Origin of the sequence: Candidatus Pristimantibacillus lignocellulolyticus (assembly GCA_023639215.1) — a bacterium.
GTDB lineage: Bacteria > Bacillota > Bacilli > Paenibacillales > Paenibacillaceae > Pristimantibacillus > Pristimantibacillus lignocellulolyticus.
Genome location: CP097899.1, coordinates 3948088 through 4005758 on the forward strand (window position 1 = coordinate 3948088; position 57671 = coordinate 4005758).

Sequence of the window (57671 nt, forward strand, 5' to 3'; positions counted from 1 at the left end):
TATGAAAAATGCTATGATGAGAGTTTAAAACTTTTTGGCATACCAGCTAATTCGTTTAAATTCGAGACGACATTCGGTCTTACACATGTGTTGCAGTTCGGTGATCCGAAGCTACCACCACTTATTCTCATTCATGGTTATGCCATGAGCTCAGCGATATGGTACCCGAATGTACCTGCCTTTGCAAAGCAATATGCTGTTTATGCGATCGATATTATTGGAGATATAGGTAAAAGCATCGCCAATCAAGTAATATTGCAAACAGAGCAAGTGGTAGAGTGGCTTCATGAAGTACTAGATTATTTACAACTCGACAAAGTGTACTTGGCAGGGCATTCTATCGGAGGTTATATTTCATTGCGATATGCTCTAACGCATCAGTCCCGTATTATTAAATTAGTGCTTTATGCCCCTGCTGCATCTTTTCATCGGCTAAGCTTAAAGTTTTTTTATTATGCTTTTCCAGGCTTTCTATTTCATACGGAAAAATGGATTGATCGAGCTTTTGGTTCACTATCTTCGCACAATAAGCCGCTCAATGAAGTATTTCGTCAGCAAATTATTGCTGGATTCCAACATTCGGTGCCATTATTTCGTTTGTATCCTTTGAAAATAGACGAAGAACAGTTTGCTTCGCTTAAGATTCCTGTTTTAATAATGATCGGAGAGACGGAGTTGCTCTATCCTGCTAAGAAAGCGATGGATTATGCACGAAAAGTATTACCTCATGCCCAGTTGCTTCTTGTAGCAGGGGCTAACCACTCCTTCATATTTGAGCAAGCTAATGTTGTTAACAAAGCAACACTGACATTTCTGGGCTACTCGTAGTGCTAATATGTAAAATAAGCTATGAATGAAGTAAGAAGGATTCCTTCTTTGGTCACAATTTCTGTAACATATTTAAGCGAATTTTTCATAATGAGTAAGCACATTCTACCTAATTATTATTTAGTGAAAATCATCCATATGTAACTTGCAAGCTGAATGAGCAGTCAAATTATTATGATTGCTTATTCAGCTTTTTAAATATGATAAGCCATTAATTTGTAAAAGTTTAGGTGAAAAATGGGGAAACAAGAAGGAATATTAAAGTATTTGTAGAATTAAAAAGTAAAATAAACATTTTGTTACAAAAATAGTGAATCATTAGTTGGAATAAAAGGCAAATCCGTACGAAAGTCGGAGACGCAAAGCCACGGGTCTAAAGCATCAGATACATTAGGATGCAACGATAGCCGGGCCGCTCGATGCAGATGGTTTTTTTTGTGCGCAAAAATAGGGAGAGGGAAGTAGCGCGATGAAAGTATGGAACAAATGGAGCATAAAGCCATGGGCACAAGTACTCATAATCGGTTTCTTATGTATGATAAGTACGAGTATGGCTGCTGCTGCGAATGAGAAAAGTGATGCAGGAAACAAAACAGATTATGCACAAGCGGGAGATCTTCTCATATGGCTGGAGCAAATGGACTCAGGCTTGAAAAAGCTTATTGTGCAAAATCAATCAACAGGTCAGCAAATTCAAGTGACAGATGGCTCAACTGCTGTAGATGCTCCATCTACTAATGGGGAGTGGGTTGTATGGGCAGATAAAGGTAATGAACCATTGTCCTCATTAAATTGGGAAATACACGGTTACCACGTTCCAAGTGGCAAAAAGCAGAAGTTAAGCAACGAAGCTGGTATATATGGAAATCCGACAGTAGATCAATATGGGGTGGTCTGGTATAAACGATCAACCTACGGTGAAATGATCTATCGTGATTTGCAATCTGGGCTAGAATTTTCATTAGGTGAAGGCCGGTTCCCGATATTAGTAGATCGTAAGCTTGTATACAAAAATGCACGAGATGGTGGATTAAGCATGCTTGATCTAAGTAGTGGTGTGAAGCGTAATCTTGTCACACTCGGAAGTACGTATTACGTAGACTGGTTTGTATTTAACGGCACACATGTGCTTGCAAGAGAGCATGATGGAACTGGAAACAGTCAATATATAGCCATGAACGCAACAGCACCTACATTGCAAGTTACTGAACTGTCCGAGCCAAGCAGTGAGGCAGGTATGTATGATGCGATGTTCATATCACAGGAATTTGCGGTGTATATGCAGCTAGAAAACGGTAAACCGACATTACACAGCATCCAGCTTGACACTATGACTAAGTCTCAGAGCATGGCAGTGCCTATCAACACCAATGTGATTGGTATTAATGGTACCAAGCTGTTGCTTGCCCATGCCGATGGAACATTAAGTCAGATTTCGTTGGTAAAAGATACGGGAGGTTCGTCTCCAAATACGAATGTACCTGCTGAAGAGTTAATAACGGCAAATACTTATATTGACGAAAAAGGTGGAACGCTTAACGTTGGCGACGGCTTGGCAAGTATCACATTTATTCAAGATGCTTTTTCAAAACGTACTAAAGTAAGTCTTTCACAGAAAAAGCTTACAGAGACTGCATATGATGAAGCTGGAAGAGTGCTTGACTTTGCTAGTAGCATATGGAATCTCGAAATGGAGTCACTTCCTACAAAAGCTGCATCATTGTCGATCACTATTGGAGATGACAGCAAATGGGACAAGGTGATAGAGAAGCTCGCAATCTATCGCTGGAATGAGGAATTACGTCACTGGAGCTATATTGGTGGCGTGAATCAAGGAGCGAATAAATCGATACAGGCAAGTATATCCGGGCAGGGGCAATATGCAGTTATGCTTCGATCTGTAACATTCGCAGATATATCTGGTCATTGGTCACAAGCAGCAGTTGAGATATTAGCTTCACGAGGCATTGTGGATGGTATTTCTGCAACTAGGTATGCGCCGCAGCAAACATTGACTAGAGCGGAGTTTACAAAGCTGCTTGCTTCCGCAATTGGTTTGAAGCAGCTGGAAGGCTCTACTTCAACATTCTCTGATGTGTTACCTACGGATTGGTACTATGGCTGGGTTGAAGCTGCAGCATTAGCAGGAATTATACAAGGAGACAACGGCTTATTCAAGCCACAGGATGCACTGACTAGAGAAGAGATGATGACTATGCTCATTCGTGCTACTGGTGATCAGTTAAGTACAGAAGTTCAGTTGGATGTGAGTGAGGTACTGGCTAAGTTTGATGATGAAGCTACAATTAGCAGTTGGGCTAAGCCACATGCTGCTTTAGCAGTTCATTTGGGACTTATTGAAGGAGCTAACGGTCATCTTGACCCGCGAGGTTTATCTAATCGAGCGCAAGCTGCAATGGTTATTTACCGTTTAAGTAAAGCTCTGAATACTATTTAATTGAAAAGTGAGGATGATATCCATTGAAGTACAGATTGAAGCAAGCCATATCTATTCTATTAATAGCAATGCTACTTATATCGGGCATTCCATTATATCCAGGTAATAATGAATTTCTAACACCAAAGGCCGAAGCCTCTACAAATATGCGAATCGAGCCTAGTGAAATTAATGTTAACAAAGGTGAAAAGGCTAATATTTTATTCAGTTTCAACGCTGCCGATAGCAATCAAGATGAGCATGACATTGTTATTATGGTCTGTACGCCTCAGCTAGATGGTGGCGCGCCGATCCCTGGTAGTGTCATTAAAGAGGGAACGTATAAGACCAAAGAAAATGAACAATATGTTACTCATAAAGTAGAATGGGATGGCAAAATTAATGGTCAACCACTAGCAGAGGGACGCTATACCATTTGTGTATCTCCTGCAAATTATACAGGTATAGGTGTATACTACGGCCAGATGGCAAGTTTTGAAATTGTCGAGTCAGACTGGCTGGACGCTCCAACAGCAATAAGTGTTAAGCCGTCTACTACTACTGGCAAGGTAACGGTAGCAGGCACTGCACCAGTAGGCACAAGCGTAAAGCTAGAGCTTACTGAGACTGGTAGCGAGGAAGCAGAACAAGCAGGTACAGCGACTCCAAACAGTCAAGGTAAATGGAGTCAGGCAGTTACACTCCCAGCTAATAAGCTTGTAAGTCTATCTGCTCTAGCAGAGCAAGATGAGCTAACTTCCAGTTACTCTGAACTTGTTAATGTGATGCGCTACCAGTTACCGACATTCCCAATTACTTGGGAAGAGCTTACGGCGTATTTCTACAAGACAGACAGTATGTCTAGTACTGTTCAGCAAGCTAAGCAAATAGCGGAGTGGAATAACTTAAGTATATCAGCATGTAGTGAAGCAAGATGCCCTGAGCGTATAAGTAATGTTAGCTCATTAGTGCTGATTGATCCGGAGATGGAGACTGTTCCTGCTCAGTCAGATCTTACAGCATTCCAAGCTGATGATATTAATAATCGTCTAACGATTGTAAATCCTTCTGGAATGGAGCCGATAGATCTAGCAAGGGGTGACTTTGTATATTACGCTCCGTCCTTAAATTTGCAAGCATTAATGCCTCTTGATTTCAACTTACAATATTTGAGTCGAAATGTGGAAGAGGGAGCACATGGATTAGGTTGGAGACATTCCTATGAATGGTCGCTGACAGCGATTGAGGATAAGATTGAACTGATTGAACCTGATGGTTCTCGCTTTGAATTCATTCCACTTGCAGACGGTAAATATATGAGTCCGCGTGGAACAAACTTGAGCTTAGAGCGTTTAGCAAATGGTACGCATGTTCTACGCACGCTAGATGGTGAGCAATATACATTTAGCGCTCAAGGCGTATTGCAATCTATTGCAGACTTGAATGGAAATACGATTCAGTTATCCTACAGTGGACAAACCCTTCAGTCGATTACAACACTAGGTGCAAGTCTAACGTTGCTCTACAATCCAGAAGGTAAATTAAGTTCGGCTGCTGATCAGACTGGACGCAAACTGCAATACAATTATAATGCAGCTGGAGATTTGATCGAGATCGTAGATGTTGATGGTTCTACGATTGAGCTAACTTATGATAATAATCATCGAGTGAATTCTGTTACTACACCTGCGAAAGACGGTAAGATGAGCGTTGTCTATGACGACAATGGTCGCGTGACATCATTGACAGATTATTACGGTGAGCAAACTGAGACAGCCTATGAAGGTAAGATCGCACCTGTTGTACGTGGTGAAGATGAAGAAGAAGGTTCACAAGGTCCTATCAGTATTCATCCAGACAATGCGAAAGATATTGCTGAGTCAGATGAGGTTATATTATCTGGTACGATGCACAACTTGGCCAATGCACCAGCATATCGCAACGTAAACGGCCTTAAGCCGGTTATTTCCAATTATATTGAGAGTCAAGCAAACAAATTTAAGCAAGAAATTAATACGTACACTTCATCAGCAATTGCTTGCAGTAGTTGCGATATAGCTGGGTTGAAAGCGGCTATTCAAAGCAGCAGTGCTAACCCTGTTATCATTAAAGTAGGTCAGCTGAACGTTGAGGAAAGTGTTACGTTCGGAAGTGCTAGCAAACCAGTCGTCGTAATCGCTGACGGCATGAATACGAACAAAGATATAACTGTAGAAATTTACGGAACATTAGTTGTTCAAAATGGCTTGAACGCAAATACAAAGCTTAAGCTCATTGCTAATGAGGTTGGTGGTAAATACGGAAGTATTTTGTCTAATGGACGCATTCATCTGAACAATGATTCTACAGTGAATGTTTCCAATACATTGTACACAACAGGATTAACTTACAATAGTGGGTTACTCAGCATTACTGCAGATCGCATTGTTGTAACGGATGAGCTTCATATTAATACACGAGTGGAGATGGATATTGCTAGCGAGATGTCGCTAGGAGGTCTAGTTTCCAATAATGAGCTTGCGCAGCTTACGATTATTGGAGGCGATCTATTCGTTCGTGATAACGTAAGTGTTAACAATCAGTTAAGCATCTCTACGGGCGGTGTATTCGCTATAGGCGGTGATATGACGCCGAATCGTAAACCTACTCTATTGACAGGAATAGGAACCGGAAAAACGATATTGAAATATCCGGCCGATGCTATAGCTGCACGAAGTGCAACAAATGCTATAAACTCCTCGAATGAGTGGAAGCTCAATGAAGTTGCAACATCAACAGCTCCAGCAGGAAAAACGGTGCAGAAGGATGCACTTGGCAGACAGACAAGCTTCGAATGGAGCGATCGCTTCCTGCTGAGAAGCAAGAAGCTACCTGATGGAACAACGAATGAATTTGAATACGACAATGGTAACCGTGTGAAGCGAATGGTAGATGGTAATAAAAATTCGAACCGGTTGAAATATGATGCAAGAGGTAATTTACTTCAAGCCATTGGCGGAATGGGTCAATCTATCGTATACCGATACAATAGTCTAAATCGTATCGTTGCTGTAACTGACTCACAGGGAAGCAAGGAAAGCTATGTATATGATCAAGCTGGAAATGTAACAAAGCATACTGATCCACTTGGTGCAACAATCTCAATTGAACGTGACAGTACTGGTGTACCGACAAAATCAGTAGATGCTGAAGGTGCGGTAACGACTTATGTTAATGATAGCAACAAATTTACTTCTGTTATTGTAGATGCAGCAGGTTATGAGACATCAGTCGAAAGAGATGAACTTCATCGCATTACGAAAATGGATGATGGTCAAGGAACAGTTGAAGAATATGTATACGATGATAAGGATCGTATCATTCGTGCAACGGATGCACTAACTCAGGCCACATCAGTTGAATTTGATCTCAATGGTAACCTGAAGAGTACAACGGATGAAGCGGGAAATACCGAACATTATAGCTATCATATTGATCGAATAGTTAGTGAAAAGGATTCAATAGGTAATGAGACTACTTATGCCTATGATAATGTCGGTAATGTAACTAGTACGACCGATGCGGATGGAGCTACTACATCAGATAGCTTTGATAGTATGGATCGCGTGAAGGCAACAACGGATGCACTTGGTAATATAACGACATACACCTATGACGACAGTGGAAATGTACTAACAGTGACAGATCCAGAAGGCGGTATTACCAGAAATACGTATAATAAGGATAATCAATTGCTCACAGTGACTGATCCACTTGGAGCGGTTACGACTAACAAGTATGACAGTGAAGGTCAACTTATTAAGACAACGAATGCCATTGGTAACAGTACGTGGTATGAGTATGATGAAGTTGGCCATATGGTGAAAGTGATTGATGCTCTAGGTGGAGTGACGGAATATAACTATGATGGCAATGGGAATTTAACGTCTACTATTATGCCTAATGGAGCAGAATGGCAAACAAAGTTTGATGAAAGAGGTTATGAAGTTGGTCAGATTGACCCGCTGTTGAATGAAACTAAGATTGAACGTGATTTGCTTGGTCGCATGACAGCAAGTATAGACGCCGAAGGCAATAAGACCAGTTACGATTATGATAATCTTGGTCGCAATACGAAGATTACGAATGCATTGGGACATCAGACAAGCTATCAGTATGATGAGTTAGGCAATGTAGTGAATATTACCGATGGCAACGGTCATGTGACAATTTTTGATTACGATGCACTTGGACGATTAATTACTGTAACCAATGCAGAAGGCGACACAACCGCATATACCTACAATGAAACAGGTCAAGTCATTAAACAGTTGAATGCGAATGGTCATGCGACAACTTATGAATATAACGCTCTAGGTCAATTAACTCAGCGGATTAATCCACTTGGAGAGAACAAATCGTATCAATATGACGGAAAAGGCAATCTTATTGAATTTACAGAGCCTGATGGTGTGAAGGCTAACTACACTTATGATGCTACAGGGCGAGTTGTGTCAATAGTGTACTCTGACGGTGAGAAGGTAGAATATACGTATGACCTTATTGGTCGTAGATTAGAAATGCTAGATAGTAATGGGTTAACTCGCTATACTAGCGATGCACTTAACCGTCCTACTGAAATTATCGATGCTCAAGGCTACAATATCCGCTATGAATGGGATAGTGTAAATAATCGTAGTAGAGTCATCTATCCAGACAACTCTTCTGTGAGATATAGCTACGATGAGCTTAATCGAATGACAGAGGTAAAAGAGAATCAGCAACAACCAACGGTATATAGTTACGATAAAAATAGTAGATTGCAGCAGAAAACTTTACCGAATCAAGGTAAGTCTATTTATCAGTATGATGCACTAGGACAGCTACTAGAGCTAGCACATTATGGTTCGAATGCTCAATTAGTAGAGAAGCTAAACTACTCTTACGATGCAGCAGGCAATATGCTAAGTGCAACTCGTCAGCAGTCCGGAAGTGATGAAGACAATCCTACTGGCGTACAAAGTCCTGCTGAAGTTACGCAATATGCCTATGATGCGTTAAATCAGCTGATGGAGGCACAGAAGCTAGGCGGTACGAAAACAAACTATAGCTATGATGCATTCGGTAATCGAACGAGCAAGACGATAATAGAAAATGGTAGCTGGACAGAGGAATCTTACACGTACGATGCTGCTAATAAGTTGACATTATGGCAGTCTGGTAGTGATTCTAGAAGTTATAACTATGATCAACGTGGTAATCTACTACAAGTACAAGGAACAGGTAGTGGAGCAAGCACGATGGAGCAAATGCTTACTATGCAGGATCCAGCAGAGATCGTAGAGGAGAGCTTGCCAAGCAGTGACATTGAAGTTGATCCTGCAGTAACTGAGAATGAAGAAGTTGTCTCAGATACAGTAGAGGCGTTAAATGCTGATACTGAGCAAGAGTTGGTAGAGTCAAGTGAGCAAGATGTAGCTATCGAAGAAGTAAAAGCAAGTGATCTTGAAGCTGAACAACATACAGATGAGGTAACGGAAGAACGAACTGTTTCTGAGCTATCTACTGACTCTATGAACAGCTTGAATGCAGCATTGCTAGAGCAATATGAATGGAATGACGCGAATCGTTTGACTCGTCATACGAATGAAACGGGAGATGTAACGACCTACCGTTATGATGGCGATCATAATCGTGTCTATATGGGGACAGAGCTAGGCAGCTTGGATGCGGCAAGCGCTTATCCAGATGGTCATCCACTTGGTGACAGAACAGGCTGGGAGCCACAGTATAAGAAGGAGCAGACAGCGATCTACTTCGCTAATGATACGACATTAAACTATGCGGAACCTTTAATGGCTATTAGTGAGGATAAAAACTGGAAGCAAAACTATACGTACGGTGCATTAGGCGAACGGATTAGTATGAGCTATCTACCAAGTGAAGATCCAAGCAATGATTGGGAGCCAACACCTGGGGCAAGCGGTGCTAATTCAGGTAATGCTCTTACTACGTTATACTATTTGTCAGATGTACGTGGAAGCGCAATAGGCTTGATGGATCCAGAGGGTGCAATTGCCGCTCGTTACCACTATGATGAGTTTGGTATTGCATTAGACGATGAGAAATTCGACATGAACTGGGCAGGACCAGATAATCTATTCGGATACACAGGATTAGGTTATGATTATACAAGTGGACTGAATAATGCACGTTCCCGATATTTTGATGCTAGTATTGGTAGATTTATTAGTGAGGATACCGTTGAAGGTGACAATAAAAATCCACTGAGTTTGAATCTATATACGTATGTGCAAAATAATCCGAATAAGTATGTAGATCCAAGTGGTAATATCCCAGTACTAATTGCGCTCCTTGGTAAAGTCATTGTTAATTATGCGATTGATGTCATGATTGGAGTAGGATTTGATTATTTATCCTATGTTAAATCAGGTTCTACTAGTAAATTCAATATGACAGCTTCGCTGAAAAAGAATGCGAAGGAAAGTGCTGTTCCAGGTTTAGGTTTTATCAAGAAATTTAAACGAGGATTAAAGTTAGCGGATGAGATTAAGGCAGCACAGAAGGCTGCAAAGGCTAAGAAAGTCAAAATTGCCAATAGTGGATTTATTAAAGCTAAAGAAGTTAGATTTTCTCAAAACAGCATTTCACGCAAGTTTTCAGATGGTAAATCCGTTGAGGATTTGATAAAAGGTTTAAAAAATGGCACTATAAAATCTAAAGACTTACCAGAGATAAGGATTTTCGAAAAAAATGGGAATTTATTTTCTTTAGATAATCGTCGTCTATATGCTGCACAACAAGCAGGGGTCAAAGTCAGGTACAGAATGGCTACTCCAAAGGAAATTAATAAAGAGATTGGAAAAAAGATGACGACCCAAAATAATGGTACATCAATTAGGGTAAGATAGGAGATTTGAACGTGATTAATATTGTTAATGAAAAGTTGAAAATTAATGTGACCCCGTTAGAAGAGTTACAAATGGATCCAACTAACATATCTCTTTATTTCGATGATTCAGAAGAAGTGAGGTGGAAAGTTGATATTTGTCCGTATCAAGCTGTTAGGGTCACTACAATTGATTGTATTGATACTGTGGATTATTTGGTTAATGGAACAAGGTCATTTAACATTTTGGAAGTCATTGACTCTAATTGGGTAAAGCTATTAAAGCAAACTTTGAGTGAAATAGATGAAACAGCAAATTTTTTAGATAAATCTCATCACTATGTATTTCCTTTTCAAGATTTGGTAGTTGAGATTGTTTGTTGGGATTTGGCATTTGAAAAAGTTTGAATTTTAACGATATTAATTTAGATGCAGTGAATCCTCATTATAAAGAATTGATAAAGTGCAAGAAGTATGAAATGATGCTAGAGCCTACTTTGAAGGCCGGCATGCAAGGGGAAACATGGAATGATTGGACTAAGTAGAAGAACAGGAGGACATATTCCAATAATATAGGATTTGGTCGTTTAGAGCTCCAAACATGTTTATATAGTTTGAAGGGAAAGTCATACATTGAAATTTGCCCTATTTACAAATGGCATTATGTACAACTTGTTGAGGAGGAAGTTTTTTCTCGTTTAACGGGTTCGTAAAACAATATCAGCCTGTGGTCATTGAATTGCCATTAGAACAAGCAGACTATATTTTTGAGCAACTAAAACAAACCAAGACCGATTTTAGTATGGTATAATTTCACGCTTAGACCTTGAGGGAATCCTCAAGGTCTTTTTACCTCTATAGAGTTACTAAATGAATCAGGCATCAGACTCTAAACTGCTGTTGTATTTAAACGATACCAACTTGTCCGAATTGAAGACACATACATGTAGTAATTGAATGCAGTATTATAATGATAAGACTATTGAGCAAATAGCATGCAATCTTAATAGATTGTAGCAAACTTTATTCAGTCACTTGTTAACTAGCTTGAATGCAGCATTGCTAGAGCAATATGAATGGAATGATGCGAATCGTTTGGTTCGTCATACGAATGAAGCGGGAGATGTAACGACCTACCGTTATGATGGCGATCATAATCGTGTCTATATGGGAACAGAGCTAGGCAGCTTGGACGCAGCAAGCGCTTATCCAGACAGTCATCCACTTGGTGACAGAACAGGCTGGGAGCCACAGTATAAGAAAGAGCAGACAGCTATCTACTTCGCTAATGATACGACATTAAGTTATGTAGAACCGTTAATGGCAATTAGTGAGGATAAGAACTGGAAGCAAAACTATACGTACGGTGCATTAGGCGAACGGATTAGTATGAGCTATCTACCAAGTGGCGATCCAAGCAATGATTGGGAGCCAACACCTGGGGCAAGCGGTGCTAATTCAGGTAATGCTCTTACTACGCTATACTATTTATCAGATGTGCGTGGAAGCGCCATAGGCTTGATGGATCCAGAGGGTGCAATAGCCGCTCGTTACCACTATGATGAGTTTGGCATTGCATTAGACGATGAGAAATTCGACATGAACTGGGCAGGACCAGATAATCTATTCGGATACACAGGATTAGGTTATGATTATACGAGTGGACTGAATAATGCACGTTCCCGATACTTCGATGCTAGTATTGGTAGATTTATTAGTGAGGATACCGTTGAAGGTGACAATAAAAATCCACTGAGTTTGAATCTGTATACGTATGTGCAAAATAATCCGAATAAGTATATAGATCCAAGTGGTAACATCCCAGTACTAATTGCGCTCCTTGGTAAAGTCGTTGTTAATTATGCGATTGATGTCATGTTTGGAGTAGGATTTGATTATTTATCCTATGTCAAATCAGGTTCTACTAGTAAATTCAATATGACAGCTTCGCTGAAAAAGAATGCCATAGAAAGTGCTGTTCCAGGTCTAGGTTTTATCAAGAAATTCAAACGAGGATTAAAGTTAGCGGATGAGATTAAGACAGCACAGAAAGCCGCGAAGGCTTCGAAGGCTAAGAAGGCTAAGAAGGCTGTATCTGATTTAGATAAAATGAAGTCGTTAATAAAAAATGGAAAGAAAAAAGGGAATAATATTATAAGCAAGATTGATGAAAAAACTCAAGTAATATTTAGAAAAAATACAGGTAAAAATGCACATCCAATAAAGCCGAAGTATCCTAATGCAGTAGATCATTACAATGTAGAAATACAAACTAAAACCTCTGCTGGTAAGTGGAAATCTAGAGAGTCATATCATATTATAGTGGATAAGAACGGAAAAGTTATTGATAGATTTTAGAAGGGAGATAATATTGTGAAGTATGTGATTGATATCGAGAACGATGAAAATGATGACTTTGAAAGATTGGCAGATAACGTAGGTGTTTTACAAGTTTTTGATAGCAATGGAAACGAAATCACTAAGTCTTCAAAAGTATCATTATTTCTGAGCAAAAATGCCCTAATAGGTTTAGGAACTGAGTTGATTAGATTGGCTCATAATTATAAAGAAGGAAGACATTATCACCTAGAGCCAGCTAGCAAAGAGTTGACTGTTCAAACATTAGGGGTATTTCTTACACCAGATAGTTGTGAACTTATAGTGGGTTGTAGTGATGAAAAAAATATTGATGAATATTTTGAAGATTAGTGTGTTAAAAGTTTAAAATAGATCTCATCAAAAATAAAACTTTGATTGGCTACATGCCTTTCAAAGTTTATTTTTGGTGGGGTCTATCTAGTGCCGAATGAAACCGACGTTCAGACAATAACACATCTAACACAGGTAATACTTGTATCAAGACTTCACCACTTTACTTGCACGCAATTTAAAAGTACAAACTAAATAACTCTATTGCGTTAAATAATACAGGTGGATTATGGTCAGATTGAAGTGCTCCCTGTCAAGTAGACAATGTAAAAAACAAAAATATTTAGGTTAGATCCCTCGGCTCGTTTTAACAGAGCTGAGGTTCTTTTTGTTATGCAGCTCTTCGGTATTCGTTAGGTGACAAGTCATCCAAACACTCTGAATAGCGGTAGTTGTTGTAATAGCGAATATAGTTACTAACGTCTTTGAGGACGTCTTCATACGTATTAAATTTGGTAAGATAATAGCTTTCTGATTTGTAGGTACCCCAAAATCGCTCAATAGGTTGGTTGTCCAAGCATCGGCTCACACGAGATATACTTTTCATAAATTCGTAGGTTACATGGAGTCGATTATACTCATGAGACGTGTACTGGAAGCCTCTGTCGCTTTGGAGAAGAGGGCTTGCACTGGGATTCTTCTCATAAGCCTTCTTCAACGTATCCATCACGAGTTTATTGTTGTTGGAATGACCTAATACCCATGAAACAATAGAGTTATCGTATACATCAATAATCGCACTTAAATAGGCTTTGCGACCATTTCCATACTTCAGTTCGGTGACGTCTGTACACCACTTTGAATTAGGAGAATTGGCTCAAAGTTACGGTTCATTATATTTTCAGCTACATGGACTTCAGAGGCTTTCACGTATTGTGGCCGTTTTCTACGAATGACTGATTTGAGTCCAAGAGCACGCATGATTCGGTAATAGCGCTTTTTATTGTACTTCTTCTTGAGTTTTCGGTTTAACTGAGTGCGCATTTGACGATAAGCAAGTATTCCTTTTCGCTTGGTATAACGAAGCTTGACTTCTTTAGCTAGCGCAAGAATGTCAAGTTCCCTGGCAGATGGTGACCAATGTAACCACTTGTAATAGGCAGATCGAGCAACCCCTGCTAACGCACATAACATCGTAATGGCGTAACCTTTTTCATTGTTCAGTTCTTGAATCGCTTGATACAAGTGTTCTTGCCGAACGAGGGTTAGCGTGTAGTTCGGCGCTTGATCTCTGCCAACTTTTTTGCGAAGTCATTCTCCATCTCTAGGTATTCGTTTCGAGCTTCTAATTCTTTAATCCGTAGCTTAAGACGTTCATGCTCATCTAGTTCCTCTACAGGCTTATTGCGCCCACGATTGTCTTTGAGAGCACTCTCACTACCTTCTTGGTATTTCCGAACCCATGCGTAAACTTGTTGATAAGATACATCATATTTTTCAATCGCTTTCTGATAATTCAAATCATTAGCGATGGTATATTGTGCAATTTCAATGCGTTCTTCAAACGTTGTTTTACGTCCTTTATTCATATGAGATAGTCCGCTTCCTTTACGAGTAGGTTTCAATTCTATCTCATTATTATACTTGGAAATCCAATTCTGTAGGATACTTCTACTTGAAATATGGTACTTTGTTGTTACCGCTGATAAAGAGTAATCACCAGACAATATGTCTTTAATAGCAGCAATCTTCAATTCCTCGGAGTATGTTTTCCATGTATTTGATTTCTTTAACCCTTCCAGGCCATCTGCTTTATACTTTCTTATCCAATCCGTGACCGAATAATGACTAACCCCGAGCTGTTTTGCTTCATAGTTTGGATTTGACTTATGCTCAAGACACTGTTGTACGGCGTATAATTTCACTTCCAAAGAAATTGGACTTCTTTTAGACATTAGAAAAACTCCCATCATGTGTGTGAAGTAGAAGTTTTGTTTTTTCTACTGTCTACTATGATGGGAGCATATCAGATACCATCATCATTGACCTGTTTTTTATTAGCTTAGTTTTCTCCCATGCCTATGAAAATATTTAATTTCTGTAAATAACTTTTGCAACTATCGGATGGGGAGTGGCGATTACTATAGCGAGAAGGTTGTCCGAAGAAAAGAAAAAGCCTTTGCAACTAATCCTATCGTTACCCCGATAGCTAGTGTACAAAGACTAATCCTCTAAGACCAGGAGGTCTTTAATGTCGATGTCCAATGCTCTGCAAATCGTTTCTAATGACTCGAAATAAGCACTGTTTACTTTGTCTGAACACAAATGGCTGATGGTATTAGGTCTTAGACCTGTTAAACGTGCGAGTTCACGTTGAGAAATTTCACGCTCCTTGATAATTTCATTTAGACGTAACCGTATGGGCATAGGCTATTCCCTTCCTGCGAAATATATGAGTGAGGATAAGAACTGGAAGCAAAACTATACGTACGGTGCATTAGGCGAACGGATTAGTATGAGCTACCTACCTAGTGGCGATCCAAGCAATGATTGGGAGCCTACACCTGGGGCAAGCGGTGCTAATTCAGGTAATGCCCTTACTACGCTATACTATTTGTCTGATGTACGTGGAAGCGCAATAGGTTTGATGGATCCAGAGGGTGCAATAGCAGCTCGTTACCACTATGATGAGTTTGGTATTGCATTAGACGATGAGAAATTCGACATGAACTGGGCAGGACCAGATAATCTATTCGGATACACAGGATTAGGTTATGATTATACGAGTGGACTGAATAATGCACGTGCCCGATACTTCGATGCTAGTATTGGTAGATTTATAAGTGAGGATACCGTTGAAGGTGTCAATAAAAATCCACTGAGTTTGAATCTATATACGTATGTGCAAAATAATCCGAATAAGTATGTGGATCCAAGCGGTAATATTCCAGTACTAATTGCGCTCCTTGGTAAAGTCATTGTTAATTATGCGATTGATGTCATGATTGGAGTAGGATTTGATTATTTATCCTATGTTAAATCGGGTTCTACTAATAAATTCAATATGACAGCTTCGCTGAAAAAGAATGCGAAGGAAAGTGCTGTTCCAGGTTTAGGTTTTATCAAGAAATTCAAACGAGGATTAAAGTTAGCGGATGAGATTAAGGCAGCACAGAAAGCCGCGAAGGCTAAGAAAGCTGGAAGTAAGGGTTCTAGTAATATTAAAATTACAAGTAAAACCTTTGGGAAACCTTTAAAAACTACAATAAACGGTAAGAAAGTTAAGTTAAGAGTTGATGCAGAACCTGATGGTAAAAAAATCCAGATACAAGCAGGTGGCGGTAAAAATTCAACAGTAGATGTAAGAATTGACTCTAAACTTCCAATAGAACCTCAAGTGCCAAAGCAATTAAACTTAACCAAAGGTCAGAAACAAGAACTTCTTAAAAATTTACAAAGAGCTGTGGATTGGTTGAATAACTAAGGAGGGTATTATGAAATTTTTCCTGAAAGTAAATGATAAGAATTGTCTACCTGTAGTAGATGAGTTAGTAGATATTATGTGGAAAAAAGGAGTAAATATATCTAGGGTAGGACAGCAAGATAGTTTAATAATTGGTACTTCTCTTACATTATCGTGGGATAAATGGTTGGATGATGAGAGATGGAGGGGGCATCCAAAGTTTAAAGAAGATCTTTATTTTGAAATAGAGTCTATCAATAATGAACAACAATTATCAATTGAGATTGATGAAGATGCGTGTTTTGTTGATTTTAGGGCGTTATATAAAGCAATTGAATTTATAGCAGAAAGATGTAATACATCAATCAGTATAGATAAAGGTAAATGGATACAACTAAATGAATATAGGATAAAAGTAGATAATTATATAAAAACTACTTTCTCAGAAGCAGTTGAAAAAAGTTTGCATGATTAAATAATATCTTTGACCATAGGAGGATTATTCTCTTATGGTCTTTTTGTGTCTACCTAGTGCCGAATAAACGACTTGCTATTCAAAGAGTATACATAATCCCTATAAACTCTGTACAATGTTTTAACGAATTAATCAGTAGGTTCAATCATTTCCACTTTCATCAGTTACCATCGTGTCTGTTCTTCAAAATCTTATCATTGTTCCCCTTGAATTCTTACATGTATTTAGCCTTGCTTATCAAGTAGATGAAATCAAAGCATATTGTCAGGCACAAGGATACACGCTTTTACGCTTGTTTAAGGACGAAAGTATTAGTGGGGAAAAGTAGATGAAGAAGCGTTAGAAGTCGATAGAATAGGCTTTCAGGAGATATGGGAGTAACTCTCCTACCATAAGGTGGATTATATTGTTACATTGAATACAAGCCGTTTATGTACGTGCAAGCGCCATAGGCTTAATGGATTCAGAGGGTGCAATAGCCGCTCGTTACCACTATGATGAGTTTGGTATTGCATTAGACGATGAGAAGTTTGACATGAACTGGGCAGGACCAGATAATCTATTCGGATACACAGGATTAGGTTATGATTATACGAGTGGACTGAATAATGCACGTTCCCGATATTTCGATGCTAGTATTGGTAGATTTATAAGTGAGGATACCGTTGAAGGTGACAATAAAAATCCACTGAGTTTGAATCTATATACGTATGTGCAAAAAAATCCGAATAAGTATGTAGATCCAAGTGGTAATATTCCAGTACTAATTGCGCTCCTTGGTAAAGTCATTGTTAATTATGCGATTGATGTCATGATTGGAGTAGGATTTGATTATTTATCCTATGTTAAATCGGGTTCTACTAGTAAATTCAATATGACAGCTTCGCTGAAAAAGAATGCGAAGGAAAGTGCTGTTCCAGGTTTAGGTTTTATCAAGAAATTTAAACGAGGATTAAAGTTAGCGGATGAGATTAAGACAGCACAGAAAGCCGCGAAGGCTAAGCCAATTAACTTACCATCGTATAAGAAAGTTAAGATTGATATGGCCCATATAATATCGGGTCATACTGTCGGAGGATCCCGAGCAAAACAGAGTGGAAGAAAAGATATCTTCCCCTCAAATATGAATAAGTCACTAATAGAAAAAACAGTTCGTGATGCTTATAAAAATGCAAGTAAAGTACAAACGCAAGGCGATCGAATTTTAGTTAGAGGAAAAGCTAATGGTATAAAGATTGAAATGTGGGTTAATAAAAAAACAAAGGCTATTGAGACAGCATATCCAATCAAATGAAAAGGGTGATGATTTGTTCCATATCATTTTTAATGAAGACACAGTTGAAATAAGTGAGAATGGTTCAATTACAGGTGAATTATATTTCCAATTAGAAGATAGATTTTTTCCTTTTGAAAATTGGAATGACTTTATTGTAGTAATATTATCTTGGTGGAACAAATCAGCTAATTTATTAGCTAATGCTTCAGTTGGAACGACTGTAAATTTTGTTTATATGGATGGTCCCTATGTTGTTCGAGGTAAAAAGAGTGATGACGGTAATTTAATTCAATTATCTTTTCTAGAAAGAACGTCAAACGGTGAAGTTTTAATTGAAATTACAGATGTTGAAATTCAAACGTTAAGGAACTCCATCCGTAAAATATCTAATGAAGTTCTTAAGAATCAATTAATTTGTAATAGACAAAATAACGACGACATTATAGAACTAAAGAAAGTTATGAGTCTGTAATTTAGTATGATAAAGCCTTGGAATCAGAGATGAATTCCAAGGCTTTATCATACTAAGTTGTAAGGGATAAGGTTCTTGCCAAAGATGAGAATACTCCAGATGGAGAGTTGGGTTATAAAGAGGTAACCGCTCTTTACACTAATTATCGCAATGATATTATTAAATTGTACATTGGGGATCAACTCATCGAGACGACTGACAATCATCCTTTCTATGTAGAAGATAAGGGTTGGGTCTTTGCAGATGAACTTCAAGTAGGAGATAAACTCCAAAAGGCTGACGGAAGCAATCTGACGATTGATAAGGTAGAGTTCGTATTACTTGATGAGCCTGTTATGGTTTATAACTTTACTGTAGCGGACTACCATACGTATTATGTAACTGATCTCGGGATTTGGGTCCCTGGTTTCAAGCCATATGGCAAAGGATCAACAGGTAGAACTGCTCCAAAAAATAATACAGAATTGACTTCAATGCAAAAGGCAATGACTGACCCTAAGAAAGGTACTATATTAAAAATGCCGTCATTAATGCAGGATAAAAGGTGGAAACATAGTGATGGTTGGGTTAAAATGAGCAGAACAATTAAAGGGGTTGAAATACATTGGGTGTATAATATTAGAACCGGTAAATATGATGATTTTAAATTTAAGGATAAATAATTGAAGTGAGGTAATTCATGAAAGTAAAATGTATTTCAAATACCAGTAATTCCTTATCAGAGAAAGCGGCATATCCCAAAAATTATCATTGCGAATCATTGGTTATTGAGCAATTATACAAAGTTTATTCGATCGGTAATTGGGATAATTACATGTTTTATTTGCTAAAAGTTGATCATCAAGATTCTGATTTAAACTTAGATCCTGTATGGTTTCCATATGAATGGTTTGAAATAACTGAACATAAGATTCCCGATTCTTGGTATTTCACTTTTATTGGAGAACCAATGAGTGAACAAATTTCAACAATTGTTGGTTATAAAGAAATTGTGCTAAATTATGACCATCATTATGGAATAATTGAAAGAGAAAAAGAACACCTAGATTTGTTTTATAAGATGAAAGCTAGTTTTGATAAATAACACTTTAACCTTGAAGCGGAAATCTCCAAGGTTTTTTTATCTATACGCTTGTGAATACAGAATCTTTCAATAATTGGAATGATTTTGTATTAGTTGATAATGAAATGAGAATAAACATGATTCAAAGGGACGACTTTAAGATCTGCTCTTACATTTAATAAAGCATATTCTTCAGTATAGGTAAAAATAGGGGGATGGATTCGATCAATCATAAATATGTTACAAAAGGAGCTATTGAAGGATTAGTAATGAAAATTGGATTACCTACTCCTGATGAATTCTCTCAAGATTGGGAGTACGTAGTGTCGGATTCATCAAGAATATCCGAATTTTTGTCTGCTTACAAAACCGTAGAATTAAATGCAGAAGAAAAGTTTGCATTAATGATTATTATTATCTCATCATACGACGATGCCATAACAATAAAAAGAGTTGAAGGGAATTGGAGAAATACTATTAGGAAGTTCCTTCTCGAGGATATAAGCATTCACCATAATACATTTTTCTATTGGGCAATGTTGGAAGAGGAAGACTTGGAAAATTGTTTTTATGTAACACCTCTTATGAGAGAAATCATAACAGACGCCCAATTGGAGGAACAAGACTAGCCCTACAAAAAATCTAGCTGTTAAAAACACTAATTCTTTCAAACAATCAATAAATCTAGTCATTTACATCAATGTACAAACCATATACTATAATTGTAACATTATACCAACGACGAATTGAGGGGGGTAATCAACTGCGTGTCGAACTTTTTGGAGTGGGAAGTTGATTTGCTACAACGCTTAATGGAATTACGTGTAAGTTTTGTAGATTCTATTGTGAAATTCATTAACTTTACTGGAGAAGTGACGTTCTTCACGATTTTACTACCAATCATCTACTGGTTAGTATCCAAAAGAGTAGGTTTCCAGCTAGCGATCGTTCTTTTTGTTAGCTATTATGTAAATGTATTTATGAAAGATTTATTTCAATACTTAAGACCTTTTCAGTTGCATGCAGATCGCATTAAATCTTTAGTAGAACAAGGTGGTTACTCATTCCCAAGTGGTCATTCACAGCATAGTTTTGCAGTATGGGCTTTTTTAGCATCCGTTATTCGCAAAAAATTATTTACTGTTTTTACAATTATTGTGATCATTGCAGTAGGTTTTGCTAGACTTTACTCTGGAGTACATTTTCCCAAGGATGTATTGTTCGGATGGTTTCTGGGAGCAGTTATTGTAATCATAACGTCACTTGTCATTCGTAATCAATTACTCAGTACAATTACTAATCGGATATGGATAGCGATTGCCATTATCATTCCGATTGTTTTGCTACCTCTTTATCATGGAATAACTAATGGCAGATTAGATCAAGAAGGCGCTTATCAAGCATGTGGATTATTAGCATTCACAATTCTTGGTTATGTGTGGGAAAGAGAGAAAGTTAATTTCGTAATTTCCAAGTCAATAGTACATAAAGTAATCGCTTGTGTAATTGGCTTATTTGGTGTGATCTTAATAAAAGAAGGATTCAAGTTGTTTTTACCTGAAGAATCTATTGCTGACTTTATCAGATATGGAATAATAGGATTATGGACAATTGCTATAGCACCGTGGGTGTTTGTGAAGTTACGTTTAGCAACTACAAAAGGATAGGTTAGCTCAATTTTACAATGAGTATATCGAGAAGCTTCTTTTTAGGAATGAAAAGTATGTATAAGCAATGTTTATTGAACGAGCACTCACCCTAGGTTATTAAAAAAGAATAAATTATTAATAGGATACCTACCTCTATGTTGAGGGCGAGTATCCTATTTTTCTGTACTGTGTAGTTAATCGTGTCAGGTTTATTGTTGTAATCGAATAAAAAGAACAGTTTTTTTCATAGTTATCAATACTGCAACAGCAATAATAATCTTAACGAAATCGAAAATTAAGTAGGGGTAGCACGCCATCTTCATAGCCGTTACAAAACTAACATCTAGTACATTAATAAACCAAGGTATACCAAATATATAAGGCATAACAAGTCCGAATAGAGTAAATACCACCGAGAAATAGGTGACTAACCGCAGTTTTGAAGGTTTGTTAGAATCAAAATTTAACACGAAATGAGTTAGATGGCTTATAATAAGTGCACCAAACGGGAAATAGAAGATGAAACCACCAGTAGATCCTAATATATACGTAAGTCCACTTTCACCGCCGAACACAGGTAGTCCGATTAATGCTAGTATTATGACAATAAAAATACTAATAAATGCTGCTTGTGGTTTTAAGTAGACACCTGCCAAAATGACCCCAAGAGTTTGTAATGTAAATGGTACTGGAGAAAAAGGTAGCTTTATTTGAGTCAGAGTAAAAATAATAAATAACGCACTGAATAATGGGGTGTATATGAGAGAATGAAACCAATTAACTTTCATAAAAGTCCACCTTTCTCAATATTATTCACAAAAATGGGTAATGGAAAATAGTTTACTATAGCTCAATATTATTAATTATTACTTGTTGATTGAAGTTGTTCGGTTAATGTAGCTATCCAATCATGATTCTGATCTGCTAAGAGTACGTTCCATCCAATCGTTTGTGCAACGGCAATATTATTTGAACTGTCGTCTACGAACCAGATGGATGATACATCTGTAAATTGTTCATGAAGCAGCTGAAACCACTTAGGATTGGGTTTGCTAAGTCGTACTTGATCTGAGACATGGATGCTTTTTATATAGGGTAGATAAGGTGCTAGCAGAGGTTGGAGCCAGTCGTTAAGGTGATTGCTCATTATATAGATATCTGCTAGTTTAGACCATCGCTCGAGGTAGTCAAGAGCTGGTAATGGTTGTAAAGCTTGAGTTATTAGCCGACGTTGATCACTAACTGAAAGTTGAACACCATATGATGCTAACCATTGCCAAAACTGCTTCTCCGTACATTGCCCTGTCCAAAGCTGCTTACTAATCTCTTGTTTATAGGAAGCGTACATCGTATCGATAGACGTATTGGACAAATCAGCTAAGTCTTGCCATAGTCGCGGCGTAAGATTAGTTGCTAATACACCCCCAACATCTAACACTAATATATTTCTCATTTTTCTTGTTCTTCTCCTTTAAGTGAAAGTTCGCTATGCTTCGTTAGCACATTTATCGTTATTAAAGCGTCTTTTTTGAAATCTACATAAAGCGACCACGGTATTACAACCAACGCGCTAAATGCAAGTATACTTCCAAATAAAAATCCACTATCAATTCCAAAGTTATCATTGAGAATACCAGCAATGAGAGGGCCAGAGAACATACCTACCGAGTAAAGTGCCTGATATAGACCCATTGCTGTTGCTCTAACATTACTTTCCACTTTATAAATAGCAAAAGAAAGTAATAATGGTAGATGTAGTCCTTGAGCGAAACCATTCAATAGTTGTGTAAAGTACATCGCAGGCAGTGAATCGACAAACATTAACGCTAACGTACAAAGACCACTAATGAAAAAGCTGATTGCAAATGTACCACGATGATGTAGCTTTTGCATGATCGGATATGCAACTCTAGCTGCAATGGCGTGTGGTATCATAAAACAAGCGATTAATATGGTAAGTTGTGTCCCTGTTGCACCGAGTTCAATCGCTTTAAGTGGTGTGAACCCAAACATTGTAATGAATAGTACTCCATGCGCAAGAACTGACAGGAGAGAGGCAAACAAGACACGATGTGAACTTAGAACTGACCCGATTAGTTTGAAGGACATCCCTTTTTGATCACTCGTTGGACTCTTCTCGTATAATAGAAATGAGAGTACCAATCCAATTGCACCTATCACTGCACCAACGATAAAGGTCATACGATACTGATACACATCGGAGATCCATCCTGATGCCATCATTCCGATAAATTGACCGAGTACAGTATATAAGCTAATTTGTCCCATTGCTTTAGGCATCTCATGTTGTTCGAAGTTATTAGCATACATAATCGTGAATGCTACCCAAGTAGATGCACAAATTCCTGCGACAGCACGACCGAGCAATGGGAAAATCCAAAGATCAGGTACAAGAAATAGTAGACAACTACAGACGCTGCACAACATACCAAGTACAATAAAGAGTTTTCTCTTCTGCAGATGATCCGATAAAATGCCAAGTGGAAAACGGAATAATAATTGGATTAATCCATAGGTAGCTAATACAACGCCAATAAATTGTAAGGAATATTTCAAATTGGATAAATATGGTGTTAAAATAGGAACATAGATGTACATTGAGATCCAGAAAAACAAGGTTACGAATAAGAAGATAACAGATTGAATCTTGCTGGATTGTAATTTGCTCATGAGAAATCCCTCCTTACAATAATGTAATAGAAGAAAATCACTTTGTCACATTATTATTTTGCAGGGGTTGGCCTATGTTTGTTCGTCTATTGTATGTGAACGTGTTGAAAGGAGTCTATACGTGTATTTGATTTGCAACAAATCTATTAATCGTGACGTTAGTAATGTGTGGAGACTGATCTGAAATGTAGGTAGATACTTGTAAGTACAATAATTAATAGTGTAAATAATTAACTTGGTTAATTAATGGAAGGGGATAAATTGTGATAAACGTTAAAAACCAGAAAATAATGCTATATGTACTCATTATGCTTGTACCTCTATGGTTGTTGTCGATAACAAGCTCATCATTAGTATATGGTTCAACAGTAGAAAACAAGGTGACCAAAAGTATACATATTGGAGCTAAAGTTGGTTACGATGGACAGTATCGAGTTAATACTCCTACACCGGTATTTGTTACTTTAAAGAACAACTTTGACCGAGATGTTAAAGGAGAACTAGTATTTAATATTAGTACTGCTCAAGGGAATACAGTTTCACATGTTGTTCCCGTTGAAATTGTAAGTGGCAGTGAGATCCAATTGACGATGAATGTTGATGGTAATTTTGGTTCAAAGTTAAACTCTTTCCAGTTCTATGAAGGAACTATGGAAAAAGGAAATCAACTAGATGTAACAGGTGATATTAATGTAGTAGGAAAAAGTGTTGCATCATCCGCAGTCGTAGGAATTATATCTTCTGATCCGGATACATTGAATTTTTTATTGTTACTAAGAGGACAAGGCTATGATCTTACAACTGTAATTATGGAAGAGGATTTTGTTGCTGATTCTGCGGATTATTTAGACATGTTCAATGTCTTAGTGCTTAATGATGTCATAACAAGTACATGGTCAGAGCAGAAAGTAGATGCGCTTACGGAATGGGTTGCGAAAGGTGGAACATTATTAGTTGGTGGTGGTGCCAACTACGGGCAAACGATGAAAGCTATTGAAGACATCTTACCTGTCAATGGTCAAAGTACTACGATTTTAGAAGATACTTCGGTCATTACACAATATGCTCTTTCAGAAAACCCACTTGACCCTATTCAAATTATACAAGGATCATTAACTCAAGGTGAGTCGCTGATAACTAGTAATAATAACCCAATTGTTGCTCGAAATACGGTTGGTAAAGGTACTGTGATCTATACAGCATTTGATCTGAGTTTAAAACCATTTTCGGTATGGGAAGGTAGGACATCTTTTATTCAAACGTTGCTTTCAGATAGTATCGTTCCAACAGCAGTATCGGGTGGTTACTATAATGAAGATCCAAATTGGATACTGCAGCAAGCTGCTCAATATTTCCCAAGACTTGAAGCACCACCTGTTATGTTATTGATGTTAGTTTTTGCTATCTATGTAGTTCTTATTGCACCAATTCTATATGTCATATTGAAACGTGTAGATAAACGTGAATGGTCGTGGTGGATCATTCCAGCGAGTGCGGTGCTGACAACTTTAATTGTTGTTTACTTGGGTGCGATGAACAAAACAGAAAATTATGTGCATAGTGTTGATATTGTTGAGCAAACAGGAGATACCACAATCGTTAGAGGAATAGGATCGGTGTTTCTTGCCAGTAACAAAGATCTCTCGATTGATGTTCCTAGCATTCAATATGTAACGTTATCTCCTAACAATTACAACGGTAATGGTAATGCTAACCCGCTAAAAAGAGATAAAGAATATGTCATTCGATATGATGGCGATCACAAAGAACTACAGTGGAATAATAATAAATATTGGACAACACGCAGTTTCTTGAAATCACCTATTGTATTTGATGAGGGTGAAATTAATAAAATCGACGTTTCTATCGAAAAACGTAATGATCAAATGATACTTGTTATTGAGAACAATACTGGAGTAAATCTATCTCATCTATCATTTATTAATGGAGGAAATGTAGAAGTAATTGGTGAACTAGCTAAGGGTGAAAGTACAGAACTACAATTAACTTCACCACTACAATATACAACTGTTAATACATATAGATACTCCTATGGTGGTCAAATTTTCTCTCAATCTTCGAACGCTTGGGAAGAGTATCCTCGTGAAACTGCATTAATTGATAATGGGACAACGATCGGTGATTCAATTAAATTAGTAGCATTTAGCTACAGTGATAATTCTATCTATCAAGTTAATAATAAAAAAGTAAAAACAGACCAATTAACGTTGTGGAATGTTAATCTTTTAGATCTTATTCTTGAGCAAATGCCTGATTCCCATCTAGTGGAACCTGTTGTTACGACCGAAGATAATGCAAATCTTCAGATGCAAAGTGACAATACTTTCTACTTACACAACGGTGCTATTTTGCTAACTTATCCACTGAATGGAACAATGTCAGCTGATGCTATTGGTTCATTCCAACCAGTGTTTGAACAGTATTACTTTAATGATTTTAATATGGCATTATTTAACGAGACGACGCAAGCATGGGATAAATATTCTGGTGAACCATCGTTTAAACTTGCAGATTACGTGAATGACAAAAAGGCTTTAGTCCTTAAAATGGAATCAATTAATGGTGGAGAGGGTGTTATTCCAACACTGCTTGTGGAAGGGGGATCACAATAATGAATATAGAACAAGAACAACCACAATTGATGATCGAGATTAAAGGGCTTAGTAAATCTTTCGGTAACTTTCAAGCGTTGAAAGGAATCGATCTGTCGATTAAGAAAGGTACTGTTTTCGGTTTTGTTGGCCCGAACGGTGCAGGTAAATCAACAACAATGTCGATACTAGCTACGTTAATGATTCCAACTTCAGGTTATGCAAAAGTGGATGGAATTGATGTTACCGAACATCCGCATCTTGTTCGGCGAAAAATAGGCTATATGCCTGACTTTTTCGGAGTATATGATCAATTGAAAACAGATGAGTACTTACATTTCTATGGTGCGAGTTACGGGTTAACAAAACCGGAACGTGATGTACTTATTCCTCAGTTACTGGAACTTGTCAATTTATCAGATAAACGTGAAGCGTATGTTGATTCATTGTCTCGTGGGATGAAGCAAAGACTTTGTTTGGCACGAAGCTTAGTTCATGATCCTGAATTGCTAATACTAGATGAACCTGCTTCTGGTTTAGATCCACGTGCTCGTATTGAAATGCGTGAAATATTGAAAGAATTGAAAAGTATGGGTAAAACGATTATTATTTCTTCTCATATTTTGCCTGAGTTAGCGGAAATGGTAGATGAGATTGGTGTTATCGAGCATGGGGAAATGATTGCAGTTGGTAACATTAGCAATATCCAGCAGCAGTTAATGGCAAAACGTCTTATAACGATCAAGCTAGTTAACGGTCAAGAACAGCTGAAAGCATTTTTGAGTGATCATGCATTAGTGCAAGGTATGTTTATAGATGGTGCGTCTGTTCAAGTTCAATTTTCCGGAAATGATGATGAACAAGCGACTTTATTGCGCTCAATTATTGAAGCGGGATATCCCGTTGTCGCTTTCCAAGAAGCACAGACTGATTTGGAAGACATATTCTTAGCAATTACGAGAGGAGGAGGAGCTGAACAATGAGTAACATATTAGCCAATATGAAGCAGTTGTTTATTAATCCAGTCCTTGATAAAGAATATCGCTTAAGAATGCGCTCTGCCAAATCGATGTGGACGATATTAAGCTATCTGTTAGCGATTGGTTTGTTTGCTACAGCAACCTTCTTTATTGTCGGCATCGAATCGAATGGAGCAGGTATATATACGAATGAATTTAATGATATTTTATTTATCGTGATGAGTTTTGCTCAGCTCGGATTAATTGCATTTATGGCACCAGGGTTAACAGCTGGCGTAATAAGTGGAGAACGGGAGAAACAGACGCTTAATTTGCTCCTTACAACACAGCAAAGTTCATCATCCATTATTATTAGTAAATTAATATCTAGTTTAAGTTTTATGTTTCTAATCGTGTTTAGTACATTGCCGATCTATGGCATCGTATTTTTGTATGGTGGAGTATCTCCTTCACAACTACTAGCTGTTTTTGGATTCTTCCTCTTCAATATGCTCATATTCGGAGGGTTTGGTATCTTATTCTCAACATTGTTTAAACGCACGATGTTAGCTGTTATTGTGACGTATGGCGTTGTATTATTTATGTTCGCAGGCACAGCCGTCATATTTTTGATCTGTTTCACCGCACTACAAGACTATATTTATAGTGGTACACCAACTCCAGCATCTGTTGAATGGATTATTCATATTCTTGCATTCAATCCGGCATGTGCATTACTTAGCATATTTGAACCGGAAATGTTTAAGGAAATAATAAACGCAACAAGTACTACACAAAAAGGGTTTTTCGATTATGTACCAATGTGGTTAGAGTATATGTTGATTTATACTGTTATCTTGGTTGTTTGCCTGTGGCAGGCGATTAGAAAGCTGAGACCTACTAGAAGAAGTTCAAAAAGCGGACTTTGATAACGATGAGTATGCTAACGTAGCATACTCGACATCGAATATGAAGCGAACTTGGGAAGTCCGGGTCGCGTGTACCAATAACGTACACTGGCGCTTCCTCCTTCCGCTAGTAGCGCTCCATCTTCTCGATTCTGAACGCCCGCTTTTTGAACCTTCATTGTAATTTGAACCAACATTAGAATAGAACTTCAAAAAACGGACTGCGATAACGAAGATGGACTTTGTAATGGGTTCGGCATTAAATATGCCTCCCATCGAAAACCTGCTTTAATAATGAATATGAAGCGAACAAGAATTGAAAATGCAAGAAATGGAGTCTGCTTAGGGGCTCCATTTCTGTTACTACGTATAGAGGGGAGTGAAGAAATGACTACACTTATTACATTGTTGAAAAGGATTCAAGCGAGATGGAATAAAGTGTTTCTAACTGCCTTACTCGTGAAAGGAATTGTACTAGGCAGCATCATTCCAATTTTGTTGCTAATGGTAAGTCGATTCGTTCCATTTTTATATAATGAATGGATTGCTATTGGATTATGGCTAATTAGTATTATTGTCATCCTTGCGATGAAATGGCGCAATCGAAGTGATGTGAAAAATGTTGCTAGACTAGTAGATGTGGCATTAGGTGAGGATGCTGTTATTACAGCTTTGGAACTGGAAAACACAGAGCAACCAAATCTATTTCAATCAATGATTTTAGAGCAAGCAACAATTGCAACTACGCAATATGAGAAAGATCTAAAGATAAGACTACCAATGTCGTATGGTTGGAATGTTCGTAAATGGATTTCATTAATGTCATTAACTATCGTAGTTCTATTATTATTAACTATACTTCCAAATGTGCAAAATGTTAAAGCTAAGCAAATAGTTGAAAATAAGAAAGTAATAGAACAAGTAGAAGAGCAGATTGCTGATATGAAAGAAACAGTAGAACAATCTGAGATAGATGAATCGACGAAAGAGGAATTGTTAGCTTCGCTCGATGAACTACTAAGTAAGCTTGATCTGAAGGAAGGTTTAACTTTAGAGAACGCTGACGAATTAGCAGAATCATTGGAAGAGTTAGAGCAACTCAAGCAAGAGTCGCTAGAGAAGAAGCAACAATTAGATCAACTTAAACAAGCATTAGCAAATAATTCTCAATTAGAAGAGTTTCAGAAAGCATTCAATGAAAGTCTAAATAAACCTCAAGGTCAGCGTGAGGAAGGTTTGAAACAAGCGATGCAACGTTTAGATAGTGAAACTGCAAAAGCGTTAGCAGAAGCGATGGCACAATTGTCGGAGCAGAATAATGAGCTTGCACAGCAGATGCAACAACTAGCTGAACAAGCGCAAAATGGAGAACTAAGTGAGCAGGCAATGAATGATCTAAGTGAACAATTATCTGAGCAGCTTTCCGCTGAACAAATTGCTGCATTAGCATCTCAACTAAGTGGGCAAATGCAACAAGGTATGGGTGCTCTAAGTGAGAATATTGGCTCATCTAATCAAGCGTTAAGTGATCAATTAGCTAATGCAATCGCACAAAATAATGCGGGTTCTCAAGGTCAACCCCCTTCTGGTAATAACCAAGGTCAAGGCCAAGGACAAGGACAGGGTCAAGGACAAGGACAAGGACAAGGACAAGGACAAGGCCAAGGACAGGGACAGGGTCAAGGACAGGGACAGGGTCAAGGACAGGGACAGGGTCAAGGACAAGGACAAGGACAGGGTCAAGGCCAAGGACAAGGACAAGGAAGTGGTACTGGTGGAGGTGCTGGAACGGGTTCCGGTAATCATTCGACAATAACTACACCGCGTAAATTTGCTGGATCAAGTGAGCCGAGCATAGATGGAGGTCCTACAACTGGAGGAGAAATTATTTCCGGGGGAACAGCTCCTACGATTGAAGGATCACAAGGTGATTATTCTGAAGTATTCCGTGAATATGAGACAGAAGCGAAAGATTCTTTAACACGCACTACATTACCTGATCATGTACAGAGCAAAGTGAAACAGTACTTTGACGCGATCCAACCCAATTAGTTGTAAAGGAAGTCCAAAAAGCGGACTTTGATAACGATGATCATGCTATCGAAGCTTATTCGACATCGAAGATGTCCCCCATCGAAAGCCTAGCATAAGCTTCCGAGGCATGTTTCTTGCAGAAACATTGTAGGTGCTCACGTACCAATAACGTACGCTGTGCTACTCCTTTCCGCTGTGGGCCATTTTCTCGGCTTGCGAAAGCCCACTTTTTGAACCTATATTGGAAGAGGAAGTTCAATGAAAAGTAAGCATAAGCTTTCGAAGCGACTTTTCATTTGCGAAGTAGTGTATCAAGAGTTTCAATGAAAAGTTTTAGGAGGGATTTATTTGGAAGCGAAACAGCAAATAGATGAGGCAATGAAGCAGATTACGCAGCTACAAGAGGAGATCGGAAAAGTTATAGTAGGACAGAAGCAGGTTGTCGAGCAGTTAATATGGTGTGTTATTGCCGGAGGACATGCACTACTAGAAGGTATTCCTGGACTTGGAAAAACAATGCTAGTTCGCACACTTTCCGATGTGCTATCGCTTCAATTTTCTCGTATACAATTTACGCCTGATCTAATGCCAGCTGATATTACAGGGACAACATTAATAGATTTTGGATCGCAAGGAATTACGTCACAACGATTCGGAAAAGGTCCGATATTCGGAAATTTAGTTCTTGCTGATGAGATTAACCGTGCAACACCAAAGACACAAAGTGCGCTGCTCGAAGCGATGCAAGAAGGTACTGTTACTGCTGGTGGAGAGAGTTACGCTTTACCTAAGCCATTTTTTGTACTAGCTACTCAAAATCCAATTGAGCAGGAAGGTACGTATCCACTACCCGAAGCACAATTAGATCGTTTTTTATTGAAGATTGGAATTGAATATCCGAATCGTGATGAATTGAAAGAAATCGTACGTAGAACAACAGGGGCGAAAACACCAGAAGCACAAGTTGTGATGTCAGGCGAACAACTACAAGCATTGCAAGCTCTTGCTAAGCAGGTTGTTATATCAGAGGAAATGCTGGATGCGGCAGTTAGTATAACCATGCGTACACATCGACATGAAGAAGATGCACCGCAAGAAGTGAAGCAATTCGTAAGATATGGAGCGGGACCACGTGCTTTGCAATCTTTAGTTTCAATTAGTAGAGTAAGGGCACTATCGCAAGGTCGAGCGCATGTTTCATGGAATGATCTTATCGCGGTTGCTGCTCCAGTGCTGCGACATCGTATTGGACTTAGTTATGAGGCACAGGCACAAGGGATGCTGGGAGATCATGTTGTTGCGAGTGTTATTGCATCGTTGGAAAAGGATAGAAGGTAGTTCAAAAAGCGGGCTTTGATAACGATGTAACGCGCTGTAGTTTATTCGACATCGAATATGAAGTGAACTTGGAAAATATAGCATAAGCTTCCGAAGTATGTTTCTTGCAGAAACATTATAGGTTCGCGTGTACCAAACACGTACACTTGCGCTTCCGCCTTTCTCAAGTAGCACTCCATCTTCTCGGCTTGCGAAAGCCCGCTTTTTGAACCTTCATTGGAAATCTCGTGCTGAACATTGGCCGCTCGTGTACTCGTACCGTACACGTTGCTGGGTATTGTTATAATGACTTTGATAACGATGATTATGCTGACGGAGCTTAGTCGACATCGAATATGAACGAACTTGGAAAGTTGTTGTAAGAGAGGGTGGCAATCATGTCGAGTGACTTACAGTCAAATGATATATATAGTAGTCAACAAATAGATGCGATGCAATTGCTGCAATTATTGTTCCCCGATCAGAGTTGGTTATCTAAGCTTGATGGGATGATGATTCGTTCAAATTCTCGTGTCAAAGGAATGTTGGCAGGGAAGCGTAGATCTAGTCAGCTTGGTAGTTCACTTGAATTTGCAGATTACAGACCTTATGTAAGTGGCGATGATGTGCGTAGAATTGATTGGAATTTATACGGTAGAACGTCAAAAGCATATATTCGTCAATATTGGGACGAGCAAGAACGATCGTTTAGCCTATATGTAGATAGCTCGAAATCAATGAGTAGTTTTGGTCGTGGAGATACGAACAAGTGGCTTTTCGCACTCAGATTTGCTGCTAGTGTTGGATACTTGTCTTTAATATGTGAAGATCGTGTTCAAATTAATTTATTCAATGAGAAGGAAATTGTTGATGCTGTACCATCTTTGTATGGTAAACATGCTAAATTCACGTTATTCAAACACCTAGGACAACTCATTCATCATTATCGTAATGAAGATGGACAATCTTTTGCTGATATTGCAGGAAGAACTCGAGATGGGTTATTAGTAGACAATAACACATCTACTTCTGACTTAGATATGCAAGTAGAGTGGAGCGATATGATGCGTGCGTTTCAATCCGGGGTTGCATTACCTCGGCGTGCCGGAGTAACTTGGCTATTCAGTGATGGCTTATATGATGAAGGATTAGAAAATTTACTTAATCAATTGCAAGCAAGAGGTCAAGAAGTCGTTTTCGTTCATATTCTTCATGCTGAAGAATGGAACCCGCAATTAGAAGGTGAATTAAAACTTATAGATATCGAAACGAATAGAAAAACGGAAGTCGCAATAACGCCAGCGATTTTAGCTAAATATGAGCAAGGGGTAGCTCAATTTCAGCGATCTATAAAACAACGTTGTGAAACTCGTGGCATCGCCTATTACTCCATGAATAGTGGTTTACCATTTACGGAACAATTTATTGGATTATTGAGCAGTGGTGAATCAATCATCTATAAGTAGCTGAAAGAAAAGTTTTAAGGAGGTGGATCGGCTTGCAATGGCTTTCTGCAACATCAGCTTGGTTTGGCATTTCTTTACTTGTTATCGTTGCGATGTATATATTCAAAAAAAGTTATCAACCGCGGATGATATCAAGTCATATATTATGGCGCCGAGCATTACAAGAACAAGAAGCGAATAAACCATGGCAAAAGCTTAAGAAACGCCTTTTATTATGGCTGCAATTGTTGGTAGCAATATGTATCGTCTTTGCGCTAATGGAACCTGTGATCGAGAAGTTGATTGCAAAGGATGAACATGTGATTGTCGTACTTGATCGTTCAGCGAGTATGGCTGCTATGACGACAGCAACTGGGGAGAGCTATTTCCAATTAGCAAAAGATAAAATGATAGAATGGTTAAAAACAGAATTAGCTGGTAGTCCAATTACGCTTATCGTTAATGGTGATTATCCAGAAATCATAACAAGTAGAGAAGTACAAGTTGACAAAGTTATTAATGCCGTTAATGACTTACAACCTTATTATGGTGTATCTGATGATGAGACTACACTATCGTTAGCAAGAGCATTAGTTTCGGAAGAAGAACAACAAGTGATTAGTCTTTATGTAGATCAAAGTTTTAAAGCAACTTCGATAGAAGATAAGAAAAATCAATCGAATACTAGTAGAGAATATTGGAACATTATCGGAGATGACGAGGTTCATAGCAATGTGAATATTCGAAGTTTTACGATTAACTCTGAAGATGCCATTGAGGCAGAAGGATTTGTCACGATTGCACATCCTCAAGGCTTGCAACAACAATTGACAGTATTGGTTACAGCTTACGATCACAACGATAAAGTCATCTCAACTGTAGAAAAGAATCAAGTAACAAGTTCAGGGCAATATACGACAGTTGAGCTTAATAAACTTCCTATTAGTTATTATTACAAGGCAGAAGTTAAGGCTATGGATGGAGATCATAACCTTAGTGACAATATTATGTTTCAAGTGCTAGCTGAAGAATCTGAGTATGATGTTCTGCTCGTATCTGAAGGAAATCTATTTCTCGAAAAAGCGCTACAGCTTATGAACGCCGACCTTACAAAGCTTTCTCCGAGTAGTGAGCCTCCTACTGATTCAAAGGATAATTCATATCATTTAATTATAGTAGATGGCGACTACGATCGGTTACAGCTTGATTCAGCATGGAGTAGTTACATGGCGAAATATCCATTGTGGATCATCGATCATCCGAAGAAAGCGGGCGCTAGCTCAGTAGCTCCTTCTTCACAAGAAGTTATTGTTACTGATCATGAAGTTACCCAGTATATTACTTTCCAAGACACCTATATTTCGCAAATGAGAAAGTTAACGAATACTGAATTGAATTTTGGAACTGTCGTACTGAAATATGGAGATTGGCCAGCTATTGTAGCTGGATATGAGATGCAAAAACCAAGATTAAGATTTACATTCTCATTGCAGGACACGGATCTACCATTACGTGCAGAGTTTCCAATTTTAATGATGCAATCACTTCAATATATGGTGAAAGGTACGTCTGAACAGTTGGGGAGTTTTCTAGTTGGTAGTGAACCTGCTATTACACTATCTACCAATACGGCAAGTAGCTACTGGCAATCAATGAGTGATACTAGTAGCAAAGGCACAGAAAAAAGCAATACGATGAGCTATGATCAACCTATATTGACTCCTTCTGTTCCGGGGGTATATCAGTTAATCGAGTTAGATAGAAACGATGAGCGGGTACAATCGAGAGTTGCAGTCGTTCACGCGGAGTTGTCCGAGTATTCTTATTCAATGAATAATCAACTTTCGGAGTTATCTCAAGAGCAATTACAAGTAAGTGATGCAGGAAAAGGGCAAGGTTTGCAAAGTATAATACCTTGGCTAGCAATGCTTATGATGTGTTGTCTTGTGTTGGAATGGGAGGTGTACCGTCGTGGGCTTTAACGTAGATCAGCCATGGTGGTTATTATTACTTCTGCTTATTCCATTGTATATATGGTATATGATAAGATACACGACTCGCCTAGTAGGTATGCGTAAAATTTCAGCGATTACGATTCGCTCCTTCATCATATTACTTATCATTTGTTTAATTGCAGGAATCATGCCCTATAGTAGCAGTGATCGTAAAAACATCGTTTTTGCAGTCGATCGTTCTGCTTCAATTAGTAATAATGATACCGCAATTAATGTTGTTAATAACGCAATTTCTGCTGGAGATGAGAAGAGCTATCAAGCGATTTTATCATTTGGTAATGGAATAGCGATTGATCGGACGATATCACCACTACAAGGACTAGCACAGTTCCGTACAACTGTAGCTGAAGATGGAACTATAATATCTAATGCATTGCGACAAGCAAGCGGGATGTTAAGTCAGCAAGGTGGTGGGCGAATTGTTCTAATAAGCGATGGTATTGAGACGAATGGTGATATGCTTCGTGAAGCACAATTACTTCGATCGATGGATATCGCTGTTGATGTTGTCATGCTTGCCTCCGAGCAAGAACAAGATGTTGCGATATCTGAATTTAAAGTGCCCGGTCAATTGAAAGCGGGAGAGAAGTATCAATTATCTATCTCTCTTGAAAGCACTACAGCAACCAGTGCAGTATTGTATATCTATGAAGATGATGAATTGATGAATCAATATGATGTTTCACTGATGCAAGGTGAGAATACGTTTCTACTAGATCAACTTGCTACAGAGCCTGGTTTGCACCAGTACCGTGCTGTAGTTCAAGCTGCAAGTGATCATGAGCCAATTAACAATACAGCATATGGACTGAGTAGAGTTGACGGACCTGCTGGTGTATTAATCGTTGAAGGTAAAAAAGGCAGTTCAACCAATATTGAAAATGCTTTAGCTTCATCGTATATTGGCTATCGAACGATCGTAGCTGAAGAGTTAAGTTATGAATTAGCGGAATATGTTCAGTATGATAGCATTATTTTCAATAATGTAAGTGCTGTGGATTTACCGCAAATTAAAATGGACAACATTGAAACCGCTGTACGAAATTATGGTGTCGGTTTTCTGATGCTCGGAGGTAGTAATAGCTATGGTTTGGGTGGATACTTCGATACACCAATAGAGCGAATTTTACCGGTAGATATGGAGTTAACCGGGAAGCGACAATTACCAAAGTTAGGTCTGATTCTAGTTATCGATCATTCAGGAAGTATGGGTGGCGATAAACTCGAATTAGCGAAAGAGGCAGCGATACGTACCGTTGAATTGCTTCGTCCTGAAGATACAGTAGGTGTTATTGCATTTGATGACCGACCAACTTGGGTCGTCTCCCCAACGAAAGTAAGCAATAAGGATGAGATTATATCATCGATTAGCGCGATTAATGCCGCGGGTGGAACGAGTATTTATCCTGCCCTAAAGTCCGCTTATGAAGAAATGTTGACTCTTAATAGTGAGCGCAAACATATTATTTTGCTTACTGATGGTCAGTCTGGCACGAACGATAATTATAAGCAATTAACAGACGATATGCTTGCGAATATGATGACAATGTCTTCTGTCGCAGTAGGTAGTGATTCCGATACGAGATTATTGGAAAGCTTAGCGACTGATGCCGGAGGTCGTTATTATTATACCGAAGATCAATCTACTCTTCCTGCTATTTTCAGTAGAGAGACTGCGTTAATGACTCGCTCATATATCGTTGATAAAACTTTTGATCCTATCATTGGTTATGCTGGTGCTTGGAGTCAACTTTGGAAGAGTGGTGTTCCGGAAGTAGATGCTTACGTTGCAACAAGTGCGAAGGATTTGGCTGAAGTATCACTTTACACGCATATGGAAGATCCGCTTCTTGCTAGATGGAATGTCGGAGCAGGGAAAACCGTCGCATTTACAACTGATGTGAATGGGGAATGGGCTAGTTCATGGATTAATTGGACGGAGTTCCCTAAAGTATTTGTTGAATGGGTGAAGTGGACGTATCCACAATTTGTGTCTTCCCCATATACGATCGATGGTAGTCATAGTGATCAATTATTGATTACTGGACATGATGGATTGTCTCGCGGTGATCTAGGGATGGTAGTCAGGGATGGAGAAAGTGAACAAGTGTATCCACTCATTCCTGTCAGTAATGGTCAGTATGAAGTAGATACAGGCGCTCTAAAAAGTGGTGTCTACTTTACGCAAATTGGTAAGCTTACATCTGTTGATGGCACTAATACCATTCAAAATGGTGTGACAACAGGATTTGTTGTCCCTTACTCAGCTGAATATCAATTGAATATGGATTCCACTGTTGGAGTAGAATCTATGACTGCATTAGCTGAGCTTACAGGTGGGCGTGTGATAGAACTGGATAAAGCTGATGAACTTTTCCAATTTGCACCGACACAAGTAAAGCAGATTATTGATTGGACTAAAATACTTCTGATCATCATTCTCTTATTATGGTTAGTTGATATAGGGAATCGTCGTTTATCATTGCCTTGGAAATTGTGGTTGAATCGCGGAGTAGCTCTCGTTAAGGTGCAACGCAAGCCTCATTCCATGCCGCAACAAGCCGAGAATGAGACGATGTCACGACTAGCCAAGCGGAAAAACTCTAAAGAGCAATGGTACGCAAGCATGAACGGCAATGGACAACCTCAACAATCCCGCAGAAATAATAATGAGAATTCTAATCAGCAACAAGTAGCTGATTCTAGTGAGAACCGTAATTTTACTCATGAGGTTTCGACTGATACACATAATGTTACAAAGTCATCGACTGCTAAAACAACACGGAAAAGCAGTGGAGATGATACTGTGTATGTTCGTGATGATAAAAAACATACGAAGCAGTCTGATACATCGACTAGTTTGAACAAAGTTACCAATAGCAATCCTGCAGATCAAAGGAATTATGTAGCAAATAACAATCAAGCAGCACAAAATAATCATGTAGACCAAAATAATAAAGAGCAATCAAGAACGGATCATATGAATCGATTATTAGCTGCGAAAAATCGTAAGAAGTAATCAAAAGATTGGTCAGCATGGAAAACATCTTACAGCATACAAAAGATTGGACATCAACGCTTCTCTTATGTAAAATTTGATTATAAGCTAATATAGTCTTGAGAGGATGAACATAAGAGTATGATGAATGAAATTACAGCAGACGAATTACAAGCGAAACTTGAAGCGGGAGAATTAATTAACCTTATAGATGTTAGAGAACCAGATGAATGGGAAGCAGGACATATCGAACAAGCTCGTCTGATTCCACTCTCCGAATTCAATGCGCGTGTGGAAGAAGTTCATGCTGTTGAAGGTGATGTCATCTTCATCTGTCGTAGCGGAGCTCGTAGTGGACGTGTATGTGAGTTTATGCGTTTACAAGGTTTTGAGGTAACAAATGTGAGTGATGGTAATCTTGGCTGGCATGGTCCAGTCGTATATGGTCAATAATCAATAATATGAGTATGCCGTTCGAGTGTGGTGATATTGACTACATTTGAACGGTTTTTTTATAGAAAAAGTACAAGTAATGGGAGTGGAATTTTTTTTTGGGGCCATTGAACGGCCATATGGTACGCTAATTAGCTTAAAACCGATACTTAGAGATGTAAGGGGACATACGATGCGTTATTGAAGGTATATGAATCAAAAATCGCTGACGAACGGGTGAATAAGGACAATTATGTCCGCGAAAACTTGATATGAGCTGAAATCGAAGGAATAACGTCTGTTAGGTCCGCTAGTTTCGCGAATCAGTTCGCAACGAGCTGAATGAATGATATGGTTAGCGGGGTTTACTAAGCGAACGGTTATCGTTGAAGTAATTACAAATGTTACGAACGGGGATACAGTCTGCTACTAAACAAATTGTAACTGTCAAAGTAGAGTTGGTATTTTGTTAATCTAATCTTAAGGAAACTCATTAGTAGTAAACAGTGTAAAGCTTAATGGAAACAAATATTAAAAGGATTGAGCAAATAAAATACTTAACAGCATTTATCTTTCTTTTTGACTTGAGTTCAGAAAAACCTGTAACTAACATAAACAATCCCAAGAAAAAATTCATAAAAGGTAATGCTTTAAAATTATCTGTTCTTGAACTATCGTAGTAAAAAGTAAGAATAATTAAGTTATAGATTGCAATAATAGCGGCAAGTAATCCAAATATTAATCTTAATTTTTTCAAAACGAGTTTACCCCCTTATTTTTCCATATATATATTATATATTAAGTTTTGTTATATATGTTGAAAAGAATAGTTTATTGTTCGTTGTAGAATCCTAACGAAAGTAATATTTTGGGCGGTTTACCATAGCATTTAGTGCCATTTCATGTTATATTAGCTAACAAAATTATTAGTGATTATCAATTTAAAATTGAAAGTGAGCTGTGAACAATGACATTAACCTACGAACAATTACAACAAATGCCGAAAGTAGAACTTCATCTTCATCTAGATGGAAGTATATTGCCTGCAACTTTAATTGAATTAGCTGCCGAGCAGAATATGTCATTGCCAACGACAGACGTATCTCAGCTCCTATCCTATATGACAGTGCCAGAGCAATGTGAAGATTTGAATCAATATTTAAGTACTTTTGATTTTGTACTACCTTTCACTCAGACTGCTAATGCGCTCGAACGAATCGCCTTTGAAATCGTTCAGCAATGTGCAGAGCAAAATGTTCGTTATGTCGAAGTTCGTTTTGCACCGCAATTACATGTTAACAAAGGATTAACGGTAGCTGATGCGTATCGACATGTTATTGCGGGGTTACAACGCGGTGAACAACAATTTGATGTTGTGGCACGCTGCATAGGTATTTGTTTGCGAGGTCATAGCTCTGAGCAGAATATGGAAGTAGTAGAGGAAGCTGCGGCCTTTATTGGCAAAGGACTTGTTGCGGTTGATCTTGCCGGTGCAGAGGCACTTTATCCGCCATCGCTCTATCGAGAAATATTCGAAAAGGCTGGGCAACTTAATCTACCTATAACGATTCATGCAGGAGAAGCGGGTGGCGCTCAAAACATTGACGTATCTGTTCATGAACTTGGTGCTTCGCGAATTGGACATGGTGTTCGATTGCAGGAAGATGCCAATATATTTAATGACATTAATAATTTTCACATCCCACTTGAATTTTGTCCGATTAGTAATTTGCAGACAAAAGCAATTGAGGGCTGGGAGCAATATCCGTTAGTTCAATATATGAATTCAGGCATCATTGTTACGGTCAATACGGATAATCTTACTGTTTCAAATACGAATTTGACTAAAGAATTTTGGACCTTGCAGCAGGAGTTATCTCTATCTTTTGAGCAAATAGTTCAGCTTCAGTATAATGCTGTACATGCTGTATTTCTTGAGCAATCAGCGAAAGCAGCTTTTATTGAGAAGATGGAAGATGAGTTGAAGCGTTGGAAAACGATAATTGGGGTCTAGTATAGGAGTAGTTGATTCGCAATTTTCATACAACAAGAGAAGGAGGGACAACTATGAAAAGCATTCGTAAATATCGTCTTAATGATATTGAGCATATTAAATCTAGTGAAGATCGAGAAGAGTATGAAAAAGATTATGCAAGATTAATACAATCTCCAGCTTTTCGTCGATTACAAGGGAAATCGCAAGTTTTCGGTGCTGGATCTGGTGATTATTATCGTACACGACTAACCCATTCCATCGAAGTATCGCAAATTGCTCGGGAAGTTTCGCGGAAATTGGGTAAATTATATCCGTTTCTCAATCAAGATATCCATCCGGGATTAAAAATCGTACCAGAAGTAGTAGAGATCGCATCACTTGCTCATGACCTCGGACATCCGCCATTTGGTCATAAAGGCGAAGAAGTGCTTAACGAGTTATTACAAGAGAAGTATGGAAGTCATTATGAAGGGAATGCACAGAACTTCCGCATTCTGATGTTTCTGGAGAAAAGAGCAGGTAGTGATAAAGGGCTTGATCTAACCGCTGCAGCATTGCTTGCCATTAATAAATACCCTTATCTTATTGGCGAGAATGGTAAGCAAAAAGGGGTATATAAAGCAGAGTGGGAAGGCATTTCTTACTTACGCGATTTATGGAAAATTCCTGAGGGATGTCGTACGCTTGAAGCGCAATTGATGGATCTATGTGATGACATTGCTTATTCTACGCATGATATCGAGGATGGTATTCGTGCTGGTAAAATTCAATTAACAGAAGATTTTTTGTTAGATGCTAGATTAATCAATAGTGTTGTGCAAGAAATTGTGAATGATCCTGCGAGTATGTCAGCATTTCATTGGGCTAACATCGATATTCGTCAAATGGTAAGCAATGTACTTGATGAATACTACTTACAATGGAAACGAATTTATGAGAAGTATGGTCGAGAAGTTTCTCGTTCTCGCCGTGAGATGAAAGCACAATGGGTGAATCACTTCGCTTCGCTCGTAGGAATTATTGATGATCCAATGACGATCGGATGGAAGAAAGTCACGTTCGTAAAAGACGGAGTCGAAGATGTCTATACGCTTCGTACGATGGAAATATTGAAGAAGCTTGCATGGGTAACGATGATCAAAGATTTTCGTGTACAGCGACTACAAAAACGTAGTGAAAATATGCTTCACAAGTTATGGGAAAGCCTAGAAGATGAAGCAGCAGGAAGACTTATTCTTCCACCAGATTGGATAGAATCTTATGATCTTCTCAAACATGAATGGCCATGGGAGAAATTGATTACTGACTATATTGCGGGAATGACCGATCATTACGCTGAGAAAGTGTATACCGAATTATTTGCAAGTCGTAGCGGTTCCATCTACGAAAGGGACTAACTTAGCATGAATAGCACATTCCGAACATACAGTATAAGACAACCTTCATTAATATGAAGTTCAAAACATCCACTCGTGATCACGATGAGTATGCTGGCGTAGAGTATTCGACATCGAATATGCCACCCATCGAAAGCCTGCGTGTGCTCACGTACACAAAACGTACGCTGTGCTACTCGTTTCCGCTGTGTGTCATCTTCTTGGTACTGACAAGCGAATGTTTTGAACCTCGATTGGAAGATGAAGTTCAAAACATCCACTCGTGATCACGATGAGTATGCTGACGTAGTGTATTCGACATCGAATATGCCACCCATCGAAAGCTTGCGTGTGCTCACGTACACAAAACGTACGCTGTGCTACTCGTTTCCGCTGTGTGTCATCTTCTTGGTACTGACAAGCGAATGTTTTGAACCTCGATTGGAAGATGAAGTTCAAAACATCCACTCGTGATCACGATGAGTATGCTGACGTAGTGTATTCGACGTCAAAATCCTAGTGAACAAAACGTTCGAACTCTTCCTTTTTGAACTTTCCTTTAATAAAGTTGTTACTACTTGCCGATCGGAGGCGCATTTATGGAGCAGAAGCTTGACCATGAATATTCAGAAGAAATCGTCTTATCCGTTCAGGGTATGAGTTGTTCCGCTTGTGCAACTCGGATTGAACGTAAGTTGACTCGTATGCAAGGTGTTGAAGAAGTCGCTGTTAGTTATCCACTTAGGACGGCATGGATTCAATCTTCTAGCAGAAATATTGACGCCAAACAGGTGATGCAATTAATAGAGCAACTTGGATTTCTAGCACATGTTCATCAATCCACTATCGAAGATATGAAACAAGAGAAACGTTTGCTACAGCGAAGATTATTGTGGGCAAGCGTTTTTACTTTGCCGTTAATTTGTTCGATGATTCAACACTTTGCTCCTTTACATGGCTTAATGAGCATAGTACCACAATGGATATTCGCCCCGTGGTTACAGCTAATTTTGGCGACGATCGTCCAATTTATTATAGGCGTCCCATTCTATATTAGTGCTTACCATGCCATAAGAGAAAAACTCGCCAATATGGATGTTCTTGTTGTCATAGGTACGACATCGGCATATTTGTATAGTCATTACGAAGTATTGCGTAATGGGCTAGATGGAATATTACAATATGCAAGTTACGATACTGCCGCACTATACTTTGAAAGCTCCGCTGTCGTTATAACTGCCGTTTTATTAGGGAAATACATTGAATTAAATGCTTCACTTAAGCTACAACAAGAACATGATGCTTTTGCAAAATTAGAAGTCAATGAGACACTCGTCGAGCGTAATGGTCAGTTACAGTCTATTCGCACTGAATTTGTAAAAGTAGATGATATCGTTCATGTTCATGAGCAACAATACATTCCTGTAGATGGATTCATACAACGTGGCGAAGCATATGTAGAAGAAGCTTTACTAACAGGTGAACAAGGTCTCATTAGTAAAGGCGTAGGAGATCGCGTATGGGCAGGGACATTTCAAGCGCAAGGTAAGCTCGTATTAGTGACTACTGCAACTGGGCATCAAACAATGTTGAATCGCATCCGAGAACTTGTAAGGCAAGGGCAACGTTCGAAGACGAGCATTCAACGTCAAGTTGATAAAGTGATTCGTTGGTTTGTTCCGGCAATTCTACTATTAGCAGTAAGTACATTAATTTGCTGGGTCATTTGGGGAGAGGCTGGTACGTTAAGTGAAGGGGTATTTAGTGCGCTCGCTGTATTGCTTGTCGCATGTCCTTGTGCATTAGGACTTGCCGCACCAATCTCATTGTCCATAACGAGCAGTAGACTTGTTAAGCATGGATTAATTGTAAAAGATGCTAGTGTCCTTGAGCGACTTGCCGATGTAGATGCAGTAATATTTGATAAGACCGGAACATTAACAGAAGGAAAGTTAAGTATTAGTTATTTGAAAAGCTTCAATATCTCACGGAACCAACTCTTAGCTTATGTAGGAGCTTTAGAGAAGAAAGAAGAACATCCGATTGCCCATGCTATTCAAATGGAATTGCGGTCACAAGACGCTCGTACTAGTATCGCTCCAGTAGTTGAGCGTGTAACATCGTATCCAGGTAGAGGTGTAACGGGCTATATTGCTAATGATCAATTTATTGTAGGTAATGAGCGTTTACTAGAACAATATCATATTAAACTTCCTGCACATGTTGTTGAGATAGCGGCTGAGCGATTGATGCACGGTGAGACACTAATTTATTGTATCCAGAATGAACGCTGTGTTGGCTTGATTGGTTTATCGGATGGACTAAAGCGTTCAGCAAAGAAAAGTATCTCACTTCTGCAAAAGCTAGGTGTGCATGCCATCATGGCAACTGGAGATCATCCTGCACCAGCAGATCGTGTTGCTAGAGAAGCGGGAATTTCTGAAGTCAATGCGAAGCTATTACCAGAACAAAAGCTAGAATTGCTGCAAAAACTACAAGCCAATGGTTCGACGATAGCGATGGTAGGCGATGGATGGAATGATGCTCCAGCGTTAGCAAGCGCCCATATCGGTATTGCGATGAGTAATAGTGCGGAAGCGGCACTACATGCAGGGCATATGACTTTATTATATTCACAACTAACGAGTATCCCGATCTCCATTGAGATGAGCCGGATGACTGTTCGCAATATTAAGCAAAATCTTGGATTTGCACTAATCTATAATAGCGTTATGCTTCCTTTTGCAGCTTTAGGATTTCTGCAACCGTGGATGGCCGGTGTCGCGATGGCACTAAGTTCAGTTTGCGTTGTGTTTAATGCTCTTTCATTGCATGTTCGACTGAATCGTGCTGAGAGAGCGGTGGAATCTGTATGATGACCTTGAGCAGCATGATCTTAGTCGTAATGACTGGTCTACTAAGTAGCGCACATTGCATCGGCATGTGTGGCGGGATTGTTACAGCAGTTACGCTACAATCGCCACTTTCTGCTACGAAGACAACACTTCTCTATCATGCAGGTCGAGCGTTTTCCTATACATTATTCGGAATCATACTTGGTGCAGTTGGTTCATTTGTTGAAGTAGCGGGACAATTAGCAGGAATGAAAGGAATCGCATCAATTGTTGGCGGTTGTTTTCTATTATTGTGGGTATGGCGTAAATTTCAAATTCCAGGTATGAGTAAGTTATCGGCGAATTTACATAAGAATTTATTTAATGGTGTTAAATATTGGCGTGGAGGTCAGCAGTGGTATGTACTGGCAACGGGTGTTGCATTCGGTTTTTTACCATGTGGTCTAACCTATGCAATGGGGATTGAAGCTGCTGCAACTGGTCACTGGTATACGGGTGGACTTACAATGCTATTGTTTGCGTTAGGTACATTTCCAGCACTTCTATTAGCGGCTTCGATCTCCATCGTTGCTAGTAAGAAATGGCGTAAAGTGATGCGTCAATTAGGAACTTGGACTGCTGTAATTATTGGGGTTATCTCTATTATGAGAGGGTTGGCGGCAGGTGGGATTATTCCGTCGATTCATCATTGGTTATGGTAACTACCATAAAACAGGACAATTATGGTCTAGAGCTACCATAATTGTCCTGTTTTTGTCGTTAATTACGATTTGTATCTCTAGGATTACAATCGTAAAATTAATAAATATGCTGAAATTAAAATCTTGTCGAAAACTATACAAGAAAGCCTTCACATGAACACATGAGAAGGCTTTTCGTGATTTTACTTGTAATTGGGTATTTCAAACGATTCTGTTCATCACTTCTATTATACTTTAGCTAGATCTTTTGTCTCTCTATGAAGAATGTTATGACAGCAAAAAGGAAGAATGCTAGTAGTAGAAGCGAACCTCCAACAATGAAGAAAATCATAACAAAAGTATCATTTAAGTCAAAAGGATTTAAGTTATACATCCACATGCCAAAAGTTAATCCAAAAGCACCTGTCATAGCGAAAATGCTTTGAGCAGTAACCATCCACTTATACTTCACAGTAAATACTTGATAGAAAATACCCCAAGCAAACACGGATAACCAACCTACTAGCAAGATATGTGCATGAATGGGACGCAACGTATAGTCCATCTCTCCGGCCATTTGCGAGCCGATAAAAGTGCCGATAATACCAAAGATAGCAGCAAAACGAATTAAGCGAACACTCCATAATTTTTCCATAATAAACCTCCTTTTCAATTAAGAGTTTACTTAGAATATTGTTAATCTACAAGCACTTTATGAGAATTGACATGAATAATCCACAGTTATACTATTTGGTGAAAATAAATGGATGAAAGTTTAGATAGAGTTTAGATTAGCCCATCATACTGATTGCTAAAGCAAAATAAAGGGGGCTATATTTACATGAATAAGTTTTTAAAACCCATTACCGATTGGGTATCAACTAAGCGAGGTATGTGGATTACAATTATTGTTTGGCTTGTACTGATGATCGGTCTAAGTGCAGGGCCAAAGCTAAGTGATTATAAGGTATCTAATTTTCAATCACTACCTGATGAAGCAGCATCAATGATAGCAAGTCAAAAGTTAGAGGAGTATTTCCCGAATGATCAGGGAACACCAGGGATTCTTGTTTTTCATAACGAAAATGAGAACATCAATATAGATAATGTAAAGAAAATATTACAATCAATTGTTGATGAGAATATTAAAGGTATTGATACGATTGTGGATATAAGTGCACTGCCTGAAACGGCATTGTCTGCATTTGCATCAGAAGATCAATCCACTTTGATTGTCCCGATGAGTCTAGTTGCAGGCTTAGGAAATGCCGATTATGCAGAAATTAATGATCATGCATTTGAAATTGGCAATGAAGTAGCTGCAAGTTTAGGCGATACAAAATTTTATATAACTGGTCCTGCAGGAATAGCAGGGGATACGGTAAAATTATTTGAACAGGCTGATATAAATTTATTATTAATTACAATCTTCATTATTTTGATTTTACTTATTGTGATCTATCGTTCACCGTTACTTGCTTTCATCCCATTACTAGCGACGGTTATTGTATATCAAGTAGTCAATCAAACGCTTGCACTAATGGGCGCAGGTGGACTAGAAATTAATAATTCAACGACATCGATTATGAGCATTTTGTTATTTGCCGCGGTTATTGATTATTCATTATTCGTATTCTCTCGTTTCCGTGAGGAGCTGAATCACTATGAGAGCAAATATGAAGCGATGAAGCATGCGATGCGCGCAACTGGAGAGCCTGTATTTTTCGCGGGTGGTACAGTGCTTGCAGCGATGCTTATATTATTTTTCGCCGATTTCCGCGACTATCAGAACTTTGCACCAGTATTTGGCACAGCAGTATTCATTATTATGCTTGCGTCCATTACGTTAGTCCCCGCATTATTCACTTTATTTGGACGAAAAGCATTCTGGCCTAAAGTACCGAAATTCGGTCAGCATAAAGAGTTGAAGCACGGGATATGGGGACCGATTGCAAAATTTGTTATAAATAAACCATTTATTACAGGTGGTGCGGTGTTTATCATCATGCTTGTCACTGCCTTGAACATGTTCAATCTTAAGTTTGAGTTTGATACAGTAAAATCATTCCCGGAAGATTTACCATCTCGGGTTGGATATGAAATTGTGGAGACAAAATTCGACAAGGGGGAGCTTGCTCCGACATCGATATTATTGGAAAGTAAGCAACCTCTCACAGACGATGAGATATCTAATTTATCAAAGGCATTAAGCGAGAAGGACAAAGTAGCATCTGTGCGTTTATCTGCAAAAAATGATGAGCAGACGGTAATTAAATACAGTCTTGCATTTGACATTAACCCATATTCCACGGAAGCTATTGAAATCTTGGATGATATGCGAAATCATACTGACGAGTTATTAGAAAGTGTAGGTATCTCAGGAGAGTTATATTATGCAGGCACGACGGCAAAACTAGTGGATGAACGAGATATTAACACTGGCGATATCTATAAAATTGTCATATTAGAAACTTTGCTTATTCTCGTATTATTACTTGTGTTAACTCGTTCATGGAAAATGCCAATATACATGATGGCAACGATATTACTATCCTATCTCTCTGCATTAGGCTTAGGTATCTTCTTAGTAGATGTATTATTCGGTTATGAGGCGTTAAGTACTCGTGTACCTGTATATGCATTTGTATTTCTAGTAGCACTAGGCATAGATTACAATATCATTCTGGTATCTCGATTTATTGAAGAACGCAAACGTAGCACTGTTAAACAATCACTCGAAATTGCGATTCGTAACACTGGCGGTGTCATTTCATCAGCTGGTATCATATTAGCAGCAACCTTTGCAGCCCTAACAACGATGCCAATTGCTGATCTCTTCGTATTTGGTTTTATTGTATCTATTGGTATTATTATTGATACTTTCTTAGTCCGAGGGATGCTATTACCTTCACTAATCTTGCTATTTGAAAAAGATAAAAAATAAGGTACACTTTTGAGGGATGCTTGTAAGGTTAACTTACAAGCACCCCTTTTTTATAAAATTTATTTTGCGGAGGCAAGTGAATGAATATTTTAATAGTAGATGATGATACCCATATACAAAAGCTCATCAGTATTCATTTGCAACGAGCGGGATATAATGTGTTGCTAGCAGGTAATGGAATAGAAGCGTTAGAAGTACTTAAACATCGTTGGCCAGACTTAGCGATTGTTGATGTCATGATGCCTGAAATGGATGGACTGACGTTAACTAAGATTTTAAGTGAACAATATGAGATTCCTGTATTATTGCTTACAGCGAAAGGTACATTAGAGGATAAGGAACAAGGTTTTTTAGCTGGTTCAGATGATTATGTTGTAAAACCATTTGAACCGAAAGAACTATTATATCGTGTAGCTGTTATTATTAGACGAATTGATAAATCTGTAAAATTGAATTTTGAAATCGGAAATCTGAAAATCAATCGATTAACATACGAAGTCATAATTGGCAAACAGACGCTTATTTTTCCGTTAAAAGAATTTGAAATCCTTTGTTTATTAGCTTCAAAGCCTGATCAAGTATTTACGAGATCGCAAATCATGGAAAAAGTATGGGGTTACGATTATGAAGGAGATGATCATACATTGAACACTCATATTACACGAGTAAGACAAAGGTTAGAAAGAGCGTTAGCTACTATTGAAATTGTAACCATTCGTGGATTAGGCTATAAGATTGAAGTGAAAACACCATGAGAACATTGTATCGTCAATTTACCGTAGCAACCCTCTTTATTGTGGTCATTAGCGTAACTGTCGGTCTATTTATTGTTAGCTTGGTATACAATATACTTATCAAAGAGAAGAATGATGCTCATTATGTAGCAATAGCGACGCAGGTCACTGAAATACTTGAACAAACACATGGAAGTGGATTTGAGGTTTATTTGCAGTCCGTTGCAAAACTAGGCTATCAAGTACACGTGAGCGGAGAAAACGGGAATACATTCTCTTTTGGCGAACCGTTTCATTCTATAGACGTAAGTCAAACTATACGAGAGCTTATCTATTCTGGAGAAGTGTACCACGGTATGAGGGACTATCATGGAAAGTTCTTAATTTTTAATCATTATGCGAATGAAATAGAGAATACGATCGGAGTACCTTTCGAACATAATGGGGAGCGTTATGCACTATTTATACGTCCCAATAATCAGGTGCTTTTTTCCGATATGCATTCATTAATTGCAGGTTTTTTAGTAGCGATGGCAATTATTGTGTTACTATCTATGCTTTGGTTAGCTCGTCAATTAGTGAAGCCAATTAGAAAATTAAGTCACGCGACAAAACATATTATGGAAGAAAATTACCAAGTGGAAATAGATATTGTAAGAAGTGATGAGTTAGGGCAATTAGCTGAGAATTTCAAGCAGATGGTTCATCGCCTTAAGAAAAATGATGAGGCACGTAAAACATTTGTCAGTAATGTATCTCATGATTTTCAATCCCCGCTTCTTAATATTCAAGGTTACGCCGATTTACTAGGAAATAATGGTTTAACGACGGAAGAACAACAATCGTATTTGCAAGTTATCGATCAAGAAGCGAAGCGATTATCTAATTTAACGAAACAACTATTACTATTAACTTCATTAGATCATGCAGCAAGGCCTTTGAAAAATCAGCTATATGAGCTTGATCAACAATTAAAAAAAATCATTCACAAATACCGATGGCGTATGGAGGAGCAACAAGTTGAACTCTCCTATGAGATAGAGCCCATCTCTTTTTATGGAGATGCTGATTTACTTGAACAAGTATGGGATAACGTATTGACAAATGCGATTAAATACAATCGAAATGCTGGCGAAATTAATATTATAGCTAAAGCTGAGCATGATGAGATTATTATTCAATTTATGGATAGTGGCATTGGCATCGCAAAAGAAGAAATAGAACATATATTTGAACGGTTTTACCGTGTTGATAATTCTCGTTCTAAGGATGGCACTGGACTAGGATTATCCATAGTGAAGGAAATTGTAGAATTACATCAAGGGAAAATAGAAGTTATTAGCGAGCTAGATTCAGGCACAACGATTACTATTATATTACCAATCGATGTTGCTAGTTTAGGTAAAAGAGATAAGGAGCAGCCTTAATTGGCTGCTGTTTTCCACATCTTATTTTAAGTTTATCGTATTATTAGTTTAATTCAAATTGATATAGTAGTGTAAATTAAAACGGTTTTGATTTGTTAGTTTAATCATTTCAATAGTAGGTTGTTTTGTAAATGATAAAAAATAAACTTATTACAGTAACGGGCAATAAGTTTAAACAAAGAAACTATTTGATTTGTCACAATTTTCACACAATTATTATAAAAATAACCAAATACTTCAAGTACAATAAGTGTGAAAGGGATTACATTTTTGGAGGGGAAATAATGGTACATTATTCAATTAACCCTGAAAGATCTACATTGCACGGCTCTTTCTCACGCGATTTCGAACCTATATTAACTATTGATTCTGGGGATGTCGTTCGATACAGCACTCTTGACGCAGGATGGGGACTGGAACCATTTTCAGCTCCGGGCGTACGTAGAAGGTTCGAAACAAGGGAACGTCCTCGCGATGGTGGTCACGCTCTTTGTGGACCTATTGCTATTCGAGGTGCTGAGCCTGGTACTGTACTTGAAATAAAAATTAATGAAATTCATCCTGGTTCATGGGGATGGAATAGTGCAGGTGGTTTTCCGAGCCCTATAAATAAAAGCTTAGGTATTGCTGATGGTGAGGAATTTCATCTTAATTGGAAGTTAAACGCAACAACAATGATAGGAACAAGCGATCATGGACACAAGGTAGCATTACGTCCCTTTATGGGAATAATGGGGATGCCTCCTGACGAACCTGGGATTCATTCAACATACCCACCCCGCTTTTGTGGTGGAAATATAGATTGCAAAGAATTGATCGCAGGAAGCACTTTATATCTTCCAGTCCCTGTTTCAGGGGGGTTATTTTCAGTCGGTGATGGTCATGCCATACAAGGAGATGGAGAAGTAGGAAGTCCTGCATTAGAGTGTCCAATGGATTTGGTGGACCTTACATTCTCTGTTCGAAAAGATATTTCTTTAACTATGCCACGAGCAAAAACTCTTACGGCGTGGATAACAATGGGCTTTCATGAAGATTTGAACGAAGCAACCATAATCGCTCTAGAAGGCATGTTAAACCTTATGAAAGAAATTTTTGGGTTTGAACGTAAAGAAGCTCTAGCTTTAGCAAGTCTAGTCGTCGACTTAAGAATTACACAGATAGTTAATGGAGTTCGAGGTGTACATGCTGTGCTTCCTCATGGTTCGATCAAATAAGAAAAAATAAAAGCATGGCGAAACCATCTAATATAGAACTAACGGGGAACGATAGTTCAATAAAAATTAATTATTCTCTTGTTTAAAATATTACAAATTATGCCATAATTAAACATCCTATACGAAAGTTTTTGAAAGGTTATTAATATAATAGAAGGTGGGAGATTTTTGTTAGAAACAAAACGTCTTATAATTAGAGAAATGGTGCAGTCCGATTATGAAGCATTGTGCAGAATATTGTGTGATGAGGAAGTAATGCGTGCTGCTTATGAAAGTGCATTCAACTTAGAAGAAGCACAAAATTGGCTTAACAGACATTTTAAAAGATATGAAGAGTATGGTTTTGGACTTTGGGCTGTTGCATTAAAAGAAACCAACGAAATGATTGGTCAATGTGGCTTGACAATGCAAGGCTGGAGAGAAAAAGAAATTTTGGAAATAGGATTTTTGTTTCAAAAAGCGTATTGGCACAAAGGTTATGCAACAGAAGCGGCAATTGCTTGCAAGGAATACGCTTTCTCAGTTCTTAATGCAAATAGGGTTTATTCTATTATTAGGGACACAAATGTAGCCGCCCAAAAAGTTGCTGTTCGAAACGGTATGAATATTATTGATAAAGATACTAAGAATTTCAGGAATATAAATATGGAATTTTTTCTGTATTTTGTAGAGCAAACAAAATGAGTAGGTGAAATTGAAAAAGGCTTCCATGATGAACCATGAACTTTTTGAAATTGAGCTAACGGGATACGTTAGTTTAATAAACCTTCACCACGTAGGGACGGTTTTCTTTAGTTTTAAAATCAACATTAAGATTTAACATAGCCATAATAATTGGAGAATAGATTAGGTAGATCATCACTCTCATGCGTCGAGTAAGAGTAGTCCCTATTATAGTTGCTTCGCAATTAATTGAGGATTTTGAAATGATTAGTATATTACTTAGTCGTTCAGTAGTTATTAACCAACGGTGGTGATGTGGTGGAAGACTATGATTTAAAAAGCATCTGGCGCATTCTTTTTGTAATATTTAATACGTTAAGTGTACTTGCAATACCGTATGTCTTTTTCTTATTTTGGTTCGGTTTATTTGGATTTTGGGATCCACCTACGATATCGACTAAAATTCATGGGATCGCTATCTTAGTTATCTATTTAAATATCATATTTTTTGTGAATAAATGGGTATTGAAAAGAATTGATTTGCGTGGAAAAAAATTTGTTTTTCTTGTGCTAATCGTAATGATAATAGTAGCAATCATATTATTTTCATCTGAATTTCTCTTATTTTATTTTCAGTTATTTTTTGTATATTTAATGAGTTTTTTTGGTGTAGAATTGAATCTTTAGTCGTTCGCATTATGTTAAATTAATTCAAGATGCTAAGGAGGCCAATATTATGGAGTTTAGAATTATTGCGTTGCCAGCGTTTCAAGCAGCATCATCTGGAGTTGATAAGGAATTTGATTTTTCTCCAAATGGTTTACTAGGAAAGTTTAGTAACTATTTTTCATCGATTGTTCCAACTGCAAGAGATAGCTTCATGCCAAGGGATTTTTTATTCTTTGATGAAGAAAATCAAGGCATGGTATGGTGGTGGGTATTAAGTGATGGTATGGATAACGGTGGCAATGAAGTCGTTGAGTTTGAAGGTGGATATTATTTAACTTATACATACAGGGATGGCGATGAAGAAACAAATGGTAAATTATACGGTGAGGCTCTAACATTCATTGAAAATAGTGATGTTTTTGAGCTTGATGCCAGGCCAAATCATTACGCCATGGGACATATTATTACACCAGCAGAAATTATTAAGGCACAAGGATGGGCTCAAATGGAGACTTTCATTCCGATCAAGCTCAAAAACGTTTAATAGTAACTTCCAAACACTAATTATTTAATTGGCACACATATATCGCAATAATCATTGTCAGTCATATCACTCATGTATCTTTCTAATATCGGTCTATTATCAATTTGATAGCCACTGTTATGCAGGGTAGGGAAGATTTCAGCCCAAGTTTTTTGAATATCTTCTGTTGTATGTTTAACATGATAAATAAAATATTTCCCTCCTGAAAGCTCACCTTCACAAATGGCATCGTCAACTTGATAATCTTCCGGAATTACAATGCAAGCATCATATCTACAATGTTGAGGAAGTGTCATTTCTGGATTATCTTGCGAGATTCCAAATATAATTCCCGATGAGTATAGATTATTCTCCTTAGCCCATATTTTTATCTTTTCCATTGCTTGAATGTTAGAAGGACCATATGGTCCGACTTGTCGCACATAGGCAATGCGATATTGTGGTAGAATTTCAACACTATCATTCATAATCTTATTCTCCCTTTACTGTAAATTGTTACTACATTTCGAATACTATTATGATATAAAAAAATAATCAATTACTTATATTGAAAATATTTAATGTCCGTATTGTTTCTCATATTCAGTAGGTGAAATGCCGTTGTGTCGTTTGAAAAGCTTTGAGAAGTAGAGGGCGTCGTTAAAACCTACTGCTTGAGCGACTTGATTAACAGGAATATGCTGTGCAAGCAATAACTGAGCTTGCTCTAGTCTTACTTTAATAAGATAAGCTAATGGTGAAATTCCGGTCGTTAGCTTAAATAATTTACATAGATGACTACGATGATAGCCAACACGCTGAGCTAATTCTTCGATCGTAATTGGCTGCGGATAATGATAATCGATGTACGCAATAGCTTCTTCAATCTGTCGCTCTGCAGTTGCTTTATGATCGAATGGTCGAAGCTTCATAGGTTTCTTAGCCTGACAATACTTTGCAAGTAGCAATTGTAGATGACCACTTGCTTCTATCGAAGAATATAGCTCATTAGAAGAGAGTAGCGTAATAATTTGTTCGAAGAACGGGTGAATATGTTCAATTGATAAAGATTGAACGATAGGATGTTTAGCCGAGATATTACTACGTTGTAAAATATGTTTGAAACGATTACCTTTGAATCCAATCCAACAATATTGCCAGGGTTCATGTTTGTTAGCAGTATACTGTACCGATTCCCCTGGAAATATGAAAAAACTATCCCCACTCGATAGAGAATACGTATTTCCTCCAACCTTCATCTCACCTTTACCTGCGATTACATAGTGCACAATATAATAAGGATGTATTAACGGACCCATATTGTGTAACGCATTTGTTTGAGCTTGTCCTGCAAATAATATATCGTCAATTTGAGGATCGAAACTCGTATGAATACTCAATAATTGTATCGTTTCACTCATGGATAAGACCCCCGTAATTTTATGTATATTTCTGTAAAAGTGTTGTCTTTAACTAGTAAACGTAAATTATAAGAAAACTACAAATGTCCATATAACGATTCGAAAAATCTATATCAGATATTGAAAATAATAGATATATTATAAAGGAGAAATGCTTATAACAACAGCTATTATACCATTTGAAAGGTAGGGAACTATTAATGTCTAAAATAACTTTTCTAGGTGCAGGAAGCACTATCTTTGCAAAAAATGTACTAGGTGATGTGATGTTGACTCCTTCATTACAAGGTTTTGAATTGGCATTATACGATATTGATCCGACTCGTTTGAAAGAATCTGAAATTATATTAAGAAATGTATGTGAAGTCGCGGGCAGTACATGCCGGATTGTAGCTTATCATAATCGTAAGGAAGCTTTAAGTGGCGCAACTTATATCGTTAATGCGATTCAAGTTGGCGGTTATGATCCATGTACGATTACGGATTTCGAAATTCCGAAGAAGTATGGACTTCGTCAAACGATTGCTGATACTGTTGGCATAGGCGGTCTGTTCAGAAATCTTCGTACAATTCCAGTAATGATGGATTTTGCTAGAGATATTAATGAAGTTTGTCCAGACGCATTATTTTTGAACTATAGTAATCCGATGGCTGTATTAACGAATGTGATGAATACGCATGGTGGAGTTAATACGGTTGGACTTTGCCATAGTGTGCAAGTATGTGTTCAAGATTTATTGAAACATTTGGGAATTGATAATAGTGGCATCAAATCCAAAATTGCAGGGATAAATCATATGGCATGGTTGCTTGAAATAACAAAGGATGGTCAAGATATTTATCCTGAGATTAAGCGTCTTGCTCGTTTGAAACAGAGTGAAAAACATCATGATATGGTTCGTTATGAATTGATGGACAAGTTTGGATACTATATTACGGAATCTAGTGAACATAATGCTGAATATCATCCGTACTTCATTAAGTCGCAATATCCTGAACTAATCGAGCGTTTCAATATTCCACTTGATGAATACCCTCGTCGTTGTGTCAATCAGATCAATGAGTGGAAGCTGAAGCGGGATGAGATTATGAACAATGCTCGTCTTGAACATACGCGTACACATGAATATGGATCTTATATTAAGGAAGCGATCGAAACGAATATTCCAATTAAAATTGGCGGTAACGTCATGAACACAGGACTTATTACGAATTTACCGAAAGAAGCTTGTGTAGAAGTACCGTGTCTAGTTGATGCTAATGGTGTTCAACCATTATTTATTGGAGATCTTCCTCCACAACTAGCTGCACTCAATCGAACGAATATTAACACCCAACTATTAACGATTGAAGCTGCAATGACCGGTAAAAAGGAACATATCTATCACGCCGCTTTACTTGATCCTCATACTTCAGCTGAATTATCTATGGATAAAATTATTGCACTTTGCGACGAGTTGATCGAGGCGCATGGTAGCTGGTTACCGACGTACAAATAAGTACGAAAGTAAAGAAGGTTAAAATAATTTGCAAAACAAATAAAATAGTTATAAAAAGTAATTGAAGATACCTCCAAGTATACGATCAGCATAACGCTTCGTATTGCTTGGAGGTATCTTTAGCTATGTGCATTAAATTTGAATCAAATCAACACAGAATGTTATTCTATGAACAGAAATGTACAATCTACCTGACCAATTATATAAAGGGAATGAATGACATTGGAGCTGAATTTCAATGAGAATCAGATTAAGTTGTGGGTCGCAAAAAACTTTCAATCATTAGGATTAGATGGATCAAAATTAGGAGTTCGTTATATTTATAATCCAGGTGGTTTTGTTAATCAGTCCTACCGCGTAACTGATGGCGAAACAACGATACATATTAAACTTGCACGAACCGAAAAAGCCCACCGTCTTAAACAGTGGGCATCAATAAGCGAACATTTATCTATACATTATAAGGCTCCTAGATTGATAGGAGAGATTACAGAAGAACTAATAGAAGGCTACACTTATGGATTAGTGTTTCGATTTATAGAGGGGAAATCATTAAGTTCTGTTTCTAATTCAAAACCAATCACTGAGAATATATTGCATTTACTACATCAATTACATAGAGATAAAGAGATCGAACAAATGATTCGGAACGATGATCAATATGAAGTGCAAAACAAATTACAAGAAGATATGCAAGACGACTTACATGACTACTCTTATGCAGATGCATTCAAAGAGGAATATATCAATCGATTCCTAGAAGATCTAAACATCATTAGATCCAAGCAACATTTGCTTAATTTCGTGACATCAGATTCAATAAATTGGTTTGAGAATGAAGTAGTAGCATTAGAACAACTAGTACGTTCAACAGCTTCATTTCAGCAAAAAGCTTTAGATGTCGTTCATAACGATATGAATGGGGAGAATGTATTAGTAGACAATGATCATGATTGCTGGATTATCGATTGGGATGACTTAACGGTAAGAGGCGATGCGGCAATGGATTATTCCGTTCTATTATGGCCGAAATATAATGAACAAGAGTGGTCATA

At 38.0% G+C, this 57671-nt stretch carries 45 protein-coding genes and 1 riboswitch (2 of these 46 only partly in view); of the genes, 35 read left to right on the plus strand and 10 right to left on the minus strand.

What is annotated here, in order from left to right; translation table 11 throughout:
- The 6 genes from NAG76_16860 to NAG76_16885 all read left to right on the plus strand — a co-directional run.
- A protein-coding gene (locus tag NAG76_16860; GenBank protein URN93489.1) for an alpha/beta hydrolase crosses the window boundary here: on the plus strand, nucleotides 1–828 show its 3' portion. The gene continues 36 nt to the left of window position 1, outside the view; 828 of the gene's 864 nt are visible here — the last part of the coding sequence; the start codon falls outside the window, past its left edge; the stop codon is at nucleotides 826–828.
- 323 nt (nucleotides 829–1151) lie between these two features.
- A riboswitch (cyclic di-GMP riboswitch) is annotated at nucleotides 1152–1248 on the plus strand.
- Between the two features lie 49 nt (nucleotides 1249–1297).
- On the plus strand, nucleotides 1298–3286 hold the full coding sequence (locus NAG76_16865; protein ID URN93490.1) for an S-layer homology domain-containing protein: 1989 nt from the start codon (nucleotides 1298–1300) through the stop codon (nucleotides 3284–3286).
- Between the two features lie 23 nt (nucleotides 3287–3309).
- The gene (locus NAG76_16870; protein URN93491.1) at nucleotides 3310–10176 is read left to right on the plus strand and encodes a DUF6531 domain-containing protein; all 6867 of its coding nucleotides are present in this window, start codon (nucleotides 3310–3312) and stop codon (nucleotides 10174–10176) included.
- Nucleotides 10177–10187: 11 nt separating this feature from the next.
- Nucleotides 10188–10562 (plus strand): hypothetical protein, encoded by a 375-nt coding sequence (locus NAG76_16875; protein URN93492.1) that lies wholly within the window; start codon nucleotides 10188–10190, stop codon nucleotides 10560–10562.
- Between the two features lie 639 nt (nucleotides 10563–11201).
- The gene (locus NAG76_16880; GenBank protein URN93493.1) at nucleotides 11202–12512 is read left to right on the plus strand and encodes an RHS repeat-associated core domain-containing protein; all 1311 of its coding nucleotides are present in this window, start codon (nucleotides 11202–11204) and stop codon (nucleotides 12510–12512) included.
- Nucleotides 12513–12527: 15 nt separating this feature from the next.
- Nucleotides 12528–12863, plus strand: a complete 336-nt coding sequence (locus NAG76_16885; GenBank protein ID URN93494.1) for a hypothetical protein — start codon at nucleotides 12528–12530, stop codon at nucleotides 12861–12863.
- A 771-nt stretch (nucleotides 12864–13634) separates the two neighbouring features.
- Here NAG76_16885 and NAG76_16890 read toward each other — a convergent pair.
- The 3 genes from NAG76_16890 to NAG76_16900 all read right to left on the minus strand — a co-directional run bounded on the left by NAG76_16890 (nucleotide 13635) and on the right by NAG76_16900 (nucleotide 15230).
- Entirely contained in the window at nucleotides 13635–14048 is a 414-nt protein-coding gene (locus NAG76_16890) for an IS3 family transposase (GenBank protein URN93495.1), read from the minus strand.
- 20 nt (nucleotides 14049–14068) lie between these two features.
- Entirely contained in the window at nucleotides 14069–14758 is a 690-nt protein-coding gene (locus tag NAG76_16895) for a helix-turn-helix domain-containing protein (protein ID URN93496.1), read from the minus strand.
- Nucleotides 14759–15026: 268 nt separating this feature from the next.
- Nucleotides 15027–15230 carry a helix-turn-helix transcriptional regulator gene (locus NAG76_16900; protein ID URN93497.1) on the minus strand — a complete coding sequence of 68 codons (204 nt, stop codon included), beginning with the start codon at nucleotides 15228–15230 and terminating at the stop codon, nucleotides 15027–15029.
- Between NAG76_16900 and NAG76_16905 the strand changes: the two genes are divergently transcribed.
- The 8 genes from NAG76_16905 (at nucleotide 15223) to NAG76_16940 (ending at nucleotide 21219) form a co-directional block, all read left to right on the plus strand.
- Entirely contained in the window at nucleotides 15223–16287 is a 1065-nt protein-coding gene (locus NAG76_16905) for an RHS repeat-associated core domain-containing protein (GenBank protein URN93498.1), read from the plus strand. The genes NAG76_16900 and NAG76_16905 overlap by 8 nt on opposite strands.
- 10 nt (nucleotides 16288–16297) lie before the next feature.
- Entirely contained in the window at nucleotides 16298–16741 is a 444-nt protein-coding gene (locus tag NAG76_16910; protein ID URN93499.1) for a hypothetical protein, read from the plus strand.
- A gap of 457 nt (nucleotides 16742–17198) precedes the next feature.
- Nucleotides 17199–18035, plus strand: coding sequence for an EndoU domain-containing protein (locus tag NAG76_16915; GenBank protein URN93500.1), 837 nt, complete (start codon nucleotides 17199–17201; stop codon nucleotides 18033–18035).
- A gap of 13 nt (nucleotides 18036–18048) precedes the next feature.
- Nucleotides 18049–18489, plus strand: a complete 441-nt coding sequence (locus NAG76_16920; protein ID URN93501.1) for a hypothetical protein — start codon at nucleotides 18049–18051, stop codon at nucleotides 18487–18489.
- Nucleotides 18490–18596: 107 nt separating this feature from the next.
- A complete protein-coding gene (locus NAG76_16925; protein URN93502.1) occupies nucleotides 18597–19151 on the plus strand; it encodes an HINT domain-containing protein in 555 nt (184 codons plus the stop codon).
- A 17-nt stretch (nucleotides 19152–19168) separates the two neighbouring features.
- On the plus strand, nucleotides 19169–19573 hold the full coding sequence (locus tag NAG76_16930) for a hypothetical protein (protein ID URN93503.1): 405 nt from the start codon (nucleotides 19169–19171) through the stop codon (nucleotides 19571–19573).
- A gap of 194 nt (nucleotides 19574–19767) precedes the next feature.
- Nucleotides 19768–20181, plus strand: a complete 414-nt coding sequence (locus NAG76_16935) for a hypothetical protein (protein ID URN93504.1) — start codon at nucleotides 19768–19770, stop codon at nucleotides 20179–20181.
- A 138-nt stretch (nucleotides 20182–20319) separates the two neighbouring features.
- Nucleotides 20320–21219: a phosphatase PAP2 family protein gene (locus NAG76_16940; GenBank protein ID URN93505.1), complete on the plus strand. Its 900-nt coding sequence runs from the start codon at nucleotides 20320–20322 to the stop codon at nucleotides 21217–21219.
- Between the two features lie 191 nt (nucleotides 21220–21410).
- Here the strand turns inward: NAG76_16940 and NAG76_16945 are convergent, their stop codons facing one another.
- From NAG76_16945 to NAG76_16955, 3 genes are all read right to left on the minus strand, one after another.
- Entirely contained in the window at nucleotides 21411–21989 is a 579-nt protein-coding gene (locus NAG76_16945; GenBank protein ID URN93506.1) for a biotin transporter BioY, read from the minus strand.
- 71 nt (nucleotides 21990–22060) lie between these two features.
- Nucleotides 22061–22654 (minus strand): haloacid dehalogenase, encoded by a 594-nt coding sequence (locus NAG76_16950; GenBank protein ID URN93507.1) that lies wholly within the window; start codon nucleotides 22652–22654, stop codon nucleotides 22061–22063.
- On the minus strand, nucleotides 22651–23892 hold the full coding sequence (locus NAG76_16955) for an MFS transporter (GenBank protein URN93508.1): 1242 nt from the start codon (nucleotides 23890–23892) through the stop codon (nucleotides 22651–22653). Before NAG76_16955 ends, NAG76_16950 begins: the two co-directional genes overlap by 4 nt.
- 263 nt (nucleotides 23893–24155) lie before the next feature.
- Here NAG76_16955 and NAG76_16960 point away from each other — a divergent pair, with 263 nt between their 5' ends.
- From NAG76_16960 to NAG76_17000, 9 genes are all read left to right on the plus strand, one after another.
- Complete coding sequence (locus tag NAG76_16960; GenBank protein ID URN93509.1) at nucleotides 24156–26525, plus strand: hypothetical protein; 2370 nt, start codon at nucleotides 24156–24158, stop codon at nucleotides 26523–26525.
- Between the two features lie 29 nt (nucleotides 26526–26554).
- A complete protein-coding gene (locus tag NAG76_16965; GenBank protein URN96868.1) occupies nucleotides 26555–27487 on the plus strand; it encodes an ABC transporter ATP-binding protein in 933 nt (310 codons plus the stop codon).
- Nucleotides 27484–28392 (plus strand): ABC transporter permease subunit, encoded by a 909-nt coding sequence (locus tag NAG76_16970; GenBank protein URN93510.1) that lies wholly within the window; start codon nucleotides 27484–27486, stop codon nucleotides 28390–28392. The genes NAG76_16965 and NAG76_16970 overlap by 4 nt, the downstream gene beginning before the upstream one ends.
- 366 nt (nucleotides 28393–28758) lie before the next feature.
- Nucleotides 28759–30423: a hypothetical protein gene (locus NAG76_16975; protein ID URN93511.1), complete on the plus strand. Its 1665-nt coding sequence runs from the start codon at nucleotides 28759–28761 to the stop codon at nucleotides 30421–30423.
- A 360-nt stretch (nucleotides 30424–30783) separates the two neighbouring features.
- Complete coding sequence (locus NAG76_16980) at nucleotides 30784–31743, plus strand: AAA family ATPase (protein URN96869.1); 960 nt, start codon at nucleotides 30784–30786, stop codon at nucleotides 31741–31743.
- A 377-nt stretch (nucleotides 31744–32120) separates the two neighbouring features.
- Nucleotides 32121–33188: a DUF58 domain-containing protein gene (locus NAG76_16985; GenBank protein URN93512.1), complete on the plus strand. Its 1068-nt coding sequence runs from the start codon at nucleotides 32121–32123 to the stop codon at nucleotides 33186–33188.
- 32 nt (nucleotides 33189–33220) lie between these two features.
- Nucleotides 33221–35149 (plus strand): VWA domain-containing protein, encoded by a 1929-nt coding sequence (locus tag NAG76_16990; GenBank protein ID URN93513.1) that lies wholly within the window; start codon nucleotides 33221–33223, stop codon nucleotides 35147–35149.
- A complete protein-coding gene (locus NAG76_16995; GenBank protein URN93514.1) occupies nucleotides 35139–38201 on the plus strand; it encodes a VWA domain-containing protein in 3063 nt (1020 codons plus the stop codon). The genes NAG76_16990 and NAG76_16995 overlap by 11 nt, the downstream gene beginning before the upstream one ends.
- A gap of 120 nt (nucleotides 38202–38321) precedes the next feature.
- Nucleotides 38322–38633 (plus strand): rhodanese-like domain-containing protein, encoded by a 312-nt coding sequence (locus NAG76_17000; GenBank protein ID URN93515.1) that lies wholly within the window; start codon nucleotides 38322–38324, stop codon nucleotides 38631–38633.
- A gap of 472 nt (nucleotides 38634–39105) precedes the next feature.
- Here the strand turns inward: NAG76_17000 and NAG76_17005 are convergent, their stop codons facing one another.
- On the minus strand, nucleotides 39106–39369 hold the full coding sequence (locus NAG76_17005; protein ID URN93516.1) for a DUF3953 domain-containing protein: 264 nt from the start codon (nucleotides 39367–39369) through the stop codon (nucleotides 39106–39108).
- A gap of 210 nt (nucleotides 39370–39579) precedes the next feature.
- Between NAG76_17005 and add the strand changes: the two genes are divergently transcribed.
- The 4 genes from add (at nucleotide 39580) to NAG76_17025 (ending at nucleotide 45540) form a co-directional block, all read left to right on the plus strand.
- Nucleotides 39580–40626 (plus strand): adenosine deaminase, encoded by a 1047-nt coding sequence (add, locus tag NAG76_17010; protein URN93517.1) that lies wholly within the window; start codon nucleotides 39580–39582, stop codon nucleotides 40624–40626.
- Nucleotides 40627–40679: 53 nt separating this feature from the next.
- Complete coding sequence (gene dgt / locus NAG76_17015) at nucleotides 40680–42005, plus strand: dNTP triphosphohydrolase (GenBank protein URN93518.1); 1326 nt, start codon at nucleotides 40680–40682, stop codon at nucleotides 42003–42005.
- 578 nt (nucleotides 42006–42583) lie between these two features.
- Nucleotides 42584–44860 carry a heavy metal translocating P-type ATPase gene (locus NAG76_17020; protein ID URN93519.1) on the plus strand — a complete coding sequence of 759 codons (2277 nt, stop codon included), beginning with the start codon at nucleotides 42584–42586 and terminating at the stop codon, nucleotides 44858–44860.
- Nucleotides 44857–45540, plus strand: a complete 684-nt coding sequence (locus NAG76_17025) for a sulfite exporter TauE/SafE family protein (protein ID URN93520.1) — start codon at nucleotides 44857–44859, stop codon at nucleotides 45538–45540. Before NAG76_17020 ends, NAG76_17025 begins: the two co-directional genes overlap by 4 nt.
- A gap of 238 nt (nucleotides 45541–45778) precedes the next feature.
- Here the strand turns inward: NAG76_17025 and NAG76_17030 are convergent, their stop codons facing one another.
- Nucleotides 45779–46174 carry a hypothetical protein gene (locus NAG76_17030; protein URN93521.1) on the minus strand — a complete coding sequence of 132 codons (396 nt, stop codon included), beginning with the start codon at nucleotides 46172–46174 and terminating at the stop codon, nucleotides 45779–45781.
- Nucleotides 46175–46360: 186 nt separating this feature from the next.
- Between NAG76_17030 and NAG76_17035 the strand changes: the two genes are divergently transcribed.
- The 6 genes from NAG76_17035 (at nucleotide 46361) to NAG76_17060 (ending at nucleotide 53717) form a co-directional block, all read left to right on the plus strand.
- The gene (locus tag NAG76_17035; protein ID URN93522.1) at nucleotides 46361–48463 is read left to right on the plus strand and encodes an MMPL family transporter; all 2103 of its coding nucleotides are present in this window, start codon (nucleotides 46361–46363) and stop codon (nucleotides 48461–48463) included.
- An 80-nt stretch (nucleotides 48464–48543) separates the two neighbouring features.
- Entirely contained in the window at nucleotides 48544–49218 is a 675-nt protein-coding gene (locus tag NAG76_17040) for a response regulator transcription factor (GenBank protein ID URN93523.1), read from the plus strand.
- Complete coding sequence (locus tag NAG76_17045; protein ID URN93524.1) at nucleotides 49215–50624, plus strand: HAMP domain-containing histidine kinase; 1410 nt, start codon at nucleotides 49215–49217, stop codon at nucleotides 50622–50624. Before NAG76_17040 ends, NAG76_17045 begins: the two co-directional genes overlap by 4 nt.
- Before the next feature lie 284 nt (nucleotides 50625–50908).
- The gene (locus NAG76_17050) at nucleotides 50909–51841 is read left to right on the plus strand and encodes an acetamidase/formamidase family protein (protein URN93525.1); all 933 of its coding nucleotides are present in this window, start codon (nucleotides 50909–50911) and stop codon (nucleotides 51839–51841) included.
- A gap of 168 nt (nucleotides 51842–52009) precedes the next feature.
- Nucleotides 52010–52525, plus strand: a complete 516-nt coding sequence (locus NAG76_17055) for a GNAT family N-acetyltransferase (protein URN93526.1) — start codon at nucleotides 52010–52012, stop codon at nucleotides 52523–52525.
- 715 nt (nucleotides 52526–53240) lie between these two features.
- Entirely contained in the window at nucleotides 53241–53717 is a 477-nt protein-coding gene (locus NAG76_17060; GenBank protein ID URN93527.1) for a hypothetical protein, read from the plus strand.
- Between the two features lie 20 nt (nucleotides 53718–53737).
- Here the strand turns inward: NAG76_17060 and NAG76_17065 are convergent, their stop codons facing one another.
- Nucleotides 53738–54184 carry a GyrI-like domain-containing protein gene (locus NAG76_17065; protein ID URN93528.1) on the minus strand — a complete coding sequence of 149 codons (447 nt, stop codon included), beginning with the start codon at nucleotides 54182–54184 and terminating at the stop codon, nucleotides 53738–53740.
- Between the two features lie 90 nt (nucleotides 54185–54274).
- Nucleotides 54275–55117 (minus strand): AraC family transcriptional regulator, encoded by an 843-nt coding sequence (locus tag NAG76_17070; GenBank protein URN93529.1) that lies wholly within the window; start codon nucleotides 55115–55117, stop codon nucleotides 54275–54277.
- A 200-nt stretch (nucleotides 55118–55317) separates the two neighbouring features.
- Here NAG76_17070 and NAG76_17075 point away from each other — a divergent pair, with 200 nt between their 5' ends.
- Nucleotides 55318–56616 carry an alpha-glucosidase/alpha-galactosidase gene (locus tag NAG76_17075; protein ID URN93530.1) on the plus strand — a complete coding sequence of 433 codons (1299 nt, stop codon included), beginning with the start codon at nucleotides 55318–55320 and terminating at the stop codon, nucleotides 56614–56616.
- Nucleotides 56617–56838: 222 nt separating this feature from the next.
- Nucleotides 56839–57671: the 5' portion of an aminoglycoside phosphotransferase family protein gene (locus NAG76_17080; GenBank protein ID URN93531.1), read on the plus strand. Its footprint extends 211 nt past the window's final position; 833 of the gene's 1044 nt are visible here — the first part of the coding sequence; the start codon lies at nucleotides 56839–56841; the stop codon falls past the right edge of the window.

Coding starts and splice junctions, on each gene's coding strand:
- NAG76_16865 (URN93490.1), top strand. CDS start 1,298: ATGAAAGTATGGAACAAATGGAGCATAAAGCCATGGGCACAAGTACTC.
- NAG76_16895 (URN93496.1), bottom strand. CDS start 14,758: ATGTCTAAAAGAAGTCCAATTTCTTTGGAAGTGAAATTATACGCCGTA.
- NAG76_16905 (URN93498.1), top strand. CDS start 15,223: ATGGGCATAGGCTATTCCCTTCCTGCGAAATATATGAGTGAGGATAAG.
- NAG76_16900 (URN93497.1), bottom strand. CDS start 15,230: ATGCCCATACGGTTACGTCTAAATGAAATTATCAAGGAGCGTGAAATT.
- NAG76_16910 (URN93499.1), top strand. CDS start 16,298: ATGAAATTTTTCCTGAAAGTAAATGATAAGAATTGTCTACCTGTAGTA.
- NAG76_16915 (URN93500.1), top strand. CDS start 17,199: ATGGATTCAGAGGGTGCAATAGCCGCTCGTTACCACTATGATGAGTTT.
- NAG76_16930 (URN93503.1), top strand. CDS start 19,169: ATGAAAGTAAAATGTATTTCAAATACCAGTAATTCCTTATCAGAGAAA.
- NAG76_16935 (URN93504.1), top strand. CDS start 19,768: ATGGATTCGATCAATCATAAATATGTTACAAAAGGAGCTATTGAAGGA.
- NAG76_16945 (URN93506.1), bottom strand. CDS start 21,989: ATGAAAGTTAATTGGTTTCATTCTCTCATATACACCCCATTATTCAGT.
- NAG76_16950 (URN93507.1), bottom strand. CDS start 22,654: ATGAGAAATATATTAGTGTTAGATGTTGGGGGTGTATTAGCAACTAAT.
- NAG76_16955 (URN93508.1), bottom strand. CDS start 23,892: ATGAGCAAATTACAATCCAGCAAGATTCAATCTGTTATCTTCTTATTC.
- NAG76_16965 (URN96868.1), top strand. CDS start 26,555: ATGATCGAGATTAAAGGGCTTAGTAAATCTTTCGGTAACTTTCAAGCG.
- NAG76_16970 (URN93510.1), top strand. CDS start 27,484: ATGAGTAACATATTAGCCAATATGAAGCAGTTGTTTATTAATCCAGTC.
- NAG76_16975 (URN93511.1), top strand. CDS start 28,759: ATGACTACACTTATTACATTGTTGAAAAGGATTCAAGCGAGATGGAAT.
- NAG76_16980 (URN96869.1), top strand. CDS start 30,784: ATGAAGCAGATTACGCAGCTACAAGAGGAGATCGGAAAAGTTATAGTA.
- NAG76_16985 (URN93512.1), top strand. CDS start 32,121: ATGTCGAGTGACTTACAGTCAAATGATATATATAGTAGTCAACAAATA.
- NAG76_17000 (URN93515.1), top strand. CDS start 38,322: ATGATGAATGAAATTACAGCAGACGAATTACAAGCGAAACTTGAAGCG.
- add (URN93517.1), top strand. CDS start 39,580: ATGACATTAACCTACGAACAATTACAACAAATGCCGAAAGTAGAACTT.
- dgt (URN93518.1), top strand. CDS start 40,680: ATGAAAAGCATTCGTAAATATCGTCTTAATGATATTGAGCATATTAAA.
- NAG76_17020 (URN93519.1), top strand. CDS start 42,584: ATGGAGCAGAAGCTTGACCATGAATATTCAGAAGAAATCGTCTTATCC.
- NAG76_17025 (URN93520.1), top strand. CDS start 44,857: ATGATGACCTTGAGCAGCATGATCTTAGTCGTAATGACTGGTCTACTA.
- NAG76_17030 (URN93521.1), bottom strand. CDS start 46,174: ATGGAAAAATTATGGAGTGTTCGCTTAATTCGTTTTGCTGCTATCTTT.
- NAG76_17035 (URN93522.1), top strand. CDS start 46,361: ATGAATAAGTTTTTAAAACCCATTACCGATTGGGTATCAACTAAGCGA.
- NAG76_17040 (URN93523.1), top strand. CDS start 48,544: ATGAATATTTTAATAGTAGATGATGATACCCATATACAAAAGCTCATC.
- NAG76_17045 (URN93524.1), top strand. CDS start 49,215: ATGAGAACATTGTATCGTCAATTTACCGTAGCAACCCTCTTTATTGTG.
- NAG76_17050 (URN93525.1), top strand. CDS start 50,909: ATGGTACATTATTCAATTAACCCTGAAAGATCTACATTGCACGGCTCT.
- NAG76_17060 (URN93527.1), top strand. CDS start 53,241: ATGGAGTTTAGAATTATTGCGTTGCCAGCGTTTCAAGCAGCATCATCT.
- NAG76_17065 (URN93528.1), bottom strand. CDS start 54,184: ATGAATGATAGTGTTGAAATTCTACCACAATATCGCATTGCCTATGTG.
- NAG76_17070 (URN93529.1), bottom strand. CDS start 55,117: ATGAGTGAAACGATACAATTATTGAGTATTCATACGAGTTTCGATCCT.
- NAG76_17075 (URN93530.1), top strand. CDS start 55,318: ATGTCTAAAATAACTTTTCTAGGTGCAGGAAGCACTATCTTTGCAAAA.